Annotated in this window: 47 protein-coding genes, 1 other RNA gene and 3 pseudogenes (2 of these 51 running past the window's edge); 40 read left to right on the top strand and 11 right to left on the bottom strand. The window is 45.0% G+C overall.

Translation table 11 applies throughout. The features are described 5' to 3' along the window. On the bottom strand, positions 1–613 hold the 5' portion of the coding sequence (locus QWZ07_RS24530) for a TIGR00153 family protein (RefSeq protein WP_029223333.1). 68 nt of this gene lie to the left of the window's left edge; the window shows 613 of its 681 coding nt (coding positions 1–613); it begins with the start codon at positions 611–613; its stop codon lies beyond the left edge, outside the window. Positions 614–820: 207 nt separating this feature from the next. Here QWZ07_RS24530 and QWZ07_RS24535 point away from each other — a divergent pair, with 207 nt between their 5' ends. Further along, positions 821–2,338, top strand: coding sequence for a CYTH and CHAD domain-containing protein (locus tag QWZ07_RS24535; protein WP_102327052.1), 1,518 nt, complete (start codon positions 821–823; stop codon positions 2,336–2,338). 51 nt (positions 2,339–2,389) lie between these two features. Here QWZ07_RS24535 and QWZ07_RS24540 read toward each other — a convergent pair whose 3' ends face one another. Next, the gene (locus QWZ07_RS24540) at positions 2,390–3,139 is read right to left on the bottom strand and encodes a potassium channel family protein (protein WP_192854537.1); all 750 of its coding nucleotides are present in this window, start codon (positions 3,137–3,139) and stop codon (positions 2,390–2,392) included. A 97-nt stretch (positions 3,140–3,236) separates the two neighbouring features. Here QWZ07_RS24540 and QWZ07_RS24545 point away from each other — a divergent pair, with 97 nt between their 5' ends. The 3 genes from QWZ07_RS24545 to hldE all read left to right on the top strand — a co-directional run bounded on the left by QWZ07_RS24545 (position 3,237) and on the right by hldE (position 9,105). After that, positions 3,237–4,493 (top strand): methyl-accepting chemotaxis protein, encoded by a 1,257-nt coding sequence (locus tag QWZ07_RS24545; protein ID WP_017106842.1) that lies wholly within the window; start codon positions 3,237–3,239, stop codon positions 4,491–4,493. A gap of 209 nt (positions 4,494–4,702) precedes the next feature. Then, entirely contained in the window at positions 4,703–7,552 is a 2,850-nt protein-coding gene (glnE, locus tag QWZ07_RS24550; RefSeq protein ID WP_192854536.1) for a bifunctional [glutamate--ammonia ligase]-adenylyl-L-tyrosine phosphorylase/[glutamate--ammonia-ligase] adenylyltransferase, read from the top strand. Positions 7,553–7,674: 122 nt separating this feature from the next. Beyond that, positions 7,675–9,105: a bifunctional D-glycero-beta-D-manno-heptose-7-phosphate kinase/D-glycero-beta-D-manno-heptose 1-phosphate adenylyltransferase HldE gene (gene hldE, locus QWZ07_RS24555; RefSeq protein ID WP_192854534.1), complete on the top strand. Its 1,431-nt coding sequence runs from the start codon at positions 7,675–7,677 to the stop codon at positions 9,103–9,105. A 167-nt stretch (positions 9,106–9,272) separates the two neighbouring features. Here the strand turns inward: hldE and tolC are convergent, their stop codons facing one another. Further along, complete coding sequence (tolC, locus tag QWZ07_RS24560; RefSeq protein WP_192854532.1) at positions 9,273–10,601, bottom strand: outer membrane channel protein TolC; 1,329 nt, start codon at positions 10,599–10,601, stop codon at positions 9,273–9,275. Positions 10,602–10,828: 227 nt separating this feature from the next. On the opposite strand from tolC, the gene nudF reads away from it, so the two are divergent. The 6 genes and pseudogenes from nudF to parC all read left to right on the top strand — a co-directional run bounded on the left by nudF (position 10,829) and on the right by parC (position 17,775). Continuing rightward, the gene (nudF, locus tag QWZ07_RS24565; protein ID WP_192854524.1) at positions 10,829–11,458 is read left to right on the top strand and encodes an ADP-ribose diphosphatase; all 630 of its coding nucleotides are present in this window, start codon (positions 10,829–10,831) and stop codon (positions 11,456–11,458) included. Positions 11,459–11,462: 4 nt separating this feature from the next. Further along, positions 11,463–11,903, top strand: a complete 441-nt coding sequence (locus tag QWZ07_RS24570) for a DUF1249 family protein (protein WP_017106837.1) — start codon at positions 11,463–11,465, stop codon at positions 11,901–11,903. 60 nt (positions 11,904–11,963) lie between these two features. Next, positions 11,964–12,788, top strand: a pseudogene (cpdA, locus tag QWZ07_RS24575) (3',5'-cyclic-AMP phosphodiesterase). After that, positions 12,788–13,393: an esterase YqiA gene (gene yqiA, locus QWZ07_RS24580; protein ID WP_192854523.1), complete on the top strand. Its 606-nt coding sequence runs from the start codon at positions 12,788–12,790 to the stop codon at positions 13,391–13,393. The pseudogene cpdA and the gene yqiA overlap by 1 nt, the downstream one beginning before the upstream one ends. 239 nt (positions 13,394–13,632) lie before the next feature. Further along, a complete protein-coding gene (gene parE / locus QWZ07_RS24585; protein ID WP_017106834.1) occupies positions 13,633–15,513 on the top strand; it encodes a DNA topoisomerase IV subunit B in 1,881 nt (626 codons plus the stop codon). Between the two features lie 3 nt (positions 15,514–15,516). After that, positions 15,517–17,775, top strand: coding sequence for a DNA topoisomerase IV subunit A (gene parC, locus QWZ07_RS24590; protein ID WP_065105598.1), 2,259 nt, complete (start codon positions 15,517–15,519; stop codon positions 17,773–17,775). A 128-nt stretch (positions 17,776–17,903) separates the two neighbouring features. Here the strand turns inward: parC and QWZ07_RS24595 are convergent. Further along, positions 17,904–18,248: pseudogene (locus QWZ07_RS24595) on the bottom strand (PDZ domain-containing protein); the annotation flags it as partial. A 113-nt stretch (positions 18,249–18,361) separates the two neighbouring features. Here QWZ07_RS24595 and tnpA point away from each other — a divergent pair. After that, entirely contained in the window at positions 18,362–18,799 is a 438-nt protein-coding gene (tnpA, locus tag QWZ07_RS24600) for an IS200/IS605 family transposase (RefSeq protein ID WP_192854767.1), read from the top strand. Positions 18,800–18,858: 59 nt separating this feature from the next. On the opposite strand, the pseudogene QWZ07_RS24605 reads toward tnpA, so the two are convergent. The 3 genes and pseudogenes from QWZ07_RS24605 to zapG form a co-directional block, all read right to left on the bottom strand. Then, positions 18,859–19,590, bottom strand: a pseudogene (locus tag QWZ07_RS24605) (trypsin-like peptidase domain-containing protein); the annotation flags it as partial. Between the two features lie 158 nt (positions 19,591–19,748). Beyond that, positions 19,749–21,104, bottom strand: coding sequence for a Do family serine endopeptidase (locus QWZ07_RS24610; RefSeq protein ID WP_192853830.1), 1,356 nt, complete (start codon positions 21,102–21,104; stop codon positions 19,749–19,751). Between the two features lie 125 nt (positions 21,105–21,229). After that, positions 21,230–21,685, bottom strand: coding sequence for a Z-ring associated protein ZapG (gene zapG / locus QWZ07_RS24615; RefSeq protein ID WP_017109290.1), 456 nt, complete (start codon positions 21,683–21,685; stop codon positions 21,230–21,232). A gap of 219 nt (positions 21,686–21,904) precedes the next feature. On the opposite strand from zapG, the gene zapE reads away from it, so the two are divergent. The 8 genes from zapE (at position 21,905) to sspB (ending at position 28,245) form a co-directional block, all read left to right on the top strand. Next, on the top strand, positions 21,905–23,008 hold the full coding sequence (gene zapE, locus QWZ07_RS24620; RefSeq protein ID WP_017109289.1) for a cell division protein ZapE: 1,104 nt from the start codon (positions 21,905–21,907) through the stop codon (positions 23,006–23,008). Positions 23,009–23,255: 247 nt separating this feature from the next. Next, on the top strand, positions 23,256–23,684 hold the full coding sequence (gene rplM / locus QWZ07_RS24625; protein WP_010434689.1) for a 50S ribosomal protein L13: 429 nt from the start codon (positions 23,256–23,258) through the stop codon (positions 23,682–23,684). Positions 23,685–23,699: 15 nt separating this feature from the next. Next, positions 23,700–24,092, top strand: a complete 393-nt coding sequence (gene rpsI / locus QWZ07_RS24630) for a 30S ribosomal protein S9 (RefSeq protein ID WP_004740758.1) — start codon at positions 23,700–23,702, stop codon at positions 24,090–24,092. 331 nt (positions 24,093–24,423) lie between these two features. Further along, positions 24,424–25,014, top strand: coding sequence for a ubiquinol-cytochrome c reductase iron-sulfur subunit (gene petA / locus QWZ07_RS24635; RefSeq protein ID WP_010434692.1), 591 nt, complete (start codon positions 24,424–24,426; stop codon positions 25,012–25,014). Continuing rightward, positions 25,014–26,279, top strand: a complete 1,266-nt coding sequence (locus QWZ07_RS24640; RefSeq protein ID WP_009848941.1) for a cytochrome b — start codon at positions 25,014–25,016, stop codon at positions 26,277–26,279. The genes petA and QWZ07_RS24640 overlap by 1 nt, the downstream gene beginning before the upstream one ends. Then, positions 26,276–27,013: a cytochrome c1 gene (locus QWZ07_RS24645; protein ID WP_017106828.1), complete on the top strand. Its 738-nt coding sequence runs from the start codon at positions 26,276–26,278 to the stop codon at positions 27,011–27,013. Before QWZ07_RS24640 ends, QWZ07_RS24645 begins: the two co-directional genes overlap by 4 nt. 97 nt (positions 27,014–27,110) lie before the next feature. Then, positions 27,111–27,746: a stringent starvation protein SspA gene (gene sspA / locus QWZ07_RS24650; protein ID WP_009848943.1), complete on the top strand. Its 636-nt coding sequence runs from the start codon at positions 27,111–27,113 to the stop codon at positions 27,744–27,746. A gap of 4 nt (positions 27,747–27,750) precedes the next feature. Then, positions 27,751–28,245 (top strand): ClpXP protease specificity-enhancing factor, encoded by a 495-nt coding sequence (gene sspB / locus QWZ07_RS24655; RefSeq protein ID WP_264158530.1) that lies wholly within the window; start codon positions 27,751–27,753, stop codon positions 28,243–28,245. Between the two features lie 141 nt (positions 28,246–28,386). Here the strand turns inward: sspB and QWZ07_RS24660 are convergent, their stop codons facing one another. The 4 genes from QWZ07_RS24660 to QWZ07_RS24675 are packed head-to-tail and all read right to left on the bottom strand — an operon-like array spanning position 28,387 to position 31,804. Continuing rightward, a complete protein-coding gene (locus QWZ07_RS24660) occupies positions 28,387–28,992 on the bottom strand; it encodes a BON domain-containing protein (RefSeq protein ID WP_192853814.1) in 606 nt (201 codons plus the stop codon). Between the two features lie 16 nt (positions 28,993–29,008). Further along, entirely contained in the window at positions 29,009–29,599 is a 591-nt protein-coding gene (locus QWZ07_RS24665; RefSeq protein ID WP_010434705.1) for a phosphoheptose isomerase, read from the bottom strand. Between the two features lie 2 nt (positions 29,600–29,601). Beyond that, positions 29,602–30,000 carry a YraN family protein gene (locus tag QWZ07_RS24670; RefSeq protein ID WP_192853831.1) on the bottom strand — a complete coding sequence of 133 codons (399 nt, stop codon included), beginning with the start codon at positions 29,998–30,000 and terminating at the stop codon, positions 29,602–29,604. After that, positions 29,987–31,804, bottom strand: coding sequence for a penicillin-binding protein activator (locus QWZ07_RS24675; RefSeq protein WP_192853815.1), 1,818 nt, complete (start codon positions 31,802–31,804; stop codon positions 29,987–29,989). The genes QWZ07_RS24670 and QWZ07_RS24675 overlap by 14 nt, the downstream gene beginning before the upstream one ends. 61 nt (positions 31,805–31,865) lie before the next feature. On the opposite strand from QWZ07_RS24675, the gene rsmI reads away from it, so the two are divergent. The 21 genes from rsmI to carB form a co-directional block, all read left to right on the top strand. Continuing rightward, a complete protein-coding gene (rsmI, locus tag QWZ07_RS24680) occupies positions 31,866–32,732 on the top strand; it encodes a 16S rRNA (cytidine(1402)-2'-O)-methyltransferase (RefSeq protein ID WP_017106823.1) in 867 nt (288 codons plus the stop codon). Between the two features lie 176 nt (positions 32,733–32,908). Next, an RNA gene (gene rnpB, locus QWZ07_RS24685) (RNase P RNA component class A) lies at positions 32,909–33,348 on the top strand. Positions 33,349–33,576: 228 nt separating this feature from the next. Next, on the top strand, positions 33,577–34,527 hold the full coding sequence (gene rsmH / locus QWZ07_RS24690; protein ID WP_017084764.1) for a 16S rRNA (cytosine(1402)-N(4))-methyltransferase RsmH: 951 nt from the start codon (positions 33,577–33,579) through the stop codon (positions 34,525–34,527). Between the two features lie 3 nt (positions 34,528–34,530). After that, complete coding sequence (gene ftsL / locus QWZ07_RS24695; protein WP_017056040.1) at positions 34,531–34,848, top strand: cell division protein FtsL; 318 nt, start codon at positions 34,531–34,533, stop codon at positions 34,846–34,848. Then, complete coding sequence (locus QWZ07_RS24700) at positions 34,845–36,602, top strand: peptidoglycan glycosyltransferase FtsI (RefSeq protein WP_017109284.1); 1,758 nt, start codon at positions 34,845–34,847, stop codon at positions 36,600–36,602. Before ftsL ends, QWZ07_RS24700 begins: the two co-directional genes overlap by 4 nt. Before the next feature lie 18 nt (positions 36,603–36,620). Beyond that, a complete protein-coding gene (murE, locus tag QWZ07_RS24705) occupies positions 36,621–38,105 on the top strand; it encodes a UDP-N-acetylmuramoyl-L-alanyl-D-glutamate--2,6-diaminopimelate ligase (protein ID WP_192853816.1) in 1,485 nt (494 codons plus the stop codon). Then, positions 38,105–39,478, top strand: coding sequence for a UDP-N-acetylmuramoyl-tripeptide--D-alanyl-D-alanine ligase (locus QWZ07_RS24710; RefSeq protein ID WP_192853817.1), 1,374 nt, complete (start codon positions 38,105–38,107; stop codon positions 39,476–39,478). Before murE ends, QWZ07_RS24710 begins: the two co-directional genes overlap by 1 nt. After that, positions 39,475–40,557, top strand: coding sequence for a phospho-N-acetylmuramoyl-pentapeptide-transferase (gene mraY / locus QWZ07_RS24715; protein ID WP_017109281.1), 1,083 nt, complete (start codon positions 39,475–39,477; stop codon positions 40,555–40,557). Before QWZ07_RS24710 ends, mraY begins: the two co-directional genes overlap by 4 nt. Before the next feature lie 58 nt (positions 40,558–40,615). Continuing rightward, positions 40,616–41,932 (top strand): UDP-N-acetylmuramoyl-L-alanine--D-glutamate ligase, encoded by a 1,317-nt coding sequence (murD, locus tag QWZ07_RS24720; protein WP_192853818.1) that lies wholly within the window; start codon positions 40,616–40,618, stop codon positions 41,930–41,932. A 22-nt stretch (positions 41,933–41,954) separates the two neighbouring features. Next, complete coding sequence (gene ftsW, locus QWZ07_RS24725; RefSeq protein WP_192853819.1) at positions 41,955–43,151, top strand: cell division protein FtsW; 1,197 nt, start codon at positions 41,955–41,957, stop codon at positions 43,149–43,151. Between the two features lie 12 nt (positions 43,152–43,163). Next, on the top strand, positions 43,164–44,225 hold the full coding sequence (murG, locus tag QWZ07_RS24730; protein ID WP_102281953.1) for an undecaprenyldiphospho-muramoylpentapeptide beta-N-acetylglucosaminyltransferase: 1,062 nt from the start codon (positions 43,164–43,166) through the stop codon (positions 44,223–44,225). Positions 44,226–44,238: 13 nt separating this feature from the next. Beyond that, entirely contained in the window at positions 44,239–45,699 is a 1,461-nt protein-coding gene (gene murC / locus QWZ07_RS24735; RefSeq protein WP_017109277.1) for a UDP-N-acetylmuramate--L-alanine ligase, read from the top strand. Positions 45,700–45,881: 182 nt separating this feature from the next. Then, a complete protein-coding gene (locus tag QWZ07_RS24740) occupies positions 45,882–46,670 on the top strand; it encodes a cell division protein FtsQ/DivIB (RefSeq protein WP_390226375.1) in 789 nt (262 codons plus the stop codon). Then, complete coding sequence (gene ftsA / locus QWZ07_RS24745) at positions 46,663–47,931, top strand: cell division protein FtsA (protein ID WP_004729844.1); 1,269 nt, start codon at positions 46,663–46,665, stop codon at positions 47,929–47,931. Before QWZ07_RS24740 ends, ftsA begins: the two co-directional genes overlap by 8 nt. Positions 47,932–47,962: 31 nt before the next feature. Beyond that, the gene (gene ftsZ / locus QWZ07_RS24750) at positions 47,963–49,192 is read left to right on the top strand and encodes a cell division protein FtsZ (protein ID WP_017084771.1); all 1,230 of its coding nucleotides are present in this window, start codon (positions 47,963–47,965) and stop codon (positions 49,190–49,192) included. A gap of 96 nt (positions 49,193–49,288) precedes the next feature. Next, on the top strand, positions 49,289–50,206 hold the full coding sequence (gene lpxC / locus QWZ07_RS24755; protein ID WP_017087510.1) for a UDP-3-O-acyl-N-acetylglucosamine deacetylase: 918 nt from the start codon (positions 49,289–49,291) through the stop codon (positions 50,204–50,206). A gap of 388 nt (positions 50,207–50,594) precedes the next feature. Further along, entirely contained in the window at positions 50,595–53,321 is a 2,727-nt protein-coding gene (secA, locus tag QWZ07_RS24760) for a preprotein translocase subunit SecA (protein WP_017109275.1), read from the top strand. A 307-nt stretch (positions 53,322–53,628) separates the two neighbouring features. Next, positions 53,629–54,027 carry an 8-oxo-dGTP diphosphatase MutT gene (mutT, locus tag QWZ07_RS24765; protein WP_192853821.1) on the top strand — a complete coding sequence of 133 codons (399 nt, stop codon included), beginning with the start codon at positions 53,629–53,631 and terminating at the stop codon, positions 54,025–54,027. Between the two features lie 92 nt (positions 54,028–54,119). Continuing rightward, entirely contained in the window at positions 54,120–54,944 is an 825-nt protein-coding gene (gene dapB, locus QWZ07_RS24770) for a 4-hydroxy-tetrahydrodipicolinate reductase (protein ID WP_017106812.1), read from the top strand. 503 nt (positions 54,945–55,447) lie between these two features. Beyond that, the gene (carA, locus tag QWZ07_RS24775; protein WP_017109272.1) at positions 55,448–56,587 is read left to right on the top strand and encodes a glutamine-hydrolyzing carbamoyl-phosphate synthase small subunit; all 1,140 of its coding nucleotides are present in this window, start codon (positions 55,448–55,450) and stop codon (positions 56,585–56,587) included. A 16-nt stretch (positions 56,588–56,603) separates the two neighbouring features. Next, positions 56,604–57,671: the start of a carbamoyl-phosphate synthase large subunit gene (gene carB, locus QWZ07_RS24780; protein ID WP_004734974.1), read on the top strand. Its footprint extends 2,163 nt past the window's final position; 1,068 of the gene's 3,231 nt are visible here — the first part of the coding sequence; it begins with the start codon at positions 56,604–56,606; the stop codon falls past the right edge of the window.

Raw genomic sequence — 57,671 nt, forward strand, 5'->3', positions numbered from 1 at the left:
CCCATTCAAGAATCTTGTACAAGAACATGATGTCAACTGGATTCAGATCTTTCTCTATCGCCATAAGTTGTTGGCGTAGTTCGATCTGCATCGCGTCCGTGTCATCTTCAATTACATCTAATTGATGAATCATTTCAGCAACGAGTGTTACTTCACGGCCTTTAAAGCCCGTTTCAAGCAATTCGTCTAATTCATTGATTACGTTTTGTGCTTGGTTCGCTGCATCTAGACAACGTTTAACGTAAGCGATGAAGTTCTGTTGCATTGGAGCAGGAATGACAAGTTGACGACCATATACACGGCCAGCAATGTCTTTCGCTAGGTTTGCTAGTTTGTCTTGTTGAGTTAAAAGCTCCAACATATCGGTGCGATCAACTGGCATAAACAAACCGCGAGGAAGTTTAAGGCGAATTTCACGTTTTAGTACGTCAGCTTCTTTCTCAAGGTGAGAAATCTGAGCTCGAATTTCAGAAGCTTTCTCCCAGTCACCCTTTGAAGAAACTTCAAAGAAATTAACTAGGTGAGAACAACATTCGTTCACGCATACTACGTGACGCTGCAAAGGTTTAATTGGGGACTTTGCAAATAACCCCATAATTGTATTTACTGGCATGGTCATCCAACCTAATAAATAATAACCTTAAAACAACATACACCATATTCATGGTGAAATGTTAAGCGATGGCTACAAAGTCGCGCATGTTAACCTAATCAATGTCTCATTAAAACTGTTTTAGATCATCATAAGGGCGATATTTCTGACTTGCTGACTTTTCAAATTGGCAATATCCTGTCCCTATCTTCACAGAAAGGTATAACTATGGAAACCGAGATAGAACTGAAGTTTTTTGTTTCTCCTGATTTTTCAGAGACTTTACGCAATAAAATTGCTGAAACTAAAGTACTTCAGCACAGTTGTCGTGAGCTAGGTAACATCTACTTTGACACCCCTGACAACTGGCTACGCAAGCACGATACAGGCTTGCGCATTCGACGTTTTGATGACGTGTTTGTACAAACCGTTAAGACCGCAGGTCGTGTGGTTGCTGGCCTGCATCAAAGACCAGAATACAACGCAGAACACGACAGCAACGAGCCTAAGTTATCCTTACATCCTGAGGATATTTGGCCTGCAGGTAAGGACATCGAAACGCTGCAAGCCGAGCTGACTCCTCTATTTTCTACCAACTTCACACGTGAGCAGTGGTTGATTGGTATGCCTGATGGCAGTCAAGTCGAGGTCGCATTCGATCAAGGTTTTGTTGAGTCTGGTGGCCTACAAGAACCCATTTGCGAAGTTGAATTAGAGCTCAAATCAGGTCAAACCGATGCTCTGTTTACATTATCTCGTCAATTCTGCGAGCAAGGCGGCATGCGTTTAGGCAATCTTAGCAAAGCGGCTAAGGGTTATCGTCTTGCTCAAGGTTATCAAGGAGATGAAGTCACTCCTTTGACATTAGTTGATACTGACAAAAGTGATACGGTTGAATCGTGTTTCATTCAATCTTTAGAGCATGCTCTCGCTCATTGGCATTATCACGAACAGATTTTCACCGAGCGCCAATCAATTGAAGCGCTGCATGAGATCAGTCACTCGCTGAGTTTTATCCGTCAAACCTTCACTATTTATGGTGGAATCGTGCCAAGGCGCGCGAGTGCTATTTTACGTCAAGAGTTGAAGTGGCTTGAGCAAGAGCTCGACTGGCTGAAAAGCTATGACCACTTCGAAGATTTGCTCGAAGATAAAGGCCACGTGCTGCGTAAGCTCGATGCGCGTAAGTTCTTAGTCGCTGAACTCAAAGAGATGCAAGAGCAACTGCCAGATCGCGAAGAATTGCTGACTTTGCTTAGCTCTGCTCGTTATACAGGTTTATTGTTAGATCTGAGCCGTTGGATCTTGTCTCGTGGCTGGCAACCTTTCTTAGATGAGAAAGCGCGTGAGCAAATGGGGCGTGGTATCGAATGGTTTTCTGTGCAGCAACTCGATCGCACATGGGCAGACTTGATGGAAGCCTTCCCGCCAGAGCGAGTGATGACCAGCCAAGCCTATATTGAGCAGCAATACCGCTTGATGCGAAATCTATATTCTGGCGTTGGTTTCGCGAGTTTATATGATGACGTTGAGCGAAACAGCTTCCGCTTGCCATGGGCCGATATGGTGCAAGGCATTGATGACCTACTAGCACTTAAGACATTAGAGCCGTTAACCGAGAAATTAGAAGGCGATGAGAAGGTTCAGCTAGAGCGTTGGTTGGCTCGTCAAGAGGTGTCTATCCTGCATGCGATGGAGCAGACGCGCCAAATCAGTGTCGAAGTTGAGCCATACTGGCAAGACTAAACTCAACATCTGTATCAAAATAAGTATGAATTTCTAAATAGGGCCTCGGCCCTATTTTTTTGTTTGTTGCTCAAGCTTCTCTAGTCGTTCGAGGATCTTTTGTTGTTGCTCTATGATCTTTTCAAGATGCTTCTCTTTGTTTTCAGCCCGTTGATTCTCATGATGAGTGGGAGAGGTGATCAAAGAAGTAATCAAGCCTGAAATCATACCAAACACACCCACGCCGCAAATAATAACCAAAGACGCTACTAATTTCCCTGAGCTTGTCACTGGGTAGTGGTCGCCATATCCCACAGTACTGATGGTAACGAAAGCCCACCATAAAGCATCTTGGCCAGTGGTAATGTTGGCATTAGGGTCTTTGTGCTCTATCAGAAGTATTGTTCCTGCACCTATGGTTAAGAGAATGACCAGAAGCAGAATGATCGAAGCGAGAGTGGTCTCTTTTCGATTGCGAAATAGCTCTCTGAAAACGCGTTTACCCGAGCGCAAAACCAGAATCACACGCAAGATCTGAAAAATGCGAGCGAAACGGAGCGGCTCGACCATCGGGATACTTGCTAAGAAATCGATCCAGTGTACTTTTAGGTATTCTTTCTTGTTTTGTGATCTGAATAGATCAATCGTGAGCTGAAAAAGAAAAACACTACAGATTATAAAATCGAGGCCGATAAGGACTTGTTTCGATTCTTTATCAATCGGTGCAAACAATAAGCCTGAGATCACAAATAGCGCTAAGAAAGAGAGAATCAGTGATAATAAGCTCATCGGCTTGGTTGTGTCTTTGATACTATTTAACATTCATACGAGGCTCAAAATAAATCGCGAACTTTGACTGACATAGCCATCTCGCGGATATAGAAGCCATCAATATATAAGAGTTAATGGAGAACTGACAATGACTAAACTGTCATTCAAGCCGTGGGAAAGGGTAATCTCTGACGTTCGTCTCGTTCCAAAAATGATCATGTTGATGATATTCAGCACGATTCTGATCATTTCGAAGCAGCTATGGGACGCGAGCACGTTTTACGATTCATTACTTGCAGTAACGAACAATGCTCAAGTTGCACAGCAGCATTACGAGACTTACCTAGTTCAAGTGGCTTGGCAAACAGCCTTAATGATCATTGTGTTTGTGGTTCTTCTATTAGCCGCGGCGCGCGTTATGTTGCGCCAAACTCAATACCTAAATGATGCAATCAAAACCATGGCAGACAAGAATCTGTCAGTGCCAATTCATATGGATTGTAAAGATGAATACGGCGACGTGGCACGAGAACTCGAAAAAACTCGAGTCCAGTTGAATGACATGATCAAAACTCAGGTTGCCTCTTCAGATGAGCTGTTTGCTCTGACGGAAGTGATGACCATCAGCATGTCAGAAACCAAAGACTCGGCTCAAGAAGAGTTCAATGAGATCGATCAGTTAGCGACAGCAATGAGTGAAATGACCTCTACCGTACAAACTGTCGCTGAGCATGCACAAAGTGCGTCTTCATTGACTGAACAAGCATCAGGCCAAGCATTGACGGGGCAGAAGTTTGTTCAAGGATCTGTTTCTAAGATGAGCGAGTTGTCTTCCGACATCGCAGCCTCTGCAGCAGCGGTAAACCAAGTCGAAGAGCGCGTTGATTCAATCGGCAGCGTTGTTGGTACGATTCAAGGCATTTCAGAACAAACAAATTTACTGGCATTGAACGCAGCGATTGAAGCGGCGCGTGCGGGTGAAGCGGGTCGTGGTTTTGCCGTGGTGGCCGATGAGGTTCGTAACCTTGCACAGCGCACTCAACAAGCGACAGTCGAGATTCAAGATATGATCAGCCACCTACAAAGCAGCGCTAACTCTGCGGTAGAGCTGATGGAAAAGAGTGTTGTGGAAGCGGCTGAAGGTGTCGATCTTGTGACGAATGCCGGTTCTGAGCTTGACGGTATCGTAAGCCAAGTAAACCAAATCAATGACATGAACTTCCAGATCGCAACAGCAGCAGGTCAACAGAGCAGTGTAGCTGAAGAGATGAGCGTCAACCTGACCAATGTTCGTGAGCTTGTCGAAGCGTCTGTCGTGGTGGTTGGTGAGCTTCTTGAGACTTCTCAGCTTATGGAAAGCAACGCGCAAGAACTCGACGGTAAGATTAAGCAGTTTAAGGTTTAATCCTTGGCCCTTGTCTTATTCCCAAAGACTTATTCATAGAGACATCGGCCTAACTCAATAAGTTCACAGATAAAACGCCCACATTGCTAATGTGGGCGTTTTTTATTGGCGTAACTTTGGTATAACTGATCTTTAGTTTTAAAACTCACTATTGAAGACTAGAACCGATACCCCGAACGTTCGTCGCATAGCTTACACAAGGAAGAAACATGCCATTGCCTCCTCAGCTCGTCACTCATTCGCAGTCTGCTTTTGAGCATTTACTAGAACATCAGAGTGAAGCCATTAATGCGTGGCCTGAGCCACTTGTTGACGATCTTAAGTATGTATTAGGTCTGAGCGGCTTCATTGGTGAATGCCTGCAGCGTGATTCGGTTTTATCTAGCGCTTTACCGGACATGCTTAAGTGCGATGAACGTGCTCAAGGGTATCGTGAGCGATTAGCCGAGTTACTTTCTGGTTGTGCTGATGAAATGAGTGGCCAACGAGTGCTGCGCCAATTCCGCAACCGAGAAATGACCTACATTGCTTGGCGCGACTTTATGGGCTCTTGGCAACTTGAGCAGAGCTTAAGCCATTTATCTATGTTGGCTGAGGCGATGATCTTCGAGACCTACCAGTGGCAATACGACATTTGCTGTAAAGAGTGGGGCACTCCTTGCAATCAACAAGGTGAAGCGCAGCCTATGTTGATCATTGGTATGGGCAAGTTAGGTGGCGGAGAACTTAATTTTTCTTCGGATATCGACCTAATTTTTACTTACCCTGAAAATGGTGAAACACAAGGCGCGCGACGAAGTATCGCCAACGCCCAGTTTTTCACTCGCCTAGGGCAGCGCATTATCAAGGCGCTCGATCAACAAACCTTTGATGGGTTCTGTTATCGCGTTGACATGCGCCTACGTCCATTCGGTGAGAGTGGACCATTAGTCATGAGCTACGCTGCGCTGGAAGACTATTACCAAGAGCAAGGCCGTGACTGGGAACGCTACGCGATGGTTAAGGCGCGAGTCATGGGCTGTGAAATGTATCCTCAGTACCAAGAACTTCGCCAAATGCTACGTCCATTCGTGTTCCGTCGTTACATCGACTTCAGTGCTATTCAATCGTTAAGACGCATGAAGTCGATGATTGGCAGTGAGGTTCGTCGGCGTGGCTTATCGAATAACATCAAGCTTGGTTCTGGTGGTATCCGTGAAGTGGAGTTTATTGCTCAAGTCTTCCAATTGATTCGTGGGGGACGTGAACCGAGCCTTCGCGGGCGAGGTCTACTTGAAACGCTAAGTGCGATTGACGATCTGAATTTGCTTGAGAGTGAAGAGGTCGGCCACTTGCGTGATGCCTACCTGTTTCTGCGTCGCCTTGAGAACCTGTTGCAAGCGATGGGTGACAAGCAGACTCAAACCTTACCTGACAATGAGCAAGAGCAGCTAAAGCTCGCGATAGCAATGCAGTTTGCCGATTGGGGTGGTTTGATTGATGCGACTCGTGCGCACATGGCGAACGTGCACACGGTATTTGAAGATTTGATTGGGGTTGATGAAGAAGATGCAAACCCAATTGCGAGTCACTTTAGTGAGCTGTGGGATATGGCCCATAAGCCGGATGTGATTGAGCAAGTGCTAGAACACGATATTGCAATCGCTAGCCCTCCAGAAGCAGCAAAAACGATTATCCAGTTTAAAGCAGACTTGGCTAAAAAGACGCTTGGTCCACGCGGACGTGAAGTGCTCAATCGTTTAATGCCTAAAGTATTCCAAGCATTGTATACCGCGAAGGATGCCGAGTTTGGTTTATCTAGAGTATTGCACCTGCTGCAAAAAATAGTGACTCGAACCACGTATCTAGAGCTGCTTGATGAACACCCCGCGGCTCTGACTCAGTTAGTTCGTCTATGTACTGCCAGCCCGATGATTTCGGAGCAGCTTGGTCGTTATCCTATTCTTTTAGATGAACTTATCGACCCTCAACAACTCTATAATCCTGTGCCATTAGAGTCCTACAAAACAGAGTTGCGTGACTATCTTGCTCGCATTCCTGAAGATGATATGGAGCAGCAGATGGAAGGTCTGCGTCAGTTTAAGCAGACTTGTATCCTGAGGATTGCTGCCGCGGATATTGCGGGCGCTTTACCTGTAATGAAGGTCAGTGATCACCTGACCTATTTAGCGGAAGCGATTGTTGAGGCGGGTATTAATCAAGCATGGCTGCAAGTGTCGGCTAAGTTCGGTGAGCCCACTCATGTGAAAGATCGAGAAGGGCGCGGTTTTGCGGTGGTTGGTTATGGCAAAGTTGGTGGCTGGGAGCTGGGTTACAACTCCGATCTTGATATTGTGTTCATGCACGATTGCCCAGTACACATCTATACTGATGGTAAGAAAGAGATTGATGGACGCCAATTTTATCTAAGGTTGGCACAGCGCATTATTCATATTTTCTCGACCAGAACTGCTTCCGGAATTTTATATGAGGTCGATACACGCCTACGACCTTCAGGCGCATCTGGCTTACTTGTGAGCCCAACCGATGCGTTTGATGAGTATCAGCACAATGACGCATGGACGTGGGAGCACCAAGCCTTGACTCGCGCTCGTATGATTTATGGCGACGAACTCCTGGCGTCTGCGTTTAATAAAACACGTCATGAAGTGTTGTGCTTATCGCGTGATGAAGCGACGCTTAAAAAGTCCGTTGTGGATATGCGTGAAAAAATGCGCGGTCATTTAGGCGGTAAAAAATCCGATCGATTCATGCTGAAACAAGATGCGGGCGGTATTACTGATATTGAGTTCTTGGCTCAATATCTAGTGCTGAGATACAGCAACGAAAAACCTAAGCTCACCCGTTGGTGCGACAATGTCCGAATCTTTGAAAGCTTGTTGTCGCAAGATATTATGGACGAGCAACAAGGTATGGCATTGACCAATGCCTATACGACATTAAGAGATGAAATTCACCACCGTAATCTACTCAACCTCGATGCGGATGTGGCGATTGATAAGTTTGAAATGGAAAGAGAACATGTTGTTCAAGCATGGAAGCAATGGATGGAAGCTTAACCTTGGTTAATGCTTACTGATTGCAGTACCTATCGTGATAGGTGTTTGCTGATTTTTCTATGGTTTAGCCACTGTAATCAGTGTGCTAGACTCTGGCCAGATTTGATTTTTGGAGATCAATAATGAAACCAATTCTACCTGACTACAGTCAATCAGGTGTTCTTATTGTCGGTGACGTAATGCTTGATCGTTACTGGTATGGTCCAACTGGCCGTATTTCACCAGAAGCACCAGTACCCGTTGTAAAAGTAGAAAATAACGAAGAGCGTCCAGGTGGTGCAGCCAATGTAGCGATGAATATTGCATCTCTTGGTGGTCACGCTCATGTTGTTGGTTTAACGGGTAAAGATGAACCCGCTGAGGTGTTAAAAAACACCTTAGGTGCGCTCAATGTTAAGTGTGATTTTGTTGAGTTGGACGATTACCCAACCATCACTAAATTGCGCGTGATGAGCCGAGGTCAACAGCTGATTCGTCTTGATTTTGAAGACAAATTTGAGAACACGGCTCCTGAACTTGTTTTGTCTCGTATGGAACAAGCGCTACCTAATGTACGTTCGGTCATCCTATCGGATTATGCGAAAGGCGCACTTGAGCACGTCCAGAGCTTTATCCAAAAAGCACGTGCGGCGAATGTTCCGGTATTTATCGACCCGAAAGGTGCGGATTTAGAGCGTTACCGTGGTGCGACTTTACTTACGCCAAACATGGCTGAGTTCGAGTTGGTGGCTGGTAAGGTTAAGTCAGAAGAAGATCTTATCGAAAAAGGCATCGCCTTAATCGAAAAATATGACTTTGAAGCTTTGTTGGTAACGCGCAGCGAACATGGTATGACGCTACTTCGTAAAGATCAGGCACCATTCCACTTGCCGACTCAAGCGAAAGAAGTGTATGACGTTACAGGTGCGGGTGATACCGTTATTTCAGTACTGGCGGCTTCTGTTGCTGCAGGTAAGCCACTGGATGAAGCGTGTGCATTAGCGAACGCTGCTGCTGGTGTGGTAGTGGGTAAGCTAGGTACATCTACGCTGTCTACTATTGAGTTAGCGGAAGCGATTCACGGTAGCCAAGATACCGATTACGGTGTGATTTCTGAAACGGCACTGGTTGAAGCGGTAAAACGTGCTCGTGCGAAAGGCGAGAAAGTGGTTATGACTAATGGCTGCTTTGATATCTTGCATGCTGGTCATGTCTCTTACATGAACCATGCGGCTGAGTTAGGCGATCGTTTGATCGTTGCCGTTAATACGGATGACTCAGTGAAACGTTTGAAAGGCCCTGGTCGTCCTGTGAACCCAACCGATCGCCGTATGGCAGTATTGGCTGGTTTAGGTGCGGTTGATTGGGTTGTTCCGTTTTCTGAAGATACGCCTCAACGTTTGATCTCTGAGGTGTTGCCAAGCATTTTGGTGAAAGGTGGTGATTACAAACCCGAAGAAATCGCTGGTGGCGAGGAAGTGATTGCGGCTGGTGGCGAAGTTAAAGTACTTAACTTTGAAGATGGTTGCTCTACGACTGAAATCATTAAAGCGATTAAAGGTGGTCGAGGCTAACCCTTAGCCTTCTAGTTTCAACCCTTTAGCCTCAAGCTTATAGTCAGATTGTAAATCTAGCTTTTGATAGTTAATAAAAATGCCGCTCAATGAGCGGCATTTTTGTAACTGTAATCTAGTTACTTGATTAAAGACTCAGGTTAGAGTCTTTAATAAGGATTTAAGAATTACTTACTTGCTACTTTTAGACCTGCGTTTACATCAACAATGTCTTGTTCGCTCAGTGTACCAACCGCTTGACGAAGCTGAAGAACACTTAGGATGTAGTTGTAACGAGCATCTGAAAGGTTTTTGTTTGCATCGTATAGACGACGAGTTGAATCTAGTACGTCAACGATAGTACGAGTACCCACGTCAAAACCTGCTTCTGTTGCTTCTAGAGCAGACTGAGCAGAAACAACAGACTGTTCGTAAGCGCGTAGAGCACCGATCGAAGCTGTGATGTTGTTGTTGAATGCACGTACGTCTTTTACAACGCTACGGTAAGTGGCTTCTAGATCTTCACTTGCTGCAACGTAGTTGTATTCAGCCTGTTTAGTCAAAGAAGTTGTGCTACCACCGGTGTATAGAGGTACATTTAAGTTAACGCCAACATTGAAGTTGTTTGTTGTACCGTCAGAAGTATCACTTGAACCAATATCAGTGTAGTCATATCCGCCATCAAGAGTTAGAGATGGTAGGTGACCTGAACTCTGTAGGGAAATATTGTCTTTAGCTATATCTTGCGAGATACGCGCAGCAAGTAGGCTTAGGTTCTTTTGCTCAGCTTGTTCAACCAGTGCAGTAGCAGACTCTGAAGATTTGCTTGCTGAGAAACGATCAGTATCTAGGATGCTTAGGTTAGAGTGTTCCTGACCTGTAATCTCACGTAGACCTTCGTAGTTATTAATCAGAGTGTTCTCTGCTAAAACTTCGTCAGCCAATACGCCATCGTACTGAGCTTGCGCATCATGTACATCGGTGATTGCTGAAAGACCTACTTCAAAGCGCTGCTTTGTTTGTTCTAGTTGACGAGCAACCGCGGCTTTTTCTGCACGAACAAACTCTAGGTTATCTTGAGCTCGAAGTACTTCGAAGTAAGCTGTCGCAACACGAAGGATCAAAGCTTGTTGCTCTGCCGCGTACGATGAATCAGATTGACGAGCAGTTTTCTCAGCTGTATCTAGCGTGATCCAAGAAGAGCGTTGGTACAGTTCTTGAGAAAAGCTAATGCCGGCTGTCAGAGCGTTTTGATCATTATCTCGCGTTGGTGATGAATCTAAATCTGTCTCACCACGAGTAAGGTTGTATCCCGCAGTCAAATTGATTTGCGGTAACAAAGAGCTACGGCTTGACGTTACTGCTTCAAAAGCGGCATCGCGCTGCGCTGCTGAACGAAGAAGTTGTGGATCGTTCTGTTTTGCTTGGTCGTAAACTTCAGCTAGCGTATCAGCAAAAGCTGACGAACTCAGGCTGCCAATTGCTGCACTGATAAATAGTGGAAGCAGTTTTTTCATTTTCCTATTCCTGCCTTTTATGGAATTTTCTTTAAAAGAGTTTAACCCAGTTTGGTGGTAATTTACTCGAAACTTTGCACTTTTTTACATTTAACTGTCCACTTGTGCAATATTTATTTTTTAAAACTTAACTTTAATTATAAATTTTATATAAAAAGTTGAACCTAATCCTTGGTAGTTAACTCGGACAATGAGTAAACTGTAAAGATCACTTAGTGAGGTACCAAATGCAACAGTATGACAATCAACGACATGAGTTTACTCCGCAAGATGTGGAAATAGTCTCAAAAGAGACGCTGTTTCGTGGTTTTTTCAAAATGGTCAAATACACATTCAAGCATAGGTTGTTTGAGGGAGACTGGAGCCAACCGATAGAGCGTGAAATGTTTGAACGTGGTCATGCCGCCGCTTTGTTACCTTACGATCCTGTCCGTGATGAAGTTGTGATCGTGGAGCAGATCCGTGTTGGCGCTTTAGAGCATCAGAACCCGTGGCAATACGAAATTGTTGCTGGGATCATTGATACCGACGAATCCCCACAAGATGTAGCTCGTCGTGAAGCAATGGAAGAAGCGGGAGTCGAAGTCGGATCTGTATTACCGATCACTTCGTATTACCCTTCATCTGGAGGCTGTTCAGAAAGACTCGACGTCTTTGTTGGTTGCGTTGATGCCACGACAGCAAAAGGTGTACACGGATTGGATTACGAAGGTGAAGATATTCGCGTGCAAGTGATGAGTCGCGAGGCGGCTTATCAGTTAGTAAAAGAGGGTGTGTTTGAAAATGGGGCCACGATCATTGCGCTGCAGTGGCTACAATTGAACTACCAAGAATTACAGTCAGAGTGGATAGATTAACGTTATGCCAAATATAGCGGTCAAAAAACCGTATCATGTTGATCTTGCTGAATTGATGCGAGTTTACGAAACCAATTATGCCAAACTTAACGCTTTGTTACCTGTTGGGCATGAGGTCGGTGACGTTCGCTGTTACCAAGCCGTTAATATGGTGTATCAATTGACAGTGAATGAGGTCACAAAATACACCACATTAATAGATATATGTCAGAGTGACGCGATGCCAGTGTTTCCTTTGCCAAAAATGTCTGTCAGGCTATATCACGACGCTCGAGTTGCAGAAGTGTGCGCTAGCGGGGATTTTTCACGTGTCAAAGCGAAATATGACTATCCCAACACTAAGCTTCTGCAAAAGGATGAGAAATTTCAATTGAATAAATTTCTTGGGGAATGGTTAACGTTTTGTTTAAAAACTGGTATCAGCCGTACGCCAATTCCTTTTTAATTGAGCCTATTTTAAGAACACTTTTAAAGTCTAAACAGTAACGTATCTGGATTTGTTATTTTGGAATTATCACACACTTCAAAATTTGATGAGAGCAGTATTAAGCTTGTGCAGCTAACGGACACGCATTTATTTGCACCGAGCAATGGCAGCTTATTAAGCATCAACACACAAGATAGCTTTCGTGCTGTAGTCGATGGCATTGTTAGCCACAACTTTGACTATTAAGCGATCTTAGCTACCGGCGATATTTCGCAGGACCACAGTGCTGAATCGTACCAAAAGTTTGAGTCGGGCATTCAGCCTTTGGCGAAACCATGTTATTGGTTGCCAGGGAATCACGATTTCAAGCCTAATATGGGCAGTGTATTACCATCGCCACAAATACAGTGTGTTGATCACGTTCTGCTAGGAGATAACTGGCAGATGGTTATGCTGGATTCTCAAGTGGTTGGTGTGCCGCATGGACGTCTGAGCGATCAACAACTTGATCTGCTGGAACAAAAACTCTCAGAGTTCCCCGAGCGAAATACCTTGGTTCTTTTGCATCACCACCCTTTACTGGTGGGTAGTGCATGGCTTGACCAACACAACTTGAAAGATGCTGAGCAGTTCTGGGATGTGGTTCAACAGCACTCTAATGTAAAAGCGGTACTGTGTGGTCACGTTCATCAAGACATGAATCGCAATCATCATGGTGTACAAGTCATGGCAACCCCATCGACTTGTGTTCAATTCAAACCAAACTCGAACGACTTTGCTGTTGATACATTATCTCCAGGCTGGCGAGAGATTGAATTGCACCAAGATGGTACCGTTACGACAGAAGTTCGCCGTTTACCTCATGGGCAATTCCTACCTGATTTTGCTGCAGGAGGATACTAATGTCTGACTCAAATGAGCAAGCCGGTAAGCCATCACTACTACTTTATATTCACGGCTTTAACAGTTCATCACGTTCTCACAAAGCGAATGTGATGGCGGATTACTGTGCTCAGCACCGTACGGATATTAAAGTGGTTACTCCTCAATTGCCGAGCTTCCCTCAACAAGCTGCTCTTCATTTGCAGCAGTTGGTCGAGCAATATAAAGATAAATATCAGATCGCATTAGTCGGTAGCTCTTTGGGGGGCTACCTTTCAACATGGCTGAATAGTCACTATGGTTTCAAAGCGGTGGTTGTAAACCCAGCCGTGAAGCCGTATGAACTTCTTGCTGACTATTTAGGTGAGCAGGTAAACCCATATACAGATGAACGATATGTGTTGGAAACAAAACACATTGATGAACTGAAGGCATTAGAGGTTCCGGCTCTCGCTAAGCCGAGCGACTTTTGGTTACTTCAGCAAACGGAAGACGAAGTTCTGGATTACCGACAAGCGGTAGAGAAGTACCAAGGTGCAACGCAAACAGTAGAAGAGGGCGGTGATCATAGCTTTGTTGATTTTGAGCGCTACCCACAACAAATTGTCACATTTCTAAACCTTTAACCTGTTTCATCAACAGAGTGATTTTCTCTTGTTTGCCTGTTATTTCATCTATCAATGGTGAAATATCATAGTTTGATGTCTTAGTTTTTGAACTAGCTTGACATCATTACTCAGCTTCCAGACTATATTCCCCAATACTTCGCTCGTTCGCTCTACTATGAAGGTTCATAGTAATAATTTTGCTTTAGTGAAACTAGAGCCTGCGAACTGACGCAAACTTTTTGAGTAAACTCCGTATTATGACTGAACAATATAATGCAAAAGACCTCGAGGTACTTGAAGGTCTCGATCCTGTGCGACACCGCCCAGGTATGTATACAGAGACAGAAAGGCCGAACCACCTTGCCCAAGAAGTCATTGATAACTCGGTCGACGAAGCATTAGCGGGACACGCTAAGAAAATTAAAGTCGTGCTTCATGCTGACCAATCATTAGAAGTTACCGATGACGGCCGTGGTATGCCGGTTGATATCCACCCTGAAAAAGGGATCTCAGGTGTTGAGCTGATTTTAACTAAGCTCCACTCTGGCGGTAAATTCTCAAACAACAACTACAAGTTTTCAGGTGGTTTGCACGGGGTAGGTATCTCGGTAGTAAACGCATTGTCTAAACGTGTAGAAGTGACCGTTCGCCGTGAAGGGCAAGTGCACGAAATTGCCTTAGAAGGTGGACATGCAGTGACTGAACTCACTGTGACTGGCACTTGTGGTCACCGCAATAGCGGTACATCTGTTCACTTCTGGCCTGATCCTAAATACTTCGATAGCTCTAAGTTTTCAGTCTTACGTCTTATCAATAACCTGCGCGCGAAAGCAGTACTTTGCCCAGGTTTAGAAATCACTTTCATCGATAAAGTGGGCGGTGAAGAACATAAGTGGTACTACGAAGACGGCCTAAAAGATTACCTTGCTGAAGGTGTGAAAGGTTATACCTTACTGCCTGAAGAGCCTTACGTTGGCGAGTTTGTTGCTGAAACAGAAATGGCGAACTGGGCTATTATCTGGCAGCCAGAAGGCGGTGATATGATCACCGAGAGTTACGTGAACTTAGTACCAACTAAACAAGGTGGTACGCACGTAAACGGTCTTCGCCAAGGTCTGCTTGATGCGATGCGTGAGTTCTGTGAATTCCGTAACTTGTTGCCTCGTGGCGTTAAGCTAACGGGTGATGACATCTTTGACCGTTGTTCTTACGTTCTATCGGTGAAGATGCAAGATCCACAATTTGCGGGTCAAACCAAAGAGCGCTTATCTTCTCGTCAAACCGCTGCGTTTGTTTCTGGTGTGGTTAAAGATGCGTTCAGCTTGTGGTTGAATGAAAAGCCTCAGCTAGCAGAATTACTTGCAGAAGCGTGTATTGCTAACGCTCACCGTCGTATGCGAGCAAGCAAAAAGGTTGTACGTAAGAAAATCGCTTCGGGTCCAGCACTGCCGGGTAAGCTAACCGATTGTTCGGTTCAAGATTTAAGTCGTACCGAAATCTTCTTCGTGGAAGGGGACTCGGCGGGTGGTTCTGCTAAACAAGCTCGTGATCGTGAGTTCCAAGCAGTAATGCCACTGCGTGGTAAAATTCTCAACACATGGGAAGTGTCTGCCGACCAAGTTCTGGCTTCACAAGAGGTACATGATATTTCGGTTGCTCTCGGTATCGACCCTGACAACGATGATTTATCAGGTTTACGTTACGGTAAGATCTGTATTCTTGCCGATGCGGACTCGGATGGTCTTCATATCGCGACGCTGTTGTGTGCACTATTTACTCGCCACTTCCATGCATTGGTTGAAGCGGGTCATATCTATGTGGCAATGCCTCCTCTGTATCGTATCGATTGCGGTAAAGAAGTGTTCTACGCACTCGATGACGCAGAGAAAGATGGTGTACTTGAGCGACTATCGCAGAAAAAAGCCAAGATCAACGTACAACGATTCAAAGGTCTGGGTGAAATGAACCCACTTCAGTTACGTGAAACCACGATGGATCCAAACACTCGTCGCCTTGTTCAGTTGACTATCGATGACAACGACGCAACCAACGAGATGATGGACATGCTGCTTGGTAAGAAACGTGCAGATGATCGCCGTTCATGGCTACAGACTAACGGTGATATGGCCGAGGTATAATGGATGTCTAACGAAATTACATATGATGGCGTTGAACAATTGCCGATGCGCAAGTTCACCGAAGATGCCTATTTAAATTACTCAATGTACGTGATCATGGATCGTGCATTGCCTTATATCGGTGATGGCTTGAAGCCAGTACAGCGTCGTATTATCTATGCGATGTCTGAGTTGGGTCTTTCTGCTGCATCGAAATATAAAAAATCAGCTCGTACGGTTGGTGACGTTCTAGGTAAGTACCACCCACACGGCGACTCTGCTTGTTACGAAGCCATGGTATTGATGGCGCAACCATTCTCTTACCGTTACCCATTGGTGGACGGTCAAGGTAACTGGGGTGCACCGGATGATCCTAAATCATTCGCTGCGATGCGTTATACCGAGGCAAAACTGTCGAAGTTTGCTGAAGTCCTGCTTGGTGAATTAGGTCAGGGCACTGTTGATTGGCAACCAAACTTTGATGGCACGATGAAAGAGCCTCAGATGTTGCCAGCACGTCTTCCTCACATCTTGCTTAACGGCATCACAGGTATTGCGGTTGGTATGGCGACTGACATCCCGCCTCACAATGTCCGTGAAGTGGCGAACGCAGCGATTCATTTGATTGATACGCCGAAAGCTGAACTTCCAGATGTGATGGGTTTCATTCAAGGTCCTGATTACCCGACAGAGGCTGAGATTATTTCGCCGAAGTCGGACATCGAAAAGATCTATCGTACAGGCCGCGGCAGCATCAAGATGCGCGCGGTATGGCACAAAGAAGGCTCTGATATTGTTATCACGGCTTTACCTCATCAAGTGTCAGGTGCGAAGTTATTGGAGCAAATCGCGAACCAGATGCGAGCTAAAAAGCTGCCAATGGTTGACGATCTGCGTGATGAATCTGATCACGAGAACCCAACGCGTATCGTCGTGGTTCCTCGCTCGAACCGTATCGACTGTGACCAATTGATGAGTCACCTATTCGCTTCGACGGATCTAGAGAAAAACTTCCGCGTTAACTTGAACATGATTGGTTTAGACAATCGTCCTCAAGTGAAAGGCTTAGTTCAGATTTTGAAAGAGTGGATTGAGTTCCGTCGCACAACGGTTCGCCGTCGTTTGCAATACCGTCTAGATAAAGTGTTGGCTCGTTTGCACATCTTAGAAGGTTTACTAGCGGCTTACCTTAATATCGATGAAGTGATTGAAATCATTCGAACAGAAGACGAACCATGTCCTGTCCTAATGAACCGTTTCAACATTTCTGAAATTCAAGCCAATGCGATTCTTGATATTAAACTTCGTAACTTAGCTAAGTTAGAAGAGTTTAAGATTCGAGCTGAGCAAGAAGAGCTTGAAGCTGAGCGTGAGAAGCTTGAAAAGCTACTAGGTTCAGAGCGTCGCTTGAATACGCTGATCAAAAAAGAAATCCAAGCCGATGCAGATAAATACGGCGATGATCGTCGTTCACCATTGATTGAGCGTGCTGAAGCGAAAGCGCTAACAGAACGTGACTTAGTACCAAGCGAACCAATTACGGTTGTGTTGTCTGAGAAAGGTTGGATTCGTCATGCTAAAGGACATGAGGTTGACGCTGAAGGCTTGAACTACAAATCAGGTGATAAATTCTTAGCGAGCGCTAAGGGTAAGAGTAACCAACAAGCGGTGTTCCTCGGCAGTGATGGCCGAAGCTACTCCCTTGAGTCTCATTCATTACCGTCGGCTCGAAGCCAAGGTGAGCCAATTACAGGCCGCCTGAACGTCAGTCCGGGTACTTCGATTCGCCAAGTGGTGATGGGAGAGAATGAACAGCTATGGTTAGTTGGTTCTGATGCTGGATATGGCTTTGTTTGTAAGGGCAGTGATCTACTGTCGAAGAACAAGAGCGGTAAAGCGTTGGTGAACTTACCACAATCTTCAGAAGTGATGCTGCCAAGCCCAATTGCTGACCTTGAAAGCAACCAGATTTTGGCGATTACTAACCAAGGTCGTATGTTGTTGTTCCCAATTAAAGACCTGCCGCAGCTTAGCAAAGGTAAGGGCAACAAGATCATCAACATCCCTTCAGCGAAAGCGAAAGAGCGTGAAGAATTTGTGTCACACTTGATGGCTATCCCTGAGAATGCGACGCTGACTATCTATGCGGGTAAACGTAAACTGGGTTTAAAACCATCAGATCTTGAGAACTTCCGTGGTGAACGTGGTCGTCGTGGTGGTTTACTGCCAAGAGGTTTGCAACGCGTGACTCGCATCGATATCGAAGATCCAAGCGAATCATAGAGACGTTTGCTATCTTGATCAGATAAGATGATTAGATAAAAGAAAACCCAGCCTGAGAGCTGGGTTTTTTGTATCTGTATTTTTAGATGTGTACGTTGGCGGTTTGAATCGCGCCGGTAGTGTTAAACCTACAAGCGTGTATCTTCGGCAATCGTCACTTTCAGAGTTTTGTTTTTACCTTGGCGTAAAATACCCACATCGATCACCGTACCTGGGCGCAGGTCGGTAACAATGTCCATAACGCTTTGGCGGCCATTAACTTGGGTGTTGTTGATGCTGACAATAATATCTTGTGCTTCAAAGCCTGCATCGGCTGCTGGACCGTTCGGATCAATGCCTAATACTACAATACCACCGATGTTCTTATTGCCCAGTAAGCGTGATGTCACTGAGTTAATATCTTGTCCATCAATGCCGATGTAACCACGAATTACACGACCATCAGCGATGATTTTTTGCATGATTTTATTGGCTCCTCAAAACCACCGCCTAGGGCGGTGGTGATTGTTCCTTGAGGCTATAGCCTGAAGAAGTGCCCATGTTAGAAGTAACCTCTTATTCACCACAAGTAAGAGGAAACAACCACATGGGCGATTACAGAAGTTCATCACATGTCTATTGGCGTTGCAAATACCATATAGTTTGGACTCCAAAGTACAGATATAAGATTTTGAAAGATAAGGTAGGAAAGGAGCTTTATCGTTCAATCTATATTTTGTGCAATATGAAAGACTGCGAAGTTTTAGAATTAAATGTTCAACCAGATCATGTTCATCTTGTTGTCATTATTCCTCCCAAGTTATCAGTATCGAGTTTGTTAGGAGTTTTAAAAGGCCGAACAGCAATTCGACTTTTCAATAGATTCCCACATATACGTAAGAAATTATGGGGAAATCACTTTTGGGCTAGAGGGTATTTTGTAGATACGGTCGGTGTGAATGAAGAAGTCATTCGGCGATATGTACGACACCAAGATAAGCAGGACATAGAGTATGAACAACAATTACAGTTATTGAAGAACTGATAGCGCGGACGCCCCCTTTTAGGGGGTTATAAAGCAAAACCGCCTTCTAAGAAGGCGGATATTTTTTTGGCAAGTGGGTAGGGGATAGCAAACGAAATACCGTAGGTTTCCATATCGGTTGCTTGTTGGAAAGAGGCGGTATTAATGCCGACTAATTCGCCTTGTGAGTTAACAAGAGCGCCACCAGAATTACCTTCATTGATTGCCGCATCGGTTTGAATAAACGCTTGATGACCATCTGCACTGATTGAAGAGCGGCCGGTTGCTGAGATAATACCAAAGGTCGTCGTTTGACCTAGGTTGTATGGGTTGCCGATAGCCAGTACCACATCACCTACATTGGCTGTGTAATCTTGGTTCAGTGGAATCACTGGTAAGTTGTCACCACTGACTCGAAGTATTGCGATATCGGTGCGTTTATCTGAGCCGACTAACTGTGCGGCGGCTACACGTCCGTCTTGTAAGGCAACCACGATTTGGTCAGCCTGAGCCACCACGTGGAAATTGGTAATGATGTAGCCTTTTTCGCTGACAATCACCCCTGAACCCAAACCTTGAGTCAGCAGCTTGTTGCGATCGCTTTCAGCGTATTTACGGCTATAAATATTAACCACAGCGGGTGCCGCGCGGCGAACTGCTTGGTTAAATGAAATCTGAAGAGAGCCGATATTATCGACTTTAGGGTTAGTGACGTCAGCAACAATCGCTGGCCTTAAGCTCGGAAATACGAGAAGAATAAGCGCCGCTGAAACGAGTCCAAGGGAAATAGAACGAAATAGAAAGGACAGCATGTTTCCCTCTTCAACAAGTAAGGTGTGAAGCCTCCACCGATGGATGGGCGACTTAATTACGAGTGAAGCATAGCATTTTGATTCATCTAAAGAAAAGGGAAGCTGAGTAAGTTTCAATCAAACCTACTTCACCTCCCTTTGAACATTGTGATGAATAGTTATCGAATCACAAGGTAGATGGTCCGGTCGCCACGTTGGATATTTAGCGCTAGTACGCCCGGCTGTTTCTCAAGTATCTCTCTAAATTCAGCAAGATTCTTAACGGTTTGGCGGTTGACTCCAATGATGATGTCACCTTTTAGAAGCTGATAGGCTTCAGCCGGAGAGCCTTGAGCAACGCTCGACACTTTCACACCTGTAGCAACATCACTCTCGTTGGTGTTGGTTAGCTCAGCGCCTGCGAGTCCTTCGTGGAGTTTTTCAGCTTGCGTCTTGCTATTGGTGGATTCGCCAAGGGTTACATCAAAGTTTTTGCTTTTTCCATCGCGGATAACACCGAGTTCAATCTGCTTGCCTGCGCCTAGTGTTGCCACTTTCGCTCTTAGCTCACTAAAGGTATCAATGCGCTTGCCATTAATAGAGACAATAATGTCACCCGCTTTTAAACCGGCTTTGTCTGCTGCGCTATCAGGGACAATTTGGCTAACAAAAGCCCCTTTGCTTGATTCATAGCTGAGTGCTTCAGCGAGTTCAGAAGTGACTTCTCCACCTTGCACACCGAGCATGCCGCGTTTCACTTCACCGAAATCGAGGATCTGTTCCGTCAGGTTTTTCATCATATTGGATGGAATTGCAAAGCCGATGCCGACATTGCCTCCGTTAGGGCCCAGGATAGCCGTGTTGATACCAATCAGTTCACCGTTAAGATTCACTAATGCGCCTCCAGAGTTACCACTGTTAATCGCGGCATCGGTTTGAATGAAGTTCTCGAAGTTCTCTAGATTGAGGCCGCTACGGCCTAACGCTGAAACGATACCGGATGTCACGGTTTGGCCAAGTCCAAATGGATTGCCGATAGCGACACTGAAATCGCCGACTCTGAGTTTGTCTGAATCGGCGACTTTTATCTGGGTAAGATTTTTGGCTTTCTCTAATTTGAGCAATGCGATATCAGACATCTGGTCGCCACCGATCAGTTCGGCATCGTATTCTCGACCATCATGAAGTTTTACTTTGATATCGTCAGCGCCATTTATAACGTGATAGTTGGTGACGATATGGCCTTTTATAGCATCAATGATGACACCAGAGCCTAATCCGCGGAATGGGCGCTCTCGTGTTTGCTCTGGGCCGAAAAAGAATTGGAATTGTTCAGGGATTTGCTGACGTTGTACTTGTTTGCCTTCTACGGCAATACTAACCACAGCGGGGGTCACTTGTTCAAGCATAGGAGCTAGGCTCGGTAATTGTTCATTACCCACACTTAATGGCAGTGCGGCGGTTGCTTGAATTGGGGTGATGATTGAACTTAAGCTTAAAGTCAGTACTGATAAAGCAAGCAAAGGTTTTTTCATCATAAACTCCTCTCTAGTTAAGGTCTTAACCCTCTTATACGTTTAATAAGTATGAGAAGTTTCAAATGACCTGAGTGAAAGTTATGACTCAAAAACCTTTGTAAAGTTCAAGAAGTGTTAAATGTTTACGATGCTTTTGCTGTGACTACATCAGGAGCATCAATGATTTCTTTCTTCTGTTCTTTAAATAAACCGGTTGCACCATTAGCGTAATCTTTTGGTTGTTCCTCAAGAGCCGCCTCTTTAGTTGAAGGCTTGTCTTGCGTCTTATCCGAATGGGCAGCGGCTGTTTTGACAAACGGGTTGTCTTGCTCTGGCAGATTAGGAATCAGCTCTGAGCTCGTTTTTTCCATGTGTTGATACAGCTTTGTGTAGTCCTTACCTAAGGTATCTAACATTTCTGCTGATTTAGCAAAGTGGTCAGCAAGTTCTTGTCGTTGCTGCTCAAGGGCAAACTTTGCACTATCTAATTCTTTTTGTACGTTCTTTTGTTTTTTGTATTCAGGCGTCATGAGACGAGAAATAGCGACCCCTAAGATAACTCCGACTAGTAAACCGGCAACGGCATACATCCAAGGCATAACAGCTCCTTATTATTGTTTTTTAACATGTTTGTTACTGCTTAGTTACACGTGATACGGCTCCATGGTACTATGAGAAAGCCGCAGTATAAAGAGAAATGCGTGTGCGCTGGATAGCAGTTTAGTGTTGCTTTATTCATCGCATCAAACCATCTCTCGTGCTGTTTGGGCACCTTTTTCTTCGCTGTCTGATATCGCTTTCATTGTGGAAATGTCGTCATGAACCCCGTTAAAAAATACGAACAAGATATAAAAGAACATGGATTTCAAAGAGATCCAGCACAAGAGCAAGCAGTTAAATCTTTAGATGAACTCTTTCATCAATTCCAAGATTACATGAATACCCCAGTTCCTCAACTTACGCGATTCCAGAAATTGCTAGGTAAAAAGCCCGAGTTACCAACGCCTCCCAAAGGCCTCTATTTTTGGGGTGGTGTAGGTCGTGGCAAAACTTATCTAATGGATACGTTTTACGAAGCCTTACCGACCACTAAAAAAATGCGAGTTCACTTTCACCGCTTTATGTATCGAGTTCATGATGAGCTGAAAGCGCTCGGTAATGTGAGTGATCCATTACCACTGGTGGCTGACAAACTAAAGCAAGAAGCCGATATTATCTGTTTCGATGAGTTCTTTGTTTCAGACATTACAGACGCCATGATCTTAGGGACTTTGTTCCAAGAGCTCTTTGCGCGTAACGTTATCTTGGTGGCTACTTCTAATATCCCACCTGCAGATCTGTATCGTAATGGCTTACAGCGTGCACGCTTTTTACCTGCGATTAAGCTGATTCAAGAAAACTGTCACATCCTTAATGTAGATAGCGGTATTGATTACCGACTGAGAACCTTAGAGCAAGCTGAGATCTATCATTACCCATTAGATAACCAAGCCAATATCAATCTAGAAAAATATTACGCGCAGTTGGTCGGCGAAGATAAAGAGAAGCTCAAGCAGATCGAAGTCAACCATCGCCAATTGGATGTCATTGAAGCGAGTGATGGGGTGTTGCATGGTACTTTTGCACAACTTTGTCAGTCAGCTCGTAGTCAGAATGATTACATCGAACTGTCTAAGGTTTACCACACGGTTTTATTAGCGGATGTTTTACAGATGGGGGCGACGTCAGACGATGCGGCGAGGCGCTTTATTGCGTTAGTCGATGAGTTTTATGAGCGCCACGTGAAATTAATCATTTCAGCGGAAGTTGAGTTAGAAAAATTGTACACCAATGGCCAGCTAGAGTTTGAGTTTAAACGTTGTCAGTCGCGTTTAATTGAAATGCAGAGCCATGAATATTTGGCAAAAGAACACTTAATTTAGTTCTTATTATCTCGAATACGAAAGAGAATTAAAAAAATCGTGATTTTGTTCAAAAAGAGGTGATTTTTTCTTCGCTCTTCTCTATAATCCTGCGACCTACCGTTACTGCGGGCCTCTAGCGATGAGTAAAATCACGTTATGCCAAGAGTTTTCCAACACTCGAAGGGGTGATGAATGGTAACTCTTAGACAGTGGGAATACGCGAGTATTCCTTAAGTGTAAATTTTTTAAATAGGTAATTATTAGCATGAAAACTTTCGTTGCTAAACCAGAAACTGTAAAACGCGACTGGTATGTTGTAGACGCTGAAGGCAAAACTCTTGGCCGTCTAGCAAGTGAAATCGCTTCTCGCCTACGCGGCAAGCACAAAGCAGAATACACTCCTCACGTAGACACTGGTGATTACATCATCGTTGTTAACGCTGAGAAAGTTGCTGTGACTGGTAACAAAGCTAAGGGTAAGGTTTACTACCGTCACTCTGAGTTCCCAGGTGGTCTTAAGACTATCACTTTTGAAAAGCTAATTGCTAAGAAACCAGAAATGGTTCTTGAACTAGCAGTTAAAGGTATGCTTCCACGTGGTCCTCTAGGCCGCGCGATGTACCGTAAGCTTAAAGTATACGCTGGTACTGAGCACAACCATGTTGCTCAACAACCACAAGTACTAGACATCTAATTGGGGATTAAGACAATGGCAGAGAATCAATACTACGGCACTGGTCGTCGCAAAAGCTCAGCAGCTCGTGTTTTCATCAAACCAGGCTCTGGTGAGATCGTAATCAACAAGCGTAGCCTTGATGTTTACTTCGGTCGTCCAACTTCTCGTATGGTTGTTAAGCAACCTCTTGAGCTAGTTGAACTAACTGAGAAACTTGACCTTTACATCACTGTTTCTGGTGGTGGTATTTCAGGTCAAGCTGGCGCAATCCGCCACGGTATCACTCGTGCTCTTATGGAATACGATGAAACTCTACGTCCTGCTCTACGTGCAGCTGGCTATGTTACGCGTGACGCTCGTTGCGTTGAACGTAAGAAAGTTGGTCTACGTAAAGCACGTCGTAAACCTCAATTCTCTAAGCGTTAATTTTTCCTTACCGAAAAATACACGCGACCAGTTTTATTACTGGAATTGTGGTTCAAAGCTCGGCTATATGCCGGGCTTTTTGTCTTTCTGGCCCCCGCTAAACGCTTTTCCCTCCTCGTTTTATTCCCAAATTCTTATATTTTGAAAGCTTTTGTAACCCAATGTGCGCTTTGCCTCATGATTGTTACAAAAAGGTAGCTTTATCTTGTCAAAAAGTAGGGTTTTATTTATCATTTGCCGTCAATAAATAGAACTAAATACATATTTTGTTAGCCATGCTCTTTATTCGGAATTATTTCAATCCATAAGGAGCAAATGGGAGAATGTTTGGATGAGCAACGCGCCTTTAAATAACGGTCGCAGGCGTTTCTTAACCGCAACAACAGCCGTTGTTGGTGGTTTAGGAGCAGCTGCTGTAGCCGTGCCTTTTATTAAATCATGGAATCCGAGTGCTAAGGCGAAAGCTGCAGGCGCGCCGGTGGAAGTGGAAGTCAGTAAGTTAGAACCGGGACAAATGGTTCGTGTCGAGTGGCAAGGTAAGCCTGTATGGGTTGTACGCCGAGCTGAATCGGTACTAGAGAACCTAAAAGCGATCGGTGGTCAACTTCGTGACCCTCAATCTGAAGCTGAACAACAACCTGAATACGCACAGAACGAGTTCCGTTCGATTAAGCCGGAATTCTTCGTTGCTGTTGGTTTCTGCACACACTTAGGTTGTTCTCCAACTTACCTGCCAGATTCTTTCGCAGAACAGGTTCAGGGCGTTAAGTCTGGTTTCTTCTGTCCTTGTCATGGTTCAAAGTTTGATATGGCTGGTCGAGTATTCCAAGGCGTACCGGCTCCATTGAACCTTGTTGTACCAAAGCATATGTATTTGAGTGACACTAAGATCATGATCGGTGTGGACGAGGGAGACGCATAATGCAAGGATTGCTTGATTGGGTAGAAAAACGTCTACCCGCGATGAATGCTTACAAAAAGCACTTATCTGAATACCCAATGCCTAAGAACTTTAACTTTTGGTACCTTTTCGGTTCTTTGGCAATGTTGGTCCTGGTTAACCAAATCCTTACGGGTATCTGGTTAACAATGAACTACGTGCCGTCTGGTGAGGGTGCGTTTGCTTCTGTTGAATACATCATGCGTGATGTGGAATACGGTTGGTTACTGCGTTATATGCACTCGACTGGCGCTTCTGCGTTCTTCGTGGTTATCTACTTGCATATGTTCCGTGGTCTAATCTACGGTTCTTACCAAAAACCTCGTGAGCTACTTTGGATCTTTGGTATGTTGATCTTCTTAGTGCTTATGGCTGAAGCTTTCATGGGTTACTTACTACCATGGGGTCAAATGTCTTACTGGGGTGCTCAGGTAATCATATCTCTGTTTGGTGCGATCCCTGTAATTGGTGATGACCTAACGCTTTGGATCCGTGGTGACTACATCATCTCTGGTGCAACGCTGAACCGTTTCTTCGCACTGCACGTTATCGCTCTACCAATTGTACTCTTGCTGCTTATCGTACTTCACGTACTAGCGCTGCACGAAGTTGGTTCGAATAACCCTGACGGTATCGAGACTAAGCTTCCTAAAGGTACTATGGGCGACGACTACAAGACTCAGTTCCCATTCCACAAGGATTACACTAAGAAATACGACATCATCGACTCTATTCCTTTCCACCCATACGGGACGGTGAAAGATATGGTAGGTGTTGCTGGTTTCCTATTCTTGTTCTGTTACGTGCTGTTCTTTAACCCAGAGATGGGTGGGTACTTCCTTGAGCCGCCTAACTTTGAAGCTGCAAACCCACTGAAAACACCTGAGCACATCGCTCCAGTTTGGTACTTCACGCCGTTCTACGCGGTACTACGTGCTGTTCCAGATAAGCTACTGGGTGTGGTTGCAATGGGTGCTTCTATTGTTGTGCTATTCCTGCTGCCATGGTTCGACCGTTGTAAAGTGCGTTCTTACCGTTACCGTAGCAAACTGCATTTGATTAACATCATCCAATTCACAATAAGCTTTATTGCGCTTGGTGTCCTTGGTGCGCTTCCAGCAACGCCAACATACACATTACTGGCTCAAATTTTTAGCTTAGGTTATTTCATGTTCTTCGTTCTGCTGTGGTTCTACAGTAAAAATGAAGCGACGAAACCATTACCAGAAAGGGTGACATTCAAATGAAAAAGTGGATTGTAATTTTATTTGCTATGTTGCCGTCTCTAGCGATGGCAGCGGGAGCAGGCGTACCATTAGACAAAGCAAACAATGATTTAACAGACAAAGCTTCATTGCAAAATGGCGCTAAGATGTTCATGAACTACTGTTTCGCTTGTCACTCAACGCAGTACCAACGCTATGAACGTGTTGCGAATGATTTAGAGATTCCTTTAGACCTAATGAAGGAAAACCTAATCTTCGATCCTGAAGTGAAAATTGGTAGCTTGATGGTTAACGCTATGCCTTCTGACCAAGCAGCTAGCTGGTTTGGTGCTCCACCACCAGATCTAACATTGGTTGCTCGTGTTCGTGGCGCAGATTGGCTATACACGTACCTTCGTACTTTCTATGAAGATCCGTCTCGTCCATTTGGTGTGAACAACATTGTTTTCCCAAGTGTTGGTATGCCGCATGTTCTGGAAGAGCTACAAGGTATTCCAACGCCAATCTACGATACTCACATGGTAGATGGTGAGGAAGTTAAGGTTGTTGTTGGTACTGAAACTGACGGTTCTGGTGAATTGAGCACTGGTGAGTATGACAACGCGGTTCGCGATCTTGTTAACTTCCTAGTTTACTCGGGTGACCCAGTACAGCTTGAACGCCATGCTATGGGTTGGTGGGTAATGGCCTTCTTAGTAATCTTCACTATCATTGTGATTTTACTGAAGAAAGAGTATTGGCGTGATGTGCACTAATTGTGCTATAATACCGTGCTAATTCCCAAATTATGTTAATGTTCAATGGAGGCTTTAGGCCTCCATTGTTTTTATTTAAAGTGTACTGGAGGGCTCCATGGCTGTAGCTGCCAATAAACGTTCTGTAATGACTCTTTTCTCAAGTGCTTCTGATATGTATAGCCATCAGGTGCGCATTGTTCTTGCTGAAAAAGGCGTAAGTGTTGAAGTTGAGTTAGTAGATGAAAAAAATCTACCAGCAGAGCTTGTTGAACTGAACCCGTACAAATCAGTACCTACCCTTGTTGATCGTGAGCTTGCTCTATATGACTCAAAGATCATCATGGAATATCTAGATGAGCGTTTCCCTCATCCACCATTGATGCCTGTTTACCCGGTTGCACGTGGTAATAGCCGTCTAATGATGTACCGCATTGAGCGCAACTGGTATTCAGTTGCAGAGAAGATCGTTAAAGGCAACGCTGAAGAATCAGAAGCTGCTCGCGTTAAACTGCGCAACGACCTACTGACTCTTGCTCCTATCTTCGCTGAGTATGAATACTTCATGAGCGAAGAGTTTAGCCTAATTGATTGCTACCTTGCTCCGCTATTATGGCGTTTACCTGAGCTTGGTATCGAACTGATTGGTCCTGGTTCTAAAGAGCTTAAGATTTACATGAACCGCGTATTTGAACGTGATTCATTCCTAGCTTCTCTAACAGAAGCTGAACGTGAGATGCGACTCGTTCGCTAAGCGTATGGATATTTCTAATATGACACCACGCCGACCATACATGCTCCGTGCGTTCTATGATTGGTTGGTTGATAACGAACTAACGCCACATCTTGTTGTTGAAGCAACACTACCGGGTGTGCGAGTTCCAGAAGAGTTTGTTCAAGATGGTCAGATCATTCTGAACATCGCGCCTCGTGCGGTTGGGCAACTTGAACTGAGTAACGAAGCTGTTACGTTCAGTGCTCGCTTTAGCGGACGTCCACACTCAGTGATCGTTCCTCTCTATGCAGTACAAGCGATTTATGCTCGTGAGAATGGTGCTGGTACCATGTTTGAACCTGAAGAGGCATACATGGACGCGTTTGAAGAAGGGATTGAAGAAACTCCTTTTGAAGAACCAGAAAAAGGCCCGTCTTTGAGTGTAGCAACGGCAGACGTTGATGCGGAAGAGCCTGACTCAGATCCTGAGCCACCTCGCCCAGCAAAAGGTCGACCAAGCCTTCGTGTTATCAAATAGCGTTATTTTTTAAATAACTCCAAATATAAAAAAAGCAGCGATTTATCGCTGCTTTTTCTTTTTGTGCTTTCTGATTTTTACTCGCCTGATTCATTTCGTTAGGCTAAGTCAGCTCAGCTAACTAAGTCCGTTAAGTGAATGTTAGTTTACCGAAGCGTCTTCTTCACCATATTCGAATGCTCGAATTACCTGCTTTACGCCTGAAACATTACGGGCAACTTCTGTCGCGATATCGGCATGCTCTCGAGATACTAACCCAAGTAAAAATACCTCTGAATCTTCAGTGATGACTTTAACCTTGATACCGTTGAGATCAGCGTTTGCTAGAAGAGCTGATTTCACTTTAGTGGTGATCCAGCTGTCGTTACTAATAGCACTGATGGTTAATGGCTCTTTTACTCGCACCTGATTATGGATGCTTTCTACGCCTGCCACGTCTTTGGCTTGGTTTTCAAACGCGCGACGTTCTGAGTCAGTGGTCGCTTGTCCCATCAATACAACCGAACCTCGGTAAGAGCTGGCAGTGATGCGAACGTTGCCACGGTATGGCTGTTTGTTGGTGATGGCTGCGACTTCAAATTCAATATTGTTGTCGTTCCAAATTTCTATGGTGGTTCGTGTGTCGGTGACTAAGTTCGCTGTGGTTGCTGCACCAGCAATGAAAATGCCAGCACAACCAGACAGGGAAAGTGTAAGTAGCGAAACACTAATCAGCTTAAACAGCGTCATAGAGGTTAATGATTTCATTGTGATGCTCCGTCTATCACTCTTCGTGAGCAGGGAAGAGTACTTGATCGATTAGGTCACATAGGCAGTGCAGTGTCACCATGTGAACTTCGTGAATGCGCGCTGTACGGTGTGAAGGGATACGAATTTCTACATCATGTTCGCCAAGCAAACCTGCCATTTCACCACCGTCTTTACCAGTGAAGGCAATGATAGTCATATCACGTGTTACCGCTGCTTCCATCGCTTTGATGATGTTCTTGCTGTTACCGCTAGTAGAGATCGCGAGCAGGATATCACCAGTTTGACCAAACGCGCGCACTTGCTTAGAGAAGATCTCTTCGTAGTGGTAGTCGTTTGCTACGGCAGTTAGTGTGGTGTTATCAGCCATAAGCGCCATTGCTGGTAGGCTAGGGCGTTCTGTTTCAAAGCGATTAAGTAGGCACGATACAAATTGCTGAGCATTCGACGCCGAACCACCATTACCACAACAAAGGATTTTGTTTCCGTTGAGCAGGGTCGCCACCATTGCTTGTGCGGCATGCGTGATTGCGTCAGGCAGTGCTTCTGCTGCTGCAATTTGGATTTGAATACTTTCTGTAAAACTTTCTTTAATGCTGTCTAGCATGTTTATCCTTGGGTAATGGCGTTTTTAATCCAGTCAATATCGTCATTCGGCCCTTCAATGGCAACAATATCAAACCTAAAATCTGTAGAGTGTACTGACAAACCTTGCTGCATAAGCCAAACATTGGCTGTCTTTAATAGCTTTTGTGACTTCTTTGCTGTCACCATTTCAGCGGCATGTCCGTAGCGTGTTTGCTTGCGGTATTTTACCTCAGCAAACACAACCGTATTGTTATGGCGCATTATAAGATCAATTTCGCCACACTTTGCTATGAAGTTTTGTTCAATTAACGATAAACCGTGGCGAACTAAATAATTCTTTGCCACGGCCTCGTATTTATCACCCACTTGTTTGTGGGTGATTGTTGGTTTAGAGAGAAACTGACGGCTAAAAAGCCCCATGCTCTGCCCAGCTGATTTCACGTTGTACGATGCAATTATTGTCGATAGTCAACACACCGGTTTCACCTGGAATACTGTAACCTTGAACGGCTTTCATCTGTGGAAGCGCATCCATTAGGTAATAAGCATCCATTCCTAACGCTTGTAGACGTTTTTGGCCATTTGAATGTGCAGGCCACAGGTCGTTTAGCTCTTTGTTCAGCTCGTTCTTGTTCTCAACCAATAGTGGGATATCGCTGTAGAACACTCCCGTTAGATCTTCGTACTGCTTATCACCGCTGTTGCTGCGTGAGTTTGAGAACAAGGCTGGTTGGTCAGCATCTGGATTAATCGCGACTTCAATGAAAGGCTTGATCAACGTGAGCTCTGAGTTCTTAGCCACAATATAGACAGAGTCGATATCACGACGGCTACGTGGCTCAGTTTCTAGATCCAGATTAAGGAGGCCATCCATTTGAGCGATACGCTGTTGGCTCTCTTGCAAGCCGAATACCTGATTCACATTACGTTGCAGTTGGCGTTTATCAGAGAACAAGCTGATAGCAACATCGTTGCTGCTGTATTTTTTCCACTCTTCTTTAAACGCTTGCTCAACACGCTCACCTAAACGTCCTCTTGGCGCAAGGATAAGCGGGTACTTGTAGCCTTGAGCAAAAAGATGTTTCGCTGCTTGAGCGACTTCTTGTTCTGGTGATAGAGCGAGGTAGCAGATATTAGTATCAGTTTCTAGTTGCGCTGGAATGTTCAGAGCTAACGCAGGAATCGAGTTCTCGTGATTTTTCTGCGCTTGTTGAAGCTTGGTGATGTTGCTCTTAATCAGCGGACCAACAATGAAGTCAACGTTGTTTTCTTCCAGTGTTGCTTTAATTTCAGCGGCACTTTGTACGTTGGTGTCCATGACAGTCAGCGTTGCATCTTCTTCGCGCTCTTTATCATTCATCATTGCAAAGATAAAACCGTCACGAACGAGCTGAGCTTGCTTGCCGTACTTACCTGTTAAAGGCAGTAATAAAGCGGTGCTGGTCGGCTTGCTGATTTCTAACGCTAATATGTCGGTGATCGCTTGAGGTGTATAAAGCGCTGCTGGGTGACGAGGGTTCTCAGCTAACCAGTCAGATAGTGTTTTTTGTAGGTCTGGAAGGTTTGAGTTGAGCGTCTTCATGTAAATAGACAGCTGTAACCAGCCCGCTAAAACGTCTTCGGTAGGAGATGTTTTAAGCTCTAGAATCTCATATTGAGAATAGCTGTTCATATTCTGCCAAATACGCTCAGCCGTTTGCTGTTGGATTTCTTCATCAGTATCTGCGTATTCTGAATAAAGCACTAACTCACGGCTCGCTTCGAAATACTCTTTCTTCATCTCAGAAATGTTAGCGCGTAGCTCGTGATAATCTTTCCATTGCTCGTTAGGCAGTTTCCACCACGGCTGGAAATTCAGTTGGCTATAGGCTTGATCTGGTTGTGAGTTATTTACTAATAACTGCGCACGAGCCAGTTGCCATTCTGCTTGTTGTACTTCACTAAGCTCTTGCTTTGCTAACCGTTTGATCAGCAAAGTCGCTTGATCGGTTTTGCCAGCCTGCACAGAGGCTTTCAGTGCCATGATTAGCCAATCGTTTTGCAGGCTTCCTTTGCTGCTATCCGCTTGCATCATGTAACTTTCAGTTGATTGCGCTGGATCTAGTGTAATATCAACACGCGTTGGTGCTTGAGGGCCTGAAGAACACGCCGCCAACGTAATTGCTAATGCAATTGGAGTGAGTAAGCGTGGTACACTGAGTCTCTTATGGTTCATCGTTGCCATGAGTTCTTTAAATTCCGTATCAATTTGTATCTATATTAATCGTTGAAGTGATGGTAAACAAATGACAGATAACAAAACCTTGCTCACAGAGAGCCCAACTCTCTATATTGTGCCAACCCCAATCGGAAATTTGGGAGATATCACTCAAAGAGCAATTGAAATTTTATCAAGTGTCGATGTTATTGCAGCTGAAGACACACGCCACACGGGTAAGCTGCTTGCTCACTTCAATATATCCACCAGAACGTTCGCTTTACATGATCATAATGAACAAACTAAAGCGCAAGTTCTAGTCGAAAGGTTATTAGAAGGTCAGTCTATCGCATTAGTCTCTGATGCGGGTACTCCTTTAATCAGTGACCCAGGTTACCATCTTGTATCACAATGTCGTCAAGCGGGTGTGAGAGTTGTGCCACTTCCTGGTGCTTGTGCTGTGATTACCGCACTTAGTGCGTCTGGTTTGCCGTCTGATCGTTTCAGCTTTGAAGGCTTCTTACCGCCAAAGAGCAAAGGTCGTAAAGACAAGTTCTTAGAGATCGCAAAAGCAGAGCGCACGTGTATCTTCTACGAATCTCCGCACCGTATTACTGATTCTCTACAAGACATGCTAGAGATCTTAGGCCCAGACCGTGAGGTTGTGTTGGCGCGTGAGCTGACTAAAACATTCGAAACCATTCAAGGGTTGCCACTCGGTGAGCTTATTGAGTGGATTGAAGAAGATTCGAACCGTAAGCGCGGTGAGATGGTGCTGCTGATTCATGGTCATCGTGAGGAAGCGAGCACAGAGCTGCCAGACGAAGCAACTCGCACGCTGGGTATTCTAACCAAAGAGCTGCCCCTTAAAAAAGCAGCAGCGATGACAGCAGAAATCTACAACCTGAAAAAGAACGCTTTATACAAATGGGGCTTAGAGCATCTAGACAACTAGAGGTCGCTTTATAGAGTAGCTAACTTGTATTGAAAAGCTTGTGAGGAGTGAGGGTAATACCGTCGCTCCTTTTTTTGTGCCCGGATTGTGTGAAATTCGTGCACTTGCTTAATGGTTTGCAGCATATTTGTGATCTCGCTAGACACTGCACACTAATCTCTATACAATCCGCCCTCGGAGTTGAACGGGTAATCGCTGCTTTGCTGATGTCCTTCGGGAGACTGACGTTGAGGTCCTTCGGGAAACTGACGTTGAAGTCCTTCGGGAGACTGGTAGAGGGGAGGAACGTCCGGGCTCCATAGAGCAGGGTGCCAGATAACGTCTGGGGGGCGCGAGCCCACGACAAGTGCAGCAGAGAGAAGACCGCCGATGGCCTCATTTCTTCGGAAGAGGCACAGGTAAGGCTGAAAGGGTGCGGTAAGAGCGCACCGTGCGGCTGGCAACAGTTCGTAGCAAGGTAAACTCCACCCGGAGCAAGATCAAATAGGCCCTCGCATTGCGCTGCTCGCGTATGGGGGCGGGTAGATTGCTTGAGCCTGTGAGCGATTGCAGGCCTAGACGAATGGTTACCGCCGCGCAAGCGGAACAGAACCCGGCGTATGTGTCAACTCCACCTATATAAAGAACCCATCATTACTTAACAGTAGTGATGGGTTTTTTGCTTTATATTGACGTAAATTATTTAGATTTCCTTAGAATCCTTCACCCTGATATAAGCTTGGGTCAAAAATTCCCAAAGCCTATACACAATATGGTGGAGATACGGCGTGAAATCAGTACACTAAAACGTTAATAGAACAAATTATTGCCTAACTAACGGCTCAATCCACTCACTGAGAAGACTATGACAGAAGCATTCAAACATATTTCAGTATTGCTTAACGAATCTATTGACGGACTTGCGATCAAACCTGACGGTACCTACATCGATGGTACTTTTGGCCGTGGTGGTCACAGCCGTACAATCCTGTCTAAACTGGGCGAGAATGGACGCCTCTTTAGTATCGACCGCGATCCACAAGCGATTGCTGAAGCTCAGAAGATTGATGATCCCCGTTTTACAATTATCCATGGCCCATTCTCGGGTATGGCTGAATATGCAGAGCGTTATGACTTAGTCGGTCAAGTGGATGGTGTTTTACTGGATTTAGGTGTCTCTTCACCGCAGTTGGATGATGCTGAGCGTGGCTTTAGCTTCATGAAAGATGGTCCGTTGGACATGCGTATGGATCCAACAACGGGTATTCCTGTTTCTCAGTGGTTAGTTGAAGCGGATCTTGATGATATCACTTGGGTTATTCGTGAGTTTGGTGAAGATAAACATGCTCGCCGTATTGCGAAAGGCATCATTGCTTATCAAGAAAACGAAGAAAACGAACCGTTAACGCGTACTGGTCAACTGGCTAAGCTTATCTCAGACGTGGCTCCAAAGAGCTTTAAAGAGAAAAAGCACCCAGCGACACGTGCATTCCAAGCGTTTCGTATCTATATCAACAGTGAACTTGAAGAGATCGATACCGCACTGAAAGGCGCCGCAAGCATTCTTGCTCCTCAAGGTCGTATCTCTGTTATCAGCTTCCACTCTCTTGAAGACCGCATGGTGAAGCGCTTTATTCGTAAAGAGAGCCAAGGACCACAAGTTCCTCACGGTTTACCATTAACAGAAGATCAGATTAAAGCGTTAGGCAGTGCCGATCTAAAACCAATTGGTAAAGCGATCAAGCCTTCTAAAGATGAAGTGGATGAGAATACTCGTTCGCGCAGTTCAGTACTACGAATCGCAGAAAAGCTATAGTCAATGAAGACCTCCAAGCCAAACTTAGCCAAGATAATATTTTTTGATTTGATCTCCGTGGGTAAAGTCCCATTGGTGCTTCTTATCTGTATCTTCGCGAGTGCGATGGGGGTCGTTCTTACGACACATATGTCACGTCAGGCTATTACGCAAAAAGACACAGCATTAGTGGAACGAGAACAACTTGATGATGAGTGGCGAAATTTAATGCTTGAAGAGACGGCTCTGGCTGAACATAGTCGTGTTCAAGCATCGGCAAAACGAGAGCTAGACATGAAACGTCCAGACTCTGACAAAGAAGTAGTGATCACACTGAAATGACCGGTAAAAAGGAAAAAGCACCCGCAAAAACCGTTAATAAATCAACGAAAGAGCGTGTGAAGAGCGAAAAGGATTCGGATCCAATTCTTATTAAGTGGCGTTTCAACGTCTTGATTGCTTTCGTGTTTCTTGCCTTTGCTGCACTCGTAGGCCGTGTCGCCTATATTCAAATTATTGAACCAGATAACTTAATCCGTCAGGGCGACCTTCGTTCGGTACGTGTTAAGGCAATTCCTTCCGCTCGCGGTATTATTTCAGATCGTAATGGCGAACCGCTTGCTGTGAGTGTTCCAGTTGAAGCGGTATGGGCCGATCCAAAAACGATTTTCGATAAAAACGGTATGGCCCAAATTGATCGTTGGTATGCGTTAGCCGACGTACTTGGCCTGAAACGCCAATCGATGATCGATAAGATCTCTAGCAACAAATCCCGCCGATTTGTTTACCTGCAAAGACAAGTTAGCCCTGCGATGGCTAAGTATATTCGTGAACTAAAGCTGGTGGGTGTTGGCCTTAAAGCGGAATCTCGACGTTACTACCCGGCAGGTGAAGTCAGCGCGCACCTTATCGGTGTGACCGGTATTGACGGGCATGGTTTGGAAGGCGTTGAACGTAGCTATGACAAATGGCTCACGGGTGAGGCGGGTAAACGGACTATTCGTAAAGATCGCTATGGACGTGTTGTTGAAAACATTGCTTTAGAAGAGCGTGAAGAAGGCAAACCACTCGAATTAACGATCGATCAACGATTACAAGCCATTGCTTATCGCGCTATTAAGCAAGCCGTGGCTGATCACAAGGCGACTTCAGGCTCTGCGGTACTGCTCGATGTAAAAACGGGTGCCGTGTTAGCTATGGTTAATGCCCCTTCTTATAATCCGAACAATCGTGCTGATTTACAAAGCTTTAAGATGCGTAACCGCGTGCTGACCGATGCCATGGAGCCCGGCTCTACCGTGAAACCTTTTGTGGTTTTGGCGGCGCTGGAGAACGGCACTGCAGACCCAGATATCATTATTGATACTGGCAATGGCATTATGCAGATCGGTGGTAGTCGAGTACGAGATTCTTCTAAAGTCGGCAAGGCTGACTTAGCGCTGATCCTCAAGAAGTCGAGTAATATTGGTGTTGCGAAACTGGCGCTTAACATGCCACTTGAAGCTTTGCTTGGTATGTACAGTTCAGTTGGCTTAGGCGAGATGTCTGGGCTTAACCTGGTTGGTGAAACGAGCGGTATTTTCCCGAATCGCCGTCGTTGGTCAAAGTTTGAAATTGCGACCTTAGCGTTCGGTTATGGCTTGTCTGTAACACCGATGCAGTTGGCACATGCTTATGCAACGTTAGCCAACAAAGGCATGTATGAACCGATTCATATTATTAAGAGTAACGACCAAGATTTTTCTAAGCAAATCATCAAGCGCGAGAACGCAGAACTGGTTCTGAAAATGCTTGAAGGGGTTACTCAAAAAGGCGGTACAGCGACAAGAGCCGCGGTTCCTGGTTACCGAGTTGCAGCAAAAACGGGTACCTCTCGTAAGGCTGAAGCTGGCGGCTACAGTGATGAATACATCGCGGTGACCGCAGGCTTTGCTCCAGTCAGTGACCCAAGAGTCGCGTTGGTTGTTGTGGTTAATGAACCTCAAGGTGACCTTTACTATGGCGGTTCAGTTGCAGCCCCGGTTTTTTCTGAAATCATGAAGGGTGCACTGCAAATACTGAATGTCCCTGCTGATGAAAACAAGTTTCAAGAATAGAGCTAATCAGGATTCAATATGAGTAATAGCCTCACGCTGTCATCTTTACTTTCTCCTTGGGGAGACTTTTGTTCTCCTGAGTTGGAGTCGATTGTTGTTGAGCAATTGGAGTTGGATAGTCGTGCCATCAAGGACGGTGATATTTTTGTTGCCGTAATCGGACATGCTGTCGATGGTCGTCGGTTTATCGATAAAGCCGTTTCTCAAGGCGCGAAAGCCGTCATTGCACAAGCTGGCGATGACAAAGCTCATGGCTTGGTTGAGAAGCTAAACTCGGTTCCTGTGGTTTATGTTTCAGACTTAAACTCAATACTCTCTGAATTAGCTAGCCGTGTTTATTCTTCTCAAGCGACCAAATTGATTGGTGTCACTGGCACCAATGGCAAAACCACCATTACCCAGTTGATTGCTCAATGGCTTGATCTCGTCGGTCAACGTTCAGCGGTAATGGGCACAACAGGTAATGGTTTCTTAGATAATCTAAAAACCGCTGCTAACACCACGGGGAGTGCTATTGAAATACAGCGCACACTGAGTGAGTTAGCTGCAGAAAAAGCGGTGTATACCGCAATGGAAATCTCTTCTCATGGTTTGGTGCAAGGTCGTGTAAAAGCGTTGGACTTTGAGGTTGGTGTATTTACTAACTTGAGTCGTGATCATCTTGATTATCATGGCACGATGGAAGAGTACGCATTGGCTAAAAAGAGCCTATTTACTCAACACAAATGTAAGCACGCAGTCATTAATGTGGATGACGAAGTGGGTAAAGTTTGGGTGTCAGATTTATCCAATGCAATAGCCGTTTCACTGTCACCGCTAACGGGCTATCAACAATCGGTATGGGCGTCTGATGTCGCTTATGCAGAAACCGGTATTCAGCTGTCTTTCGATGGTAGTTGGGGACAGGGGAAGCTTTCTGTTCCACTGATTGGTCAGTTTAACGCATCAAATGTGCTGGTTGCTTTTGCGACTTTGCTTTCGTTGGGTATCGACAAGCAAACCTTGGTCGACACCACGTCTCAGCTTCAGCCTGTTATTGGTCGTATGGAGCTTTTCCAAACTCCGAACAAGGCAAAAGTGGTTGTCGATTACGCTCATACGCCCGATGCGCTAGAAAAAGCATTGGCAGCATTGCGTGTGCATTGCTCTGGACAACTGTGGGCAATCTTCGGCTGTGGTGGTGACCGCGACACCGGTAAGCGCCCAATGATGGCAGCAACCGCAGAGCAGTTCGCCGATAAAAGCATTATTTCAGATGACAACCCTCGCAGTGAAGACCCTGCGTTGATTGTTAAAGATATGCTGGCTGGCTTAAGTGAACCTGAAGCTGCATTTGTAGAGCACGATCGCTATCAAGCCCTTAAGTTTGCTCTAGAGCAGGCTGGCAGCAATGACATTATTCTTCTGGCAGGTAAAGGCCATGAGGATTACCAAGTATTGAAAGACAAAACGGTACATTATTCAGACCGAGAGTCTGCGCTACAACTTTTAGGTATTTCATAATGATTGATGTATCACTCGAGCAGATTTGTTTTGCTGTTAATGGCGAGCTGATTGAGGCAGGAAACTCGAACAATACCGTAATCAATGCAGTTTCAACGGATACTCGTACCGTCGAAGAAGGCGCATTGTTTGTTGCTATCGTTGGAGAGCGTTTCGATGCGCATGACTTTTGCCATCAAGCCGTTGAGGCAAATGCGAGCGCGTTGTTAGTCGAACGAAAACTTGACCTAAATATTACTCAAGTTGTTGTTGAAGACACTAAACTTGCTTTAGGTCAGCTAAGTGCTTGGATCCATGAGCAATGTAATGTTCCAACCATGGCGATTACAGGCAGCTGTGGCAAAACGACCGTCAAAGAGATGGTGGCAAGTATTCTACAACAGCGTGGCAAGGTGCTGTTTACGGCAGGTAACTTCAATAATGATATTGGTGTGCCTTTGACTTTGTTACGCAGTGAACCAAGCGACGACTATGCAGTGATCGAATTAGGCGCTAATCATATTGGTGAAATCGCCTACACCACGCAACTAGTCAAACCACAAGTTGCTTTGGTGAATAATGTGGCCGCGGCTCACTTAGAAGGCTTTGGTTCTATCGATGGCGTGAAACAAGCGAAAGGTGAAATCTTTCAGGGGCTTGCTGCCGGTGATACTGCTATTGTTAATCTAGAGAGCAACGGTGGGGGCTTTTGGAATGAAGTCCTTGCGGATAAAACGGCACTGACTTTTTCTGAAAGTAACCATAAAGCCGATTATTTTGCTGAAAATATCGAAATCAACGACCAAGGCGAAGCTTGCTTTGATATGCAAACGCCATTAGGTGTTACGGCTGTTGAACTTGGTATTATTGGTCAGCACAACGTGGCGAACGCGTTGGCGGCTGCAGCGTTGAGCATTCAATTTGGTGCAACGCTTGATGAAATAAAAAGTGGTTTAGCGAACCTTATCTCGGTCAAAGGACGAGTTGAGGTTCAACAATTAAGTCAGAATATCAAGCTGATAGATGACAGTTATAACGCTAGCGTGCCTGCAATGAAGGCGGCAGCTAAACTGCTGTCGAGCTTTAAAGGTCAACGTTGGCTGATTTTAGGCAATATGGCTGAATTAGGCGACGAAAGTCTTGCACTTCACCGTCAAGTCGGTGAATATGCTGCCCCATTCGCTTTTGAGCATGTACTCACTTACGGTGATGATACCAAGGTGATTAGTGAGGTCTGTAATGGCACCCACTTCGCAACGCATCACGCGATGATCGCACACATAGAGCAGCACTTATGCTTGCCGAATAACGTGTCACACACCTTGTTGGTGAAAGGCGCAAACAGTGCAGGGATGAGTAAAATAGCCGCTGCTTTAAAGGAGAACTTTTCATGATAATTTGGCTTGCAGAGCTACTACAGCCATACTTTTCTTTTTTCCGTTTGTTCGAATACCTATCGTTTCGAGCAATCGCGAGTATTTTGACAGCTTTATGTCTGTCGCTGTGGATGGGACCTCGTTTAATTGAGCGTCTGCAAATGCTACAAATTGGCCAAGTTGTTCGTAATGACGGCCCTGAATCTCATTTCAGCAAACGTGGTACGCCAACCATGGGCGGAGTGATGATCCTGGCTGCTATCATTATTACGGTATTGATGTGGGCTGATCTCTCTAATCCTTATGTTTGGGCTGTATTAGTTGTACTTGCAGGTTATGGCGCGGTTGGCTTTGTTGATGACTACCGTAAAGTCGTTCGCAAAAACACAGATGGCTTGATTGCGCGTTGGAAGTACTTCTGGCAATCGGCTATTGCATTGGTTGTGGCGTTTGCTCTGTATGCTCACGGGCACGATACTGCAGCAACTCAATTGGTTGTTCCTTTCTTTAAAGATGTGATGCCACAACTTGGTTTACTGTATATCGTACTAACTTACTTTGTTATTGTGGGTACCAGTAATGCGGTAAACCTAACGGACGGCCTTGATGGTTTAGCTATCATGCCAACGGTTATGGTTGCGGCTGGTTTTGCTGTAATTGCTTGGGCGACAGGTAACGTTAACTTCGCGGCATATCTACACATTCCATACATTCCATACACCTCTGAGCTGGTTGTGGTTTGTACCGCTATCGTGGGTGCGGGCCTTGGTTTCCTATGGTTCAACACCTACCCAGCACAAGTATTTATGGGCGATGTTGGCTCGCTAGCACTTGGCGGTGCATTGGGTGTGATTGCTGTGTTAGTTCGCCAAGAGTTGGTACTGGTTATTATGGGCGGTGTGTTTGTAATGGAGACTTTGTCAGTGATTCTGCAGGTGGGCTCTTACAAACTGCGTGGTCAGCGTATTTTCCGCATGGCACCGATTCACCACCACTATGAACTGAAAGGTTGGCCAGAACCGCGTGTAATCGTGCGTTTTTGGATCATCTCAATGGTATTAGTACTGGTTGGCCTAGCAACGCTGAAAGTTCGTTAATCCTATGTGAGCCTCTTAATGAGAGGCTCTTTAAAACTATTAAGAGCATCTTGTTTAAATGGAACGTTGGCAAAATATTCAAAATGTAGTGGTTGTGGGGCTCGGTATTACCGGGCTCTCTGTCGTTAAACATCTCGTAAAATACCAACCTCAGACTCATGTGAGAGTGATTGATACACGAGAACTACCACCAGGCCGAGAATCTTTGCCTGAATCGGTAGAACTGCATTCTGGAAGTTGGAATAGCCAATGGTTAGCGGAAGCTGATTTAGTGGTTGCTAACCCAGGTATCGCCTTAGCGACCCCTGAAATACAAGATGTTATTCAAGCGGGAACTCCGGTTGTTGGCGATATTGAACTGTTTGGTTGGGCGGTAGACAAACCCGTCGTGGCAATAACAGGTTCTAATGGCAAAAGTACGGTGACCGATCTAACGGGTGTGCTTGCTAAGGCTGCCGGTCTTAACGTTGGTGTTGGTGGCAACATCGGTATTCCTGCCTTAGACCTGCTTGAGCTTGATGCTGACTTGTATGTCCTTGAGCTTTCAAGCTTTCAGCTAGAAACAACATCCAGTCTAAATCTTGCAGCGGCGGCTTTTTTGAACCTGTCAGAAGATCATATGGATCGCTATCAAGGCATGGCCGATTACCGTGACGCTAAATTAAGAATTTTTAATAATGCTCAGTACGCGATTGTAAACCGCGAAGACAAAGAGACTTATCCTGATCAAACGATGTCATTGGTGACATTTGGACTCGATGACCAAGAGTTTGGTGTATCAATGGTCGATGGCACCGAATGGCTAGTGGATAATGGTAAGTCAGTACTTGCTACCCAAGATTTAACATTGGTTGGACGTCATAACGTAGCGAATGCGTTAGTCTCGTTAGCATTGTTGAAGCAAGTCGGTATTGATTACAACAAAAGCCTTGAAGCTCTGAAAGCCTACAATGGTTTGACGCATCGCTGCCAAGTAGTGGCTGACAAACGCGAAATTAAATGGGTTAACGACTCGAAAGCGACCAACGTAGCCAGTACATTAGCGGCTCTGTCGGGATTAGAATACCAAGGTACTTTGTATCTCTTAGTCGGAGGTGTGGGCAAAGGTGCTGACTTTAGCGAGCTTAAACCCGTGTTGGCGCAACTAGACCGCGTACAACTGTGTTGCTTCGGTGAAGATGCTGCGCAATTTATGCCATTACATCCATCGGCTAAGACGTTTGATACCATGCGTGACATCATCGAGAGTTTCTCTGCACAATTGGTGTCGGGTGACATGGTGATGTTGTCTCCTGCATGTGCAAGCTTCGATCAATTTAATAACTTCATGGCGAGAGGTGATGCGTTCACTGAACTTGCTCATGAGTACGCCTAACGTGTTGAAGGACTAACATTCAGTGCAAAGAGTGAAAGAGATTAATCAATCTATTTGGCAATGGCTTAACCGTGCCACACCAGAGGCGCTCTACGATCGTCAGTTGGTATGGATTGCTCTTGGACTGATGCTGACGGGCTTGGTAATGGTAACGTCGGCTTCGTTCCCAATCAGTGCACGTTTAACCGATCAGCCGTTTCACTTTATGTTCCGTCACGCCATTTTCTTGGTGTTAGCGTTAATCGTATCCAGCGTCATATTGCAAATTCCAATGAAGCGTTGGTTTCAATACAGCATGTATCTACTGGGTTTATCCTTCTTTTTGCTGGTCGTGGTATTGGCTGTCGGTAAGTCGGTTAACGGTGCATCGCGCTGGATTCCGCTTGGGTTGTTTAACTTACAACCGGCCGAAGTCGCTAAATTATCGCTGTTTATCTTTATGGCGGGCTACTTGGTTCGAAAACAAGACGAAGTGAGGAAAACCTTCTTCGGTGGTTTTGGTAAGCCAATTATTGTGTTTGGTGCCTTTGCAGTATTACTCCTTGGCCAACCCGATTTAGGTACCGTTGTTGTAATGCTGGTTACTTTGTTTGGCATGCTATTTATCGCGGGTGCCAAGCTTTCACAGTTTATTGCCTTGATGGTGGCGGGTATTGCCGCGGTCGTCGGCTTGATTGTTATAGAGCCCTATCGTGTTCGACGTGTGACCTCATTCTGGGAACCTTGGAATGACCCGTTTGGCAGTGGCTACCAGTTAACTCAGTCATTGATGGCATTTGGCCGCGGTGATTGGATGGGGCAAGGTCTTGGTAACTCGGTTCAGAAGTTAGAATATTTACCAGAAGCACATACCGATTTTGTGTTTGCTGTATTGGCTGAAGAGTTGGGCTTTGTTGGTGTGACCTTAGTGCTTATTCTTATTTTTAGTTTGGTGCTTAAAGCGATTCTAATTGGTAAGAAAGCCTTCGAAAACGACCAGTTATTCAGTGGTTATCTTGCCTTTGGTATTGGTATTTGGTTTGCTTTTCAAACGCTTGTTAACGTGGGTGCCGCTTCAGGTATCGTTCCAACCAAAGGTCTGACATTGCCATTAATCAGTTACGGCGGGTCAAGTTTGATCGTGATGTCGGTGGCGGTTTCGATGCTGCTACGTATCGATCACGAGTGCCGAATACAACAAAAAGAACAAGCCGACAATCAAAACGAATTAGTAGAATAAGAATCTAACGTGATGAAAAAAAACAAAAAACTTTTAGTGATGGCTGGTGGTACTGGCGGTCACGTTTTCCCTGGCTTAGCCGTGGCTAAAAAGCTTCAGCAACAAGGTTGGGAAATTCGCTGGTTAGGAACTGCGGACCGAATGGAAGCGGATCTGGTGCCAAAGCATGGTATTGAGATCGACTTCATTAAGGTGAAAGGCCTGCGTGGTCAAGGCATTAGCAAGCTAATTAAAGCGCCATTCCAGATTATTAATGCCATACTTCAAGCAAGACAGCACATCAAAGCATGGCAACCAGATGTTGTACTTGGAATGGGTGGTTACGTGAGTGGTCCCGGTGGCATCGCGGCATGGTTATCCGGTATTCCTGTGGTTCTACATGAACAAAATGCAGTGGCAGGTTTAACCAACCAATGGCTATCTAAAATTGCTAAAAAAGTGTTCCAAGCTTTCCCTGGTGCGTTTCCTACTGCACAGGTGGTGGGTAACCCAGTACGTGAAGATGTTGTTGCCTTAGCTGAACCCGAACAACGCATGGCAGAGCGTGACGGCGATATTCGTATCCTCGTGATGGGTGGCAGTCAGGGCGCTAAGATCCTGAACGATACCTTGCCAGTGACCATGGCCCAGCTTGGTGAAGGTTTTACTGTGGTGCATCAAGCCGGTAAGAACAATCAACAGCAAGTGATTGAACAATACAAATCACATTCTGTAGATAATGTTCAAGTGACTGAATTTATTGATGATGTGGCGCAAGCTTATGAGTGGGCAGATCTATTAGTGTGTCGCTCAGGCGCGTTAACTGTATCGGAAGTATCCGCTGCTGGAGTGGGTTCTATTTTCGTTCCGTTTATGCACAAAGACAGACAGCAAGCGCTGAATGCCGATCACCTCGTTGAATGTGGCGCGGCGTTAATGATTGAACAGCCTCAACTGACGGCTGATAAGCTAGCGAATACTATCGCTCAGCTTGATAGAAATGAATTAAAAATGATGGCAACAAAAGCTCGTCAGGCAGCCAAGCTTGATGCGGATGTGACCGTCGCTGAAGCGATTAAAGCTTTAGCAAAATAATGAGATTGAATTGATGACGATTGAACATACCCAAGACTTAGCGCAAATCCGTGCAATGGTGCCAGAGATGCGCCGTGTTAAATCTATCCACTTCATTGGTATTGGTGGCGCAGGAATGAGCGGGATTGCTGAAGTCTTGCTTAATGAAGGCTACCAGATCACGGGTTCTGATATTGCTCAAAATCCAGTGACCGATCGTTTAGTTAGCAAGGGTGCGACCGTTTATATCGGTCACCAAGCTAGTAACGTTGCCGACGCAAGTGTGGTAGTGGTTTCAACCGCTATCAACGAAGAAAACCCAGAAATTATTGCCGCCCGTGAAGCGCGCACACCTATCGTTCGTCGTGCAGAAATGCTGGCTGAGCTGATGCGTTTTCGTCATGGCATTGCTGTGGCAGGTACGCACGGTAAAACCACGACAACTGCGCTAGTGACACAGATTTACTCGGAAGCAGGTTTAGATCCAACCTTCGTAAATGGTGGTTTGGTGAAGAGTGTGGGCACGAATGCTCGTCTAGGTTCGAGTCGTATTCTTATCGCTGAAGCCGATGAAAGTGATGCATCATTCTTACATCTGCAACCAATGGTTAGTATCGTTACTAACATTGAAGCGGATCATATGGATACTTACGGCGGCGATTTCGAAACGCTAAAACAGACGTTCATTGATTTCTTACACAATCTGCCATTCTACGGTCAGGCTGTGATGTGTGTTGATGATCCGGTAGTACGTGAGCTTATTCCTCAGGTGAGCCGCCAAGTGATTACCTACGGTTTCTCAGAAGATGCGGATATCCGTATTGAAAACTACGTACAAGAAGGCCAACAAGGCAAGTTCACTGTGGTACGTGAAGGCAAAGCGAACCTAGATATTACGTTGAACATTCCAGGTCGCCATAACGCACTTAACGCATCTGCGGCGATTGCGGTTGCGACGGAAGATGACATCAGCGACGAAGCGATTTTAAAAGCGATGGCGGGAACGGAAGGCACTGGCCGTCGTTTCGATCACCTTGGTGAGTACGAAACGGGTAAGGGTATTGCAATGTTGGTTGATGATTACGGTCATCACCCAACCGAAGTCGACGTAACAATTCAAGCTGCCCGTAGTGGCTGGACAGACAAACGTCTCGTGATGATTTTCCAACCACACCGCTACAGCCGAACTCGTGATCTGTATGATGACTTTGCTAACGTTCTTGAGCAGGTTGATGTTCTAATCTTATTAGATGTGTACTCTGCAGGTGAGAAACCGATTGCAGGGGCTGACGGACGCTCGTTAAGCCGAACTATTCGTGGGCGTGGTAAGATTGATCCGATCTTCGTTGCTGATATCAACACGCTGCCATCGGTTCTAGCCAACGTCATTCAAGGCGGTGACCTTGTTTTAACGCAGGGTGCAGGTGATGTTGGTCGTGTTGCTAAGCAACTCGAATCGTTACAGTTAGACATTAATAATATGCAGAACGCGTAGCAGAATACTGTCTACAGACTGTGGTCAATCGCTCACTTCTTGCGATTGACCTAAAATTGACCAAAAATCTTATTATCAACGTTTGATAGTTTGATTTTGCTCAGTATAATTCATAGGTTAAAGTAAGTGCTTTTACCTCTATTACGAAGATAGGGAATAGAATTGCGAACCAACGACAGGGAATGCGGGCTTTGGTAGAAAGTACTTTTAGCGAAAACCGCCACCTATTCAGTTTACCATCGCTCAAGAAACACGCCTTAGGCGGGTCTTTTTTAGTCGTGGTATTGCTATTCATTGGGTTTCTTTTCTGTACCACACTGACTTGGATGTGGGACGATCAGCGATTGCCTCTTTCCAAAATAGTACTTCAAGGCGACTTAACTTATGTAACGGCTGGTGATGTTCAGCATGCTTTTGGCGAGTTAGAACATATTGGCACCTTCATGTCGCAAGATATTGGGGTGTTACAAGACAGTTTAGAAGCGTTACCTTGGGTATCTGTTGTCTCGATTCGTAAACAGTGGCCAGACACAATAAAAGTATTTTTGACTGAATACCAAGCGGCAGCAATCTGGAATGGCAACATGCTGCTGAACGAAAACGGTCAAGTGTTTAATGGCGATATCGGCCTGTTAAAGGGTGATAGAGTTAAGCTTTATGGCCCGGAAGGGACCAGCCAAGAAGTGATAGCAAAATGGCGACAGATTACTCCTTTGATTAACAGTCTAGGATTAACCGTTACCTCACTCGTTCTTAATGAACGTCGCGCTTGGCAAATAATCCTAGATAACGGTATCCGTTTAGAACTAGGTAAAGATTCTTTAGATGAGCGTGTTGAACGCTTTATTTCGCTTTATAACGAATTAGGAAGTAAAGCGAATCAAGTGAGCTACATCGACCTCAGGTATGATACGGGAGCCGCTGTAGGCTGGTTTCCAGAGCAAGAGTTAGAAGAGAGCAGAGATGACTAAGACCGCAGATGACAACATAATCGTTGGTCTTGATATAGGCACTGCGACCATATCAGCTCTAGTTGGTGAAATACTGCCTGATGGTCAAATCAATATCATTGGTTCAGGGCAAAGCCCATCCAGAGGTATGGATAAAGGTGGTGTAAACGACCTAGAGTCGGTAGTGAAGTCGGTTCAGCGAGCGATTGATCAAGCAGAGTTGATGGCTGAATGCCAAATCAGCAATGTATTTATCTCACTGTCCGGTAAGCATATCGCAAGCCGAATTGAAAAAGGCATGGGCACTATTTCAGATGAAGAAGTGTCTCAAGACGATATGGATCGAGCGATCCATACCGCGAAATCGATTAAAATAGGTGATGAGCAGAGAATTCTGCACGTGATTCCACAAGAATTTACCATCGACTACCAAGAAGGCATTAAGAATCCACTTGGTTTATCTGGTGTTCGAATGGAAGTCAGTGTTCATCTAATTTCTTGCCATAGCGACATGGCGAGAAACATTATTAAAGCTGTTGAACGATGTGGTCTCACTGTAGAACAAATCGTGTTTTCAGGACTTGCCTCAAGTAATGCGGTAATTACTGACGACGAGAGAGAGCTCGGAGTATGTGTTGTTGATATTGGTGCTGGTACGATGGATATTTCCATTTGGACTGGCGGCGCACTGCGACACACAGAAGTCTTTTCCTACGCAGGAAATGCAGTAACCAGTGATATTGCCTTCGCTTTTGGCACGCCAGTGAGCGATGCTGAAGAGATAAAAGTAAACCATGGTTGCGCTCTGAGTGAGCTCGTAAGCAAGGATGATTCTGTTAACGTCCCTAGTGTAGGTGGCCGTCCATCGAGAAGTTTGCAAAGACAAACTTTGTCGGAAGTGATTGAACCACGTTACACTGAACTTATGGGTCTCGTTAACCAAACTATTGATACGGTTCAATTGCAGCTACGAGATGAGGGTATTAAGCACCACCTTGCAGCTGGCGTCGTTCTCACTGGTGGAGCGGCACAAATTGACGGATTGGTAGAGTGTGCGGAACGTGTTTTCCGCAATCAAGTTCGAGTTGGTAAGCCGTTAGAAGTTAGTGGCTTAACTGACTATGTTAAAGAGCCGTATCATTCTACGGCGGTTGGTTTACTTCATTACGCAAGAGATTGTCAGATAAGTGATGAAGGTGATTACAGCGAACCTAAGCGTTCAGCACCTTCTATGTCAGGTTTATTTGGTAAATTGCGTAATTGGATACAAAAAGAGTTTTAACCTGAGTTGCAGGAAAAAACGGAGATAACACATGTTTGAACCGATGATGGAAATGTCTGACGATGCAGTAATTAAAGTCGTTGGAGTTGGTGGCGGTGGCGGTAACGCTGTTGAGCACATGGTACGTGAGTCAATTGAAGGCGTGGAATTCATCAGTGTTAACACTGATGCTCAAGCTCTTCGTAAAACAAGCGTGAGCAGCGTGATCCAGATTGGTGGTGATATCACTAAAGGCTTGGGCGCTGGTGCAAACCCACAAGTAGGCCGTGATGCAGCTCTCGAAGATCGAGAAAGAATTAAAGAAGTTCTAACTGGCGCCGATATGGTATTTATCGCAGCTGGTATGGGCGGTGGTACAGGTACAGGTGCTGCTCCAGTTATTGCTGAAGTTGCGAAAGAGTTGGGTGTGCTAACGGTTGCTGTTGTAACTAAGCCATTTAGCTTTGAAGGCAAAAAGCGTTTAGCGTTTGCTGAGCAAGGTATCGAAGAGCTTTCTAAACATGTGGATTCTTTAATTACGATTCCAAATGAAAAGCTACTTAAAGTACTTGGCCGTGGCGTAACACTGCTAGAAGCTTTCGCAAGTGCAAATGATGTGCTTAAAAACGCTGTACAAGGTATCGCTGAGCTAATTACTCGCCCTGGTATGATCAACGTCGATTTCGCGGATGTTCGCACTGTGATGTCGGAAATGGGTCATGCAATGATGGGTAGCGGTATCGCAAAAGGTGAAGACCGTGCTGAAGAAGCTGCTGAAACGGCAATTTCTAGCCCATTATTAGAAGATATCGACCTAGCTGGTGCTCGTGGCGTTCTTGTTAACATCACTGCTGGCCTAGATATGCGCTTAGATGAATTCGAAACTGTGGGTAATACAGTTAAGGCATTCGCTTCTGATAACGCAACGGTTGTTATTGGTACTTCTCTAGACCCTGATATGACAGATGAAATCCGCGTAACTGTTGTTGCAACAGGTATCGGCACAGAGAAAAAACCAGACATTACTTTAGTTGCTGGTGGTAAAGCAAAAGTAGCGCCAACGCCTCAACCTCAAGTTGCTGTTCAAACAGCAGCAAAAGTGGAAGAGAAAGTGGCACAACCATTGCAGGAAAAAACTGAGGTAAAACCTCAAGTTAAACCACAGCCAACAACGTCACCTGTTTCTTCAGGTACAGGCGCTAGCCAGAGTGCTGCACCTAAAGCTGAGAAAGAGAGCGGATATTTAGATATCCCAGCATTTTTACGACGTCAGGCTGATTAACAAATACCCAAAATTTGACTATCGTCGAATTAATGGTAAAATTCGCGGTCGGTAAATACTGACCGTGATTTGTAGCACTGATAACGAGGCAAGCAGATGATCAGACAACGTACTCTGAAAGAAATTGTGAAAACAACTGGTGTGGGTCTCCACTCTGGTCGTAAAGTCACACTTACTCTTCGCCCGGCAGCTGCAAATACAGGTATTGTTTATCGTCGTACAGATGTAAATCCACCTGTAGATTTCCCAGCTGATCCAGCATCAGTTCGTGACACTATGCTATGTACCGCTCTTGTTAATGACGAAGGCGTACGTATCTCTACAGTGGAGCACCTTAACGCAGCTCTAGCCGGAATGGGTATCGACAACATTATTGTTGAAGTAGATGCTCCAGAAATTCCAATTATGGATGGTAGCGCAAGCCCATTCGTATACTTGTTACAGCAAGCGGGTGTAGAAACACTGAATGCAGCGAAGCGTTTTATTCGAATCAAAAAGCCTATTCGTTTTGAAGATGGCGATAAATGGGCAGAGTTTGTTCCATTTAACGGCTTCCGTATGGACTTTGAGATCGACTTTAACCACCCTGCAATTGAATCCGATGAGCAACGTTTGTTGTTTGATTTCTCATCACAAGGTTTTGTGAAGCAGATTTCTCGCGCTCGTACTTTCGGTTTTATGCGCGATATTGAGTACCTTCAGTCTCAAAACCTAGTACTTGGCGGTAGCTTTGATAATGCTATCGTACTGGACGAATACCGAATTCTTAATGAAGAAGGCCTTCGTTTCGACAATGAGTTTGTAACTCATAAAGTATTGGATGCGATTGGTGACCTTTACATGTGTGGACACGCTATTATTGGTGAGTTCCGTGCATACAAATCAGGTCACGGCCTAAACAACCAACTTTTACGTGCAGTTCTTGCTGACGCAGAAGCTTGGGAATGGGCAACATTCGAAGAAGAAGCTGGCTCTCCAGTTGCTTTCGCAGAACCGGGTATGGTTCTAGCGTAATTGTTGTTTACAACAATATAAGATTTCAAAAACCAGGTCATCGGCCTGGTTTTTTTGTATCTATTTTCCAGATACAGTGTCGTTAACCTCCGGAAATTGCTGGCCAATAGGCTGCAGTCTGCTTAATCCATCAGCAATTAGAAAGAAAAGTTCCAAGCACATCAAACAAATGGTGTTCTAAATGGTCGTTAGTGTGAAAATTACTTACACTAAAGGGCATTAATTTTAACTCAAGCCTTGAAAACTCTACTCTCAAGTACAATATCAAAGATACTAGATTTATCTCAGTATCCTTGGTTAGTAACTGAAGACTAGTTCATAGCTAGTAGAGACTGACGGCATTTAAAATAGATCGCGGACGATCTGAGAACGAAGAGATTCCAAGCACATGATTACTAAGCTGCTGACAAAGGTAATTGGCAGTCGCAATGACAGAACACTGCGCCGCCTTAGAAAAATTGTAAAAGAAATTAATAACTACGAACCAACGTTTGAAGCACTTTCTGATGAAGAGCTAAAAGCAAAAACGGTTGAGTTTCGTGAGCGCTTAGATAAAGGTGAATCGTTAGATCAACTTCTACCTGAAGCATTCGCTACGGTACGTGAAGCATCGAAGCGTGTTTACGGCATGCGTCATTTTGACGTGCAAATGATTGGTGGCATGGTTCTAAATGCTGGCCAAATTGCAGAGATGCGTACTGGTGAAGGTAAGACACTTACCGCAACCCTACCAGCTTATCTAAACGCGCTACCAAGCAAAGGTGTTCACGTAATAACGGTGAACGATTACCTAGCGAAGCGTGATGCGGAAACAAACCGCCCATTATTTGAATTCCTTGGCATGACTGTTGGCGTGAATGTGGCAAACATGGCTCCGCCAGAGAAAAAAGAAGCGTACCAAGCTGACATCCTATACGGAACAAACAACGAGTTTGGTTTTGATTACCTTCGTGACAACATGGCTTTCCGTGCTGAAGACCGAGTTCAACGTGAGCGCTTCTTTGCTGTAGTCGATGAGGTTGACTCAATCTTAATTGATGAAGCTCGTACTCCGTTAATTATCTCTGGCCCCGCTGAAGATAGTTCTGACCTTTATACGCGCATTAACACTCTAATTCCTTCTCTAGAGCGTCAAGATAAAGAAGATTCAGAAGAGTACCGTGGTGAAGGTCACTACACCATGGACGAAAAATCAAAACAGGTTCACCTGACTGAAAACGGTCAAGAATTTGTAGAAGAACTAATGGTCAAAAACGGCTTGATGGAAGAGGGTGACACACTTTACTCTCCAACCAATATCAGCCTATTGCACCATGTGAATGCTGCGCTTCGTGCACACGTATTGTTTGAGAAAAACGTCGACTACATCGTTACTGAAGAAGGCGAAGTGGTTATCGTTGATGAACATACTGGTCGTACTATGCCAGGTCGTCGTTGGTCTGAAGGTTTACACCAAGCTGTTGAAGCTAAAGAAGGTGTGAAGATTCAGAATGAAAACCAAACATTAGCATCGATCACATTCCAGAATTTCTTCCGTCTGTATGAAAAACTGTCAGGTATGACAGGTACTGCTGATACAGAAGCGTTCGAATTCCAGTCTATCTACGGCCTAGAAACGGTGGTTATCCCAACCAACAAGCCTATGGTTCGTAACGATATGCCAGATGTGGTTTATCGTACTGAAGAAGACAAGTTCAATGCGATCATTGAAGACATCAAAGACCGTGTAGCGGCTGGTCAGCCATCACTGGTTGGTACAGTTTCTATCGAGAAATCTGAACTGCTGTCTAACGCATTGAAAAAATCAAAAATTAAGCACAACGTTCTAAATGCTAAGTTTCATGAAATGGAAGCTGAGATCGTTGCACAAGCTGGTATGCCTGGTGCGGTAACTATCGCAACTAACATGGCTGGTCGTGGTACCGATATCGTGCTAGGTGGTAGCTGGCAGGCACAACTTGAGAAGATAGAGAACCCAACCAAAGAGCAGATCGAGAAGATCAAAGCTGATTGGAGAATCATCCACGATAAAGTACTTGAGTCAGGTGGTCTGCACATCATTGGCACTGAGCGTCATGAATCTCGCCGTATCGATAACCAGCTACGTGGTCGTTCTGGTCGTCAAGGTGATGCGGGTTCTTCTCGTTTCTACCTATCAATGGAAGATTCTCTGCTACGTATCTTTACGTCTGACCGTATGGCTGGTCTTATCCAAAGTGGTATGGACGAAGGCGAAGCGATTGAATCTAAGATGCTGTCTCGCTCAATTGAAAAAGCACAACGTAAAGTGGAAGGTCGTAACTTCGACATCCGTAAGCAACTTCTTGAGTACGATGATGTAGCCAATGACCAACGTAAGGTTGTTTATGAGCTACGTGATGAGCTGATGAGCTCAGATGACATCAGTGAGATGATCGAACACAACCGTGAAGATGTACTGGCGTCAGTCATTGATGAATACATCGCTCCTCAGTCTCTTGAAGACATGTGGGATATCGCAGGTCTGCAAGATCGTCTCAAGAATGATTTCGATCTAGACTTTGATATTCAAGGTTGGTTAGACGAAGACGACAAGCTTTATGAAGAAGCATTGCGTGAGCGCATTCTTGGTATGGCAGTAGATTCGTACAAACAGAAAGAAGAAGTGGTTGGTGCTCAAGTACTGCGTAACTTCGAGAAGTCTGTGATGCTACAAACGCTAGACGGCCTTTGGAAAGAGCACTTGGCTGCGATGGATCACCTTCGTCAAGGTATCCACTTACGTGGTTATGCTCAGAAGAACCCGAAACAAGAGTACAAGCGCGAGTCGTTTGAACTGTTTGAAGGCCTACTAGATGTACTGAAAACAGACGTTGTTACCATCCTTTCTAAAGTTCGCGTTCAGCAACAAGAAGAAGTTGAAAAGATGGAAGCTCAACGTCAAGCTCAAGCTGAACAAGCGGCGCGTCGTGCACAAGCACAACATGCAACGGCTGAAAACCAGCTAGCTGACGATGAAGCGGATGCGGCATCTCCACAAACGGTAGTGCGCGATGAGCGTAAAGTGGGTCGTAACGAACCATGTCCATGTGGAAGTGGCAAGAAGTACAAACAGTGTCACGGTAAAATAGACTAAGTCTGGTGAATCGTTGCTGTAACGGATGATTGCAGTGTCGGAGGTACTCACTTACTAACGTAAGCTCCGTGCCTCCTCCTTGCACTCACCACGTCACAGCTTAGCTTCACACAAACTTATTGATAAAAAGAGTCGCTTAGGCGGCTCTTTTTGTATGTGAAAATAATAAGGTTTCGATAGCGTCATCCTCGAGAGTGAGGGACGAGCGAGTAGGGGATCTTTCGAACTAACAAAAGAGTAGATTCCCTATCTAATTCGTTCCTCATTGTAGGGAATGACGCTAGGGACATGAAAGGAACATCATCATATGAAAAGAATCCACATTGTAGCTGGCATCATCTTCAATCAAGATAAGTCGCAGGTATTTATCACTAAGCGCCCAGACGATAAACACAAAGGCGGTTTTTGGGAGTTTCCAGGTGGCAAGGTTGAAGCGGGTGAAACCATTGAACAAGCAATGACTCGTGAGCTTGATGAAGAAATTGGTATCAATGTGACTGAACAGTCTCTGTTTGAACACCTTGAGTTTGATTACAGTGATAAGTCGCTTAAGTTCGATTTCATGCTTGTGACCGATTTCGAGCAACAGCCTTATGGTAAAGAAGGGCAACAAGGTGAATGGGTCGATCTTGAATCATTGAGCCAATATGCCTTCCCCGAAGCAAACGTGCCAATTTTAGAGCGAGTAATAAAAGAGTTTTCGTAATTGCTAGCCTGAGTTTGAGATTGTTGTTAGTTTAAAGAGATTAATCGAATGAACGTTACTGCGACAGATGAGCAGTGACGGTAACCAAAACAATGGAGATATTCGCAGTGGTAAGAATTGCAATTGCAGGAGCAGCTGGCCGTATGGGTCGTAACTTGGTGAAAGCCGCTCACCATAATTCAGAAGCAAGCGTTGGTGCTGGTTCAGAGCGTCCAGAATCATCTTTGGTCGGTGTTGACGTTGGCGAGTTATGCGGTGAAGGTCGTTTTGATGTGGCTCTAGTTGATGACCTTTCGAAAGCGGTTGAAGAGTTTGACGTGATTGTCGACTTTACCGCACCTGTAAGCACATTAGCGAATATTGAACTTTGTAAACGTCACGGTAAGAAACTGATCATTGGTACTACTGGTTTCTCTGAAGAAGAGAAGCAGGTTATTGATGCGGCTTCAAAAGAGATGGCTATCGTAATGGCACCGAACTATAGCGTTGGTGTGAACTTGGTTTTTAAGCTGTTAGAGAAGGCCGCTAAAGTGATGGGCGATTACTGTGATGTTGAAATCGTAGAGGCTCACCACCGTCATAAAGTCGATGCACCTTCTGGTACTGCGATTGGTATGGGCGAAGCGATCGCTGGTGCGATGGGCAATGAGCTAAACGATGTCGCTGTATGGTCACGCGAAGGCATTACGGGCGAGCGTACCAAAGATGAGATTGGTTTTGCGACAATCCGTGCCGGTGACATCATTGGCGAGCATACCGCAATGTTTGCTGATATTGGTGAGCGCGTTGAAATTACCCATAAAGCAACGGATAGAATGACCTTTGCTAATGGTGCGATAAAGGCAGCTGTTTGGCTAAATGATAAGCCAGCAGGCTTTTATACCATGACAGACGTCCTTGGTTTAAACGATCTATAAATAGATATTTATGCGCTGGCAATTGCCGGCGCTTTCTTTATTTGCCCCTTTTTTCTACTTAAACTCCTCTTGGTCACTTTCTTCTTATTCTCTAATTTTCCTGATTAGAACTGCACTTAGCTGTTATTTATCACTGCTTGGTTATTGTTTTTGATTTAAAGCTTCAAATCTATATGTTTACTCATTGTATTTATCGATTGCGTTTTATTGGTGATATTTTTGCCATCTAATGGTGGGTGAAAATGATGGGCGAAAATTAGAAAATCGTAATATTCCTATTAATTGAGTATGAAAGTTGAACTTTTGAAGCTTTGGTGGGGGAAATTGAATTAGTTCTTACAAATGTTTAATTTCTTTTGCGTTAAATGTTGACACGTATCACGCAGATCACTAAAATACCGCCAATTTGTCTAATTTCCATAAACACGCAGTTTTTGGTGTTGCAGGAAGGTAGATTTGCAAATTAAATCAATTTTAATGCATTTTTATTTCTGGAGGTTGTCTTGAAGAAGTCAGCACTACTCGTCCTAGAAGATGGGACAGTATTTCACGGTGAAGCCATTGGCGCTGTAGGTTCTGCAGTTGGTGAAGTCGTTTTTAATACCTCGATGACGGGGTACCAAGAAATCCTCACTGATCCTTCCTATTCTCAACAAATCGTTACCCTTACTTACCCTCACATTGGCAATACCGGAACCAATTCCGAAGACGAAGAATCTTCTTCAATCCACGCTCAAGGCCTTGTGATTCGCGATCTCCCTCTAATCGCTTCTAACTTCCGTAATGAACAATCCCTTTCTGATTACCTTAAGTCGCAAAACGTTGTTGGTATCGCTGATATCGATACTCGTAAGCTGACGCGTATTCTTCGTGAAAAAGGCGCACAGAACGGTTGTATCGTAGCGGGTAACAATTTAGACGAAGCTTTGGCTCTAGCTAAAGCAAAAGAATTCCCTGGCCTGAAAGGTATGGACCTTGCGAAAGAAGTTACAACAAAAGAAGCGTATCAATGGAAACAAGGTTCGTGGACGCTTACGGGTGGACTTCCTGAAGCGAAAGCAGACTCTGAATTGCCATACCACGTTGTTGCTTATGACTTCGGTGCAAAACGAAACATCCTACGAATGCTTGTTGACCGCGGCTGCCGCCTAACGGTTGTTCCTGCTGAAACTTCAGCAGAAGAAGTACTCGCTCTAAACCCAGATGGTGTTTTCCTTTCAAATGGCCCTGGTGACCCAGAACCATGTACTTACGCAATTGAAGCAACAAAAGTGTTCCTAGAAAAAGGTTTACCAATCTTTGGTATCTGTCTAGGTCACCAGATTCTTGCTCTTGCGTCAGGCGCTAAGACAGTGAAGATGAAGTTTGGTCACCACGGTGCAAACCACCCGGTTAAAGATTTAGATCGTGATGTTGTGATGATTACTTCACAAAACCACGGCTTCGCTGCTGACGAAGATACGCTTCCAGAGACATTACGAGCGACTCATAAGTCTCTATTTGATGGCTCTCTACAAGGTATCCACCGTACAGATAAGCCAGCATTTAGCTTCCAAGGTCACCCAGAAGCAAGCCCAGGTCCAGAAGATGCGGCGCCGCTATTCGACCACTTCATTGAATTAATTAAACAGCACACAGCGTAATCCGGAGTAGTAGATAATGCCAAAACGTACTGACATTAAAAGTGTTCTAATTCTAGGTGCTGGTCCGATTGTTATCGGTCAAGCATGTGAGTTTGATTACTCTGGTGCTCAAGCTTGTAAAGCACTTCGCGAAGAAGGTTACCGAGTTATTCTTGTAAACTCGAACCCTGCGACAATCATGACTGACCCAGACATGGCTGATGCGACTTACATCGAACCTATCCAATGGGAAGTGGTTCGTAACATCATCGCTAAAGAGAAGCCAGATGCAGTTCTACCGACAATGGGCGGCCAAACTGCACTTAACTGTGCGTTAGATTTAGAAAAATACGGCGTACTTGAAGAGTTCGGCGTAGAGATGATTGGCGCAACTGCTGACGCTATCGATAAAGCTGAAGACCGCTCTCGTTTTGATAAAGCAATGAAATCGATTGGTCTTGAGTGTCCAACGGCTGATACAGCGAAAACGATGGAAGAAGCTTACAAAGTTCAAGAAATGGTTGGCTTCCCTTGTATCATTCGTCCATCGTTTACGATGGGTGGTACAGGCGGTGGTATCGCTTATAACAAAGAAGAATTTGAAGAAATCTGTCGTCGTGGTTTGGACTTATCTCCAACCAACGAACTTCTAATCGATGAGTCACTTATCGGTTGGAAAGAGTACGAGATGGAAGTGGTTCGCGACAAGAACGACAACTGCATCATCGTATGTGCGATTGAAAACTTTGACCCAATGGGTATTCACACTGGTGACTCGATCACAGTGGCTCCAGCACAAACGCTGACAGACAAAGAATACCAACTAATGCGTAATGCATCTCTAGCAGTACTGCGTGAGATTGGTGTTGAAACAGGTGGTTCAAACGTACAGTTTGGTATCAACCCGAAAGATGGCCGTATGGTTATCATCGAGATGAACCCACGTGTATCTCGCTCTTCGGCACTAGCATCTAAAGCAACAGGTTTCCCAATCGCTAAGATTGCAGCGAAACTGGCTGTTGGCTTTACGCTAGACGAGCTAATGAATGACATCACTGGCGGCGCAACGCCAGCATCATTCGAACCAACAATCGACTACGTAGTA

This window comes from Vibrio lentus, assembly GCF_030409755.1.
Classification (GTDB): Bacteria; Pseudomonadota; Gammaproteobacteria; order Enterobacterales; family Vibrionaceae; genus Vibrio; species Vibrio lentus.

What these genes read in the sequence shown, in the direction of transcription:
- QWZ07_RS24700 (WP_017109284.1), top strand. Translation starts at nt 34,845, where the DNA reads ATGACCGGTAAAAAGGAAAAAGCACCCGCAAAAACCGTTAATAAATCA.
- murG (WP_102281953.1), top strand. Translation starts at nt 43,164, where the DNA reads ATGAAAAAAAACAAAAAACTTTTAGTGATGGCTGGTGGTACTGGCGGT.
- murC (WP_017109277.1), top strand. Translation starts at nt 44,239, where the DNA reads ATGACGATTGAACATACCCAAGACTTAGCGCAAATCCGTGCAATGGTG.
- ftsZ (WP_017084771.1), top strand. Translation starts at nt 47,963, where the DNA reads ATGTTTGAACCGATGATGGAAATGTCTGACGATGCAGTAATTAAAGTC.
- murE (WP_192853816.1), top strand. Translation starts at nt 36,621, where the DNA reads ATGAGTAATAGCCTCACGCTGTCATCTTTACTTTCTCCTTGGGGAGAC.
- rplM (WP_010434689.1), top strand. Translation starts at nt 23,256, where the DNA reads ATGAAAACTTTCGTTGCTAAACCAGAAACTGTAAAACGCGACTGGTAT.
- parE (WP_017106834.1), top strand. Translation starts at nt 13,633, where the DNA reads ATGACTGAACAATATAATGCAAAAGACCTCGAGGTACTTGAAGGTCTC.
- parC (WP_065105598.1), top strand. Translation starts at nt 15,517, where the DNA reads ATGTCTAACGAAATTACATATGATGGCGTTGAACAATTGCCGATGCGC.
- tolC (WP_192854532.1), bottom strand. Translation starts at nt 10,601, where the DNA reads ATGAAAAAACTGCTTCCACTATTTATCAGTGCAGCAATTGGCAGCCTG.
- QWZ07_RS24570 (WP_017106837.1), top strand. Translation starts at nt 11,463, where the DNA reads ATGCCAAATATAGCGGTCAAAAAACCGTATCATGTTGATCTTGCTGAA.
- petA (WP_010434692.1), top strand. Translation starts at nt 24,424, where the DNA reads ATGAGCAACGCGCCTTTAAATAACGGTCGCAGGCGTTTCTTAACCGCA.
- sspB (WP_264158530.1), top strand. Translation starts at nt 27,751, where the DNA reads ATGGATATTTCTAATATGACACCACGCCGACCATACATGCTCCGTGCG.
- zapG (WP_017109290.1), bottom strand. Translation starts at nt 21,685, where the DNA reads ATGCCTTGGATGTATGCCGTTGCCGGTTTACTAGTCGGAGTTATCTTA.
- glnE (WP_192854536.1), top strand. Translation starts at nt 4,703, where the DNA reads ATGCCATTGCCTCCTCAGCTCGTCACTCATTCGCAGTCTGCTTTTGAG.
- QWZ07_RS24740 (WP_390226375.1), top strand. Translation starts at nt 45,882, where the DNA reads ATGCGGGCTTTGGTAGAAAGTACTTTTAGCGAAAACCGCCACCTATTC.
- QWZ07_RS24610 (WP_192853830.1), bottom strand. Translation starts at nt 21,104, where the DNA reads ATGAAAAAACCTTTGCTTGCTTTATCAGTACTGACTTTAAGCTTAAGT.
- mraY (WP_017109281.1), top strand. Translation starts at nt 39,475, where the DNA reads ATGATAATTTGGCTTGCAGAGCTACTACAGCCATACTTTTCTTTTTTC.
- QWZ07_RS24660 (WP_192853814.1), bottom strand. Translation starts at nt 28,992, where the DNA reads ATGAAATCATTAACCTCTATGACGCTGTTTAAGCTGATTAGTGTTTCG.
- secA (WP_017109275.1), top strand. Translation starts at nt 50,595, where the DNA reads ATGATTACTAAGCTGCTGACAAAGGTAATTGGCAGTCGCAATGACAGA.
- QWZ07_RS24540 (WP_192854537.1), bottom strand. Translation starts at nt 3,139, where the DNA reads ATGTTAAATAGTATCAAAGACACAACCAAGCCGATGAGCTTATTATCA.
- rpsI (WP_004740758.1), top strand. Translation starts at nt 23,700, where the DNA reads ATGGCAGAGAATCAATACTACGGCACTGGTCGTCGCAAAAGCTCAGCA.
- QWZ07_RS24645 (WP_017106828.1), top strand. Translation starts at nt 26,276, where the DNA reads ATGAAAAAGTGGATTGTAATTTTATTTGCTATGTTGCCGTCTCTAGCG.
- mutT (WP_192853821.1), top strand. Translation starts at nt 53,629, where the DNA reads ATGAAAAGAATCCACATTGTAGCTGGCATCATCTTCAATCAAGATAAG.
- rsmH (WP_017084764.1), top strand. Translation starts at nt 33,577, where the DNA reads ATGACAGAAGCATTCAAACATATTTCAGTATTGCTTAACGAATCTATT.
- hldE (WP_192854534.1), top strand. Translation starts at nt 7,675, where the DNA reads ATGAAACCAATTCTACCTGACTACAGTCAATCAGGTGTTCTTATTGTC.
- QWZ07_RS24535 (WP_102327052.1), top strand. Translation starts at nt 821, where the DNA reads ATGGAAACCGAGATAGAACTGAAGTTTTTTGTTTCTCCTGATTTTTCA.
- rsmI (WP_017106823.1), top strand. Translation starts at nt 31,866, where the DNA reads ATGACAGATAACAAAACCTTGCTCACAGAGAGCCCAACTCTCTATATT.
- murD (WP_192853818.1), top strand. Translation starts at nt 40,616, where the DNA reads ATGGAACGTTGGCAAAATATTCAAAATGTAGTGGTTGTGGGGCTCGGT.
- QWZ07_RS24640 (WP_009848941.1), top strand. Translation starts at nt 25,014, where the DNA reads ATGCAAGGATTGCTTGATTGGGTAGAAAAACGTCTACCCGCGATGAAT.
- lpxC (WP_017087510.1), top strand. Translation starts at nt 49,289, where the DNA reads ATGATCAGACAACGTACTCTGAAAGAAATTGTGAAAACAACTGGTGTG.
- nudF (WP_192854524.1), top strand. Translation starts at nt 10,829, where the DNA reads ATGCAACAGTATGACAATCAACGACATGAGTTTACTCCGCAAGATGTG.
- yqiA (WP_192854523.1), top strand. Translation starts at nt 12,788, where the DNA reads ATGTCTGACTCAAATGAGCAAGCCGGTAAGCCATCACTACTACTTTAT.
- zapE (WP_017109289.1), top strand. Translation starts at nt 21,905, where the DNA reads ATGAACCCCGTTAAAAAATACGAACAAGATATAAAAGAACATGGATTT.
- dapB (WP_017106812.1), top strand. Translation starts at nt 54,120, where the DNA reads ATGGAGATATTCGCAGTGGTAAGAATTGCAATTGCAGGAGCAGCTGGC.
- tnpA (WP_192854767.1), top strand. Translation starts at nt 18,362, where the DNA reads ATGGGCGATTACAGAAGTTCATCACATGTCTATTGGCGTTGCAAATAC.
- QWZ07_RS24710 (WP_192853817.1), top strand. Translation starts at nt 38,105, where the DNA reads ATGATTGATGTATCACTCGAGCAGATTTGTTTTGCTGTTAATGGCGAG.
- QWZ07_RS24670 (WP_192853831.1), bottom strand. Translation starts at nt 30,000, where the DNA reads ATGGGGCTTTTTAGCCGTCAGTTTCTCTCTAAACCAACAATCACCCAC.
- ftsL (WP_017056040.1), top strand. Translation starts at nt 34,531, where the DNA reads ATGAAGACCTCCAAGCCAAACTTAGCCAAGATAATATTTTTTGATTTG.
- ftsA (WP_004729844.1), top strand. Translation starts at nt 46,663, where the DNA reads ATGACTAAGACCGCAGATGACAACATAATCGTTGGTCTTGATATAGGC.
- QWZ07_RS24675 (WP_192853815.1), bottom strand. Translation starts at nt 31,804, where the DNA reads ATGGCAACGATGAACCATAAGAGACTCAGTGTACCACGCTTACTCACT.
- sspA (WP_009848943.1), top strand. Translation starts at nt 27,111, where the DNA reads ATGGCTGTAGCTGCCAATAAACGTTCTGTAATGACTCTTTTCTCAAGT.
- QWZ07_RS24665 (WP_010434705.1), bottom strand. Translation starts at nt 29,599, where the DNA reads ATGCTAGACAGCATTAAAGAAAGTTTTACAGAAAGTATTCAAATCCAA.
- QWZ07_RS24545 (WP_017106842.1), top strand. Translation starts at nt 3,237, where the DNA reads ATGACTAAACTGTCATTCAAGCCGTGGGAAAGGGTAATCTCTGACGTT.